This window comes from Bacteroidota bacterium (assembly GCA_016720935.1).
Lineage (GTDB): Bacteria > Bacteroidota > Bacteroidia > AKYH767-A > 2013-40CM-41-45 > JADKJP01.
Genome location: JADKJP010000002.1, coordinates 346029 through 403699, shown reverse-complemented (window position 1 = coordinate 403699; position 57671 = coordinate 346029). Strand labels below are relative to the sequence as shown.

Annotated in this window: 49 protein-coding genes (1 of these 49 only partly in view); 29 read left to right on the top strand and 20 right to left on the bottom strand. The window is 42.4% G+C overall.

Features of this window, described 5'->3' with window-relative positions; translation table 11 throughout:
* The 7 genes from IPP86_01845 to IPP86_01815 form a co-directional block, all read left to right on the top strand.
* A protein-coding gene (locus IPP86_01845) for an ABC transporter permease (protein MBL0137256.1) crosses the window boundary here: on the top strand, positions 1-664 show its 3' portion. The gene continues 575 nt to the left of window position 1, outside the view; only the last 664 of its 1239 coding nucleotides appear in the window; its start codon lies off the left edge, out of view; its stop codon occupies positions 662-664.
* 195 nt (positions 665-859) lie between these two features.
* The gene (locus IPP86_01840; protein ID MBL0137255.1) at positions 860-1882 is read left to right on the top strand and encodes a hypothetical protein; all 1023 of its coding nucleotides are present in this window, start codon (positions 860-862) and stop codon (positions 1880-1882) included.
* A gap of 310 nt (positions 1883-2192) precedes the next feature.
* Positions 2193-2993: a GNAT family N-acetyltransferase gene (locus tag IPP86_01835; protein ID MBL0137254.1), complete on the top strand. Its 801-nt coding sequence runs from the start codon at positions 2193-2195 to the stop codon at positions 2991-2993.
* Positions 2994-3111: 118 nt separating this feature from the next.
* On the top strand, positions 3112-3672 hold the full coding sequence (locus tag IPP86_01830) for a pyridoxamine 5'-phosphate oxidase family protein (GenBank protein MBL0137253.1): 561 nt from the start codon (positions 3112-3114) through the stop codon (positions 3670-3672).
* A 90-nt stretch (positions 3673-3762) separates the two neighbouring features.
* Positions 3763-5007, top strand: coding sequence for a DUF2029 domain-containing protein (locus tag IPP86_01825; protein MBL0137252.1), 1245 nt, complete (start codon positions 3763-3765; stop codon positions 5005-5007).
* A gap of 84 nt (positions 5008-5091) precedes the next feature.
* Positions 5092-5433 (top strand): MmcQ/YjbR family DNA-binding protein, encoded by a 342-nt coding sequence (locus IPP86_01820; protein MBL0137251.1) that lies wholly within the window; start codon positions 5092-5094, stop codon positions 5431-5433.
* An 11-nt stretch (positions 5434-5444) separates the two neighbouring features.
* Positions 5445-6020: a GNAT family N-acetyltransferase gene (locus IPP86_01815; protein MBL0137250.1), complete on the top strand. Its 576-nt coding sequence runs from the start codon at positions 5445-5447 to the stop codon at positions 6018-6020.
* Here the strand turns inward: IPP86_01815 and IPP86_01810 are convergent.
* From IPP86_01810 to IPP86_01800, 3 genes are all read right to left on the bottom strand, one after another.
* Complete coding sequence (locus tag IPP86_01810) at positions 6001-8283, bottom strand: carbohydrate binding family 9 domain-containing protein (protein MBL0137249.1); 2283 nt, start codon at positions 8281-8283, stop codon at positions 6001-6003. The two genes, IPP86_01815 and IPP86_01810, sit on opposite strands and share 20 nt — an antisense overlap.
* A 244-nt stretch (positions 8284-8527) precedes the next feature.
* Entirely contained in the window at positions 8528-9562 is a 1035-nt protein-coding gene (gene pheS / locus IPP86_01805; protein MBL0137248.1) for a phenylalanine--tRNA ligase subunit alpha, read from the bottom strand.
* Between the two features lie 118 nt (positions 9563-9680).
* Positions 9681-10361: a peptidylprolyl isomerase gene (locus IPP86_01800; GenBank protein ID MBL0137247.1), complete on the bottom strand. Its 681-nt coding sequence runs from the start codon at positions 10359-10361 to the stop codon at positions 9681-9683.
* Positions 10362-10418: 57 nt separating this feature from the next.
* Here IPP86_01800 and IPP86_01795 point away from each other — a divergent pair, with 57 nt between their 5' ends.
* The gene (locus IPP86_01795; GenBank protein ID MBL0137246.1) at positions 10419-10781 is read left to right on the top strand and encodes a hypothetical protein; all 363 of its coding nucleotides are present in this window, start codon (positions 10419-10421) and stop codon (positions 10779-10781) included.
* A gap of 174 nt (positions 10782-10955) precedes the next feature.
* On the opposite strand, the gene IPP86_01790 is transcribed toward IPP86_01795, so the two are convergent.
* Entirely contained in the window at positions 10956-11309 is a 354-nt protein-coding gene (locus IPP86_01790; GenBank protein ID MBL0137245.1) for a hypothetical protein, read from the bottom strand.
* Positions 11310-11383: 74 nt separating this feature from the next.
* Between IPP86_01790 and IPP86_01785 the strand changes: the two genes are divergently transcribed.
* A complete protein-coding gene (locus IPP86_01785; protein MBL0137244.1) occupies positions 11384-12529 on the top strand; it encodes a VWA domain-containing protein in 1146 nt (381 codons plus the stop codon).
* Between the two features lies 1 nt (position 12530).
* Positions 12531-13250: a TerB family tellurite resistance protein gene (locus IPP86_01780; GenBank protein MBL0137243.1), complete on the top strand. Its 720-nt coding sequence runs from the start codon at positions 12531-12533 to the stop codon at positions 13248-13250.
* 101 nt (positions 13251-13351) lie between these two features.
* On the opposite strand, the gene IPP86_01775 is transcribed toward IPP86_01780, so the two are convergent.
* Positions 13352-13678, bottom strand: coding sequence for an ORF6N domain-containing protein (locus IPP86_01775; protein MBL0137242.1), 327 nt, complete (start codon positions 13676-13678; stop codon positions 13352-13354).
* Between the two features lie 545 nt (positions 13679-14223).
* On the opposite strand from IPP86_01775, the gene IPP86_01770 reads away from it, so the two are divergent.
* Together IPP86_01770 and IPP86_01765 are read left to right on the top strand one after the other, a co-directional pair.
* Positions 14224-16290, top strand: coding sequence for a T9SS type A sorting domain-containing protein (locus IPP86_01770; GenBank protein ID MBL0137241.1), 2067 nt, complete (start codon positions 14224-14226; stop codon positions 16288-16290).
* A 202-nt stretch (positions 16291-16492) separates the two neighbouring features.
* A complete protein-coding gene (locus tag IPP86_01765) occupies positions 16493-16771 on the top strand; it encodes a GIY-YIG nuclease family protein (protein ID MBL0137240.1) in 279 nt (92 codons plus the stop codon).
* A 1040-nt stretch (positions 16772-17811) separates the two neighbouring features.
* Here the strand turns inward: IPP86_01765 and IPP86_01760 are convergent.
* Together IPP86_01760 and IPP86_01755 are read right to left on the bottom strand one after the other, a co-directional pair.
* Positions 17812-18321 (bottom strand): CvpA family protein, encoded by a 510-nt coding sequence (locus IPP86_01760; protein ID MBL0137239.1) that lies wholly within the window; start codon positions 18319-18321, stop codon positions 17812-17814.
* A 76-nt stretch (positions 18322-18397) separates the two neighbouring features.
* The gene (locus tag IPP86_01755; protein ID MBL0137238.1) at positions 18398-19588 is read right to left on the bottom strand and encodes a phosphoglycerate kinase; all 1191 of its coding nucleotides are present in this window, start codon (positions 19586-19588) and stop codon (positions 18398-18400) included.
* A gap of 39 nt (positions 19589-19627) precedes the next feature.
* Here IPP86_01755 and IPP86_01750 point away from each other — a divergent pair, with 39 nt between their 5' ends.
* From IPP86_01750 to IPP86_01740, 3 genes are all read left to right on the top strand, one after another.
* Entirely contained in the window at positions 19628-20884 is a 1257-nt protein-coding gene (locus IPP86_01750) for a DNA polymerase III subunit delta (GenBank protein ID MBL0137237.1), read from the top strand.
* A 200-nt stretch (positions 20885-21084) separates the two neighbouring features.
* On the top strand, positions 21085-22704 hold the full coding sequence (locus tag IPP86_01745; protein ID MBL0137236.1) for a hypothetical protein: 1620 nt from the start codon (positions 21085-21087) through the stop codon (positions 22702-22704).
* A gap of 66 nt (positions 22705-22770) precedes the next feature.
* Positions 22771-23238 (top strand): gliding motility lipoprotein GldH, encoded by a 468-nt coding sequence (locus tag IPP86_01740; GenBank protein MBL0137235.1) that lies wholly within the window; start codon positions 22771-22773, stop codon positions 23236-23238.
* Positions 23239-23335: 97 nt separating this feature from the next.
* Here IPP86_01740 and IPP86_01735 read toward each other — a convergent pair whose 3' ends face one another.
* A complete protein-coding gene (locus tag IPP86_01735; GenBank protein ID MBL0137234.1) occupies positions 23336-23848 on the bottom strand; it encodes a hypothetical protein in 513 nt (170 codons plus the stop codon).
* A 236-nt stretch (positions 23849-24084) separates the two neighbouring features.
* On the opposite strand from IPP86_01735, the gene IPP86_01730 reads away from it, so the two are divergent.
* The 6 genes from IPP86_01730 (at position 24085) to IPP86_01705 (ending at position 34975) form a co-directional block, all read left to right on the top strand.
* Positions 24085-25566 (top strand): insulinase family protein, encoded by a 1482-nt coding sequence (locus IPP86_01730; protein MBL0137233.1) that lies wholly within the window; start codon positions 24085-24087, stop codon positions 25564-25566.
* Between the two features lie 37 nt (positions 25567-25603).
* Positions 25604-27169, top strand: coding sequence for an insulinase family protein (locus IPP86_01725; GenBank protein MBL0137232.1), 1566 nt, complete (start codon positions 25604-25606; stop codon positions 27167-27169).
* A 340-nt stretch (positions 27170-27509) separates the two neighbouring features.
* Positions 27510-29726 (top strand): transglycosylase domain-containing protein, encoded by a 2217-nt coding sequence (locus IPP86_01720; protein MBL0137231.1) that lies wholly within the window; start codon positions 27510-27512, stop codon positions 29724-29726.
* A gap of 163 nt (positions 29727-29889) precedes the next feature.
* Positions 29890-30588 (top strand): CoA transferase subunit A, encoded by a 699-nt coding sequence (locus tag IPP86_01715; protein MBL0137230.1) that lies wholly within the window; start codon positions 29890-29892, stop codon positions 30586-30588.
* Positions 30589-30670: 82 nt separating this feature from the next.
* Complete coding sequence (locus IPP86_01710; GenBank protein MBL0137229.1) at positions 30671-33022, top strand: hypothetical protein; 2352 nt, start codon at positions 30671-30673, stop codon at positions 33020-33022.
* A 117-nt stretch (positions 33023-33139) separates the two neighbouring features.
* The gene (locus tag IPP86_01705) at positions 33140-34975 is read left to right on the top strand and encodes a glycosyltransferase family 39 protein (protein ID MBL0137228.1); all 1836 of its coding nucleotides are present in this window, start codon (positions 33140-33142) and stop codon (positions 34973-34975) included.
* A gap of 171 nt (positions 34976-35146) precedes the next feature.
* Here IPP86_01705 and IPP86_01700 read toward each other — a convergent pair whose 3' ends face one another.
* On the bottom strand, positions 35147-35599 hold the full coding sequence (locus tag IPP86_01700; GenBank protein MBL0137227.1) for a DUF1569 domain-containing protein: 453 nt from the start codon (positions 35597-35599) through the stop codon (positions 35147-35149).
* A gap of 114 nt (positions 35600-35713) precedes the next feature.
* On the bottom strand, positions 35714-36316 hold the full coding sequence (locus tag IPP86_01695; protein ID MBL0137226.1) for a hypothetical protein: 603 nt from the start codon (positions 36314-36316) through the stop codon (positions 35714-35716).
* 347 nt (positions 36317-36663) lie between these two features.
* Here IPP86_01695 and IPP86_01690 point away from each other — a divergent pair, with 347 nt between their 5' ends.
* Positions 36664-37398, top strand: coding sequence for a hypothetical protein (locus tag IPP86_01690; protein MBL0137225.1), 735 nt, complete (start codon positions 36664-36666; stop codon positions 37396-37398).
* A 95-nt stretch (positions 37399-37493) separates the two neighbouring features.
* Here IPP86_01690 and IPP86_01685 read toward each other — a convergent pair whose 3' ends face one another.
* Positions 37494-38207, bottom strand: a complete 714-nt coding sequence (locus IPP86_01685; GenBank protein MBL0137224.1) for a glycosyltransferase family 2 protein — start codon at positions 38205-38207, stop codon at positions 37494-37496.
* 137 nt (positions 38208-38344) lie between these two features.
* On the opposite strand from IPP86_01685, the gene IPP86_01680 reads away from it, so the two are divergent.
* The 4 genes from IPP86_01680 (at position 38345) to IPP86_01665 (ending at position 42744) form a co-directional block, all read left to right on the top strand.
* Positions 38345-39007 carry a CoA transferase subunit B gene (locus IPP86_01680; protein MBL0137223.1) on the top strand — a complete coding sequence of 221 codons (663 nt, stop codon included), beginning with the start codon at positions 38345-38347 and terminating at the stop codon, positions 39005-39007.
* Positions 39008-39144: 137 nt separating this feature from the next.
* The gene (locus tag IPP86_01675) at positions 39145-40092 is read left to right on the top strand and encodes a glycosyltransferase family 2 protein (protein ID MBL0137222.1); all 948 of its coding nucleotides are present in this window, start codon (positions 39145-39147) and stop codon (positions 40090-40092) included.
* Positions 40093-40106: 14 nt separating this feature from the next.
* Positions 40107-41996 (top strand): hypothetical protein, encoded by a 1890-nt coding sequence (locus IPP86_01670; GenBank protein MBL0137221.1) that lies wholly within the window; start codon positions 40107-40109, stop codon positions 41994-41996.
* A gap of 16 nt (positions 41997-42012) precedes the next feature.
* On the top strand, positions 42013-42744 hold the full coding sequence (locus IPP86_01665) for a glycosyltransferase family 2 protein (protein MBL0137220.1): 732 nt from the start codon (positions 42013-42015) through the stop codon (positions 42742-42744).
* Between the two features lie 960 nt (positions 42745-43704).
* Here the strand turns inward: IPP86_01665 and IPP86_01660 are convergent.
* The 8 genes from IPP86_01660 to IPP86_01625 form a co-directional block, all read right to left on the bottom strand.
* Positions 43705-44496 (bottom strand): MOSC domain-containing protein, encoded by a 792-nt coding sequence (locus IPP86_01660; protein MBL0137219.1) that lies wholly within the window; start codon positions 44494-44496, stop codon positions 43705-43707.
* Positions 44497-44527: 31 nt separating this feature from the next.
* Complete coding sequence (locus IPP86_01655; protein MBL0137218.1) at positions 44528-46297, bottom strand: ABC transporter ATP-binding protein; 1770 nt, start codon at positions 46295-46297, stop codon at positions 44528-44530.
* Between the two features lie 192 nt (positions 46298-46489).
* On the bottom strand, positions 46490-47164 hold the full coding sequence (locus tag IPP86_01650; GenBank protein ID MBL0137217.1) for a 3'-5' exonuclease: 675 nt from the start codon (positions 47162-47164) through the stop codon (positions 46490-46492).
* A 320-nt stretch (positions 47165-47484) separates the two neighbouring features.
* Positions 47485-48024, bottom strand: coding sequence for a hypothetical protein (locus IPP86_01645; protein MBL0137216.1), 540 nt, complete (start codon positions 48022-48024; stop codon positions 47485-47487).
* A gap of 145 nt (positions 48025-48169) precedes the next feature.
* Complete coding sequence (locus IPP86_01640; GenBank protein MBL0137215.1) at positions 48170-48574, bottom strand: hypothetical protein; 405 nt, start codon at positions 48572-48574, stop codon at positions 48170-48172.
* 94 nt (positions 48575-48668) lie between these two features.
* Positions 48669-49811: a serine hydrolase gene (locus IPP86_01635; GenBank protein MBL0137214.1), complete on the bottom strand. Its 1143-nt coding sequence runs from the start codon at positions 49809-49811 to the stop codon at positions 48669-48671.
* A gap of 406 nt (positions 49812-50217) precedes the next feature.
* Positions 50218-50919 carry a lipoyl(octanoyl) transferase LipB gene (lipB, locus tag IPP86_01630; GenBank protein MBL0137213.1) on the bottom strand — a complete coding sequence of 234 codons (702 nt, stop codon included), beginning with the start codon at positions 50917-50919 and terminating at the stop codon, positions 50218-50220.
* Between the two features lie 145 nt (positions 50920-51064).
* Positions 51065-52048 (bottom strand): bifunctional phosphoglucose/phosphomannose isomerase, encoded by a 984-nt coding sequence (locus IPP86_01625; GenBank protein ID MBL0137212.1) that lies wholly within the window; start codon positions 52046-52048, stop codon positions 51065-51067.
* 243 nt (positions 52049-52291) lie between these two features.
* On the opposite strand from IPP86_01625, the gene lysS reads away from it, so the two are divergent.
* Positions 52292-53824 carry a lysine--tRNA ligase gene (gene lysS / locus IPP86_01620; GenBank protein ID MBL0137211.1) on the top strand — a complete coding sequence of 511 codons (1533 nt, stop codon included), beginning with the start codon at positions 52292-52294 and terminating at the stop codon, positions 53822-53824.
* A gap of 87 nt (positions 53825-53911) precedes the next feature.
* Positions 53912-55225, top strand: coding sequence for a T9SS type A sorting domain-containing protein (locus IPP86_01615; protein ID MBL0137210.1), 1314 nt, complete (start codon positions 53912-53914; stop codon positions 55223-55225).
* Positions 55226-55281: 56 nt separating this feature from the next.
* Here the strand turns inward: IPP86_01615 and IPP86_01610 are convergent, their stop codons facing one another.
* Complete coding sequence (locus IPP86_01610) at positions 55282-55776, bottom strand: hypothetical protein (protein ID MBL0137209.1); 495 nt, start codon at positions 55774-55776, stop codon at positions 55282-55284.
* Positions 55777-56006: 230 nt separating this feature from the next.
* Here IPP86_01610 and IPP86_01605 point away from each other — a divergent pair, with 230 nt between their 5' ends.
* Entirely contained in the window at positions 56007-57449 is a 1443-nt protein-coding gene (locus tag IPP86_01605) for a T9SS type A sorting domain-containing protein (protein ID MBL0137208.1), read from the top strand.
* Positions 57450-57671 lie beyond the last annotated feature (222 nt).

Genomic DNA, 57671 nt, shown 5'->3' with positions numbered 1-57671 from the left:
CGCAAGCGGAGTGTTTTCAGTACAACAGGAATTTGATACGAAATACATCATCGTTCCGCTACGCTTCGCGAATGAAATTCTCGAGTATAATGACAGGCTTACCGGACTGGAAGTCGGTCTTAAAAAGAATGCCAATACTGAAGAAATACAAAACCAGGTGGCGGCACTCACAGGATCTTCTTTCGTGGTAAAAAACAGATACCAGCAACACGAGTTGATCTATAAAATTATGAAGTCGGAAAAGTGGGCTGTGTTTTTAATCCTGACATTCATCCTGATCATCGCGACATTCAATGTCATCAGTTCGCTGACGATGCTGGTGATCGAAAAGAAAAAAGATATTTCCATTTTACACAGCATGGGTGCCGACAGCCGGTTGCTCAGAAGAATTTTTCTTACCGAAGGTTTATTCATCACCGGAATCGGTGCAGGTATCGGTTTGGCGCTTGGATTTATTATCTGTTTTCTACAGCAGCAGTTTAGTTTGATCAAACTTGGTAATGGCGGATCCTTTGTGATTGACGCATATCCGATACACATGCAGGCACTCGATTTTGTATATGTATTGCTGACGGTATTTATGATTGGGCTAATCGCAGCATGGTATCCAAGCCAGCGACTAATCGGCAAAACAGAGATTATCTCTGCAATGAAAGAGAATTAAAATCATTATTATTTCCTCAGTAATTCTGGAGCAATTCCAGATTGCTTTTTTCATCTTGGATTTTTTCCGAAAATGATTGTGTTGTATCCCTGCCAGATTTTTTTCCGCCGACAAAATGCGTTTGTTCGCCTACTATTCAGTTTCTTTATCTGGATAGCATTTACATTTGATTTCATCAAAAAATAAATCTTTAAAATGGATAAAAGAGAATTTCTACGAACCATCAGTCTTGCAGGTGTGGCTTCTATTCTTCCTTTTGGAAAAAGTCTTGCCGGAGGCAGCAGGCCACAACAAAGTGGCGGATGTGTATTAATTCCATCGGAGACAGCCGGTCCTTATCCAATTGATCTCAGTACAAATGCTGCGATGTTTCGAAATGACATTCGCGAAACAGAGGTAGGCATGATTCACAAAATCCGCCTGCGTATAGTCGGTACTGGAAATTGTCTACCTATGCCCAATCTCAGGGTTGATATCTGGCATTGCAATGTGGATGGTTATTATTCCGGTTATACAGTGAACGGACATCTCGGAAATCAGAATCATGTAGGCGAAACTTTTTGCCGGGGAATTCAGATGACTGATGTAAACGGAGAAGTTGAATTCACAACCATATTCCCGGGCTGGTATCCGGGGCGGATCAGTCACGTACACTTTCAGATCTTTTTAAATTCAGTATTGCAGGTTACTTCACAATTGACTTATCCTCTCGCCGAAAAAAATCAGATCTATACTACTGTCGCTCCGTACACAACCTGGGGCGCGGATCCTGTTGCATTCAATCAGGATAATGTTTTCGCGGATGGATACATCAATCAACTTGCGACACTCACTCCCAACGCGACAACAGGCGGATGGGACAGCTTCCTTGAAGTAGGCATTAATGGAAATGGTGTTTCTACCGGTATGTTATCCATGGAACCTGAAACAGGTGGGTTCTTTAAACTTGGTCAGAATTTTCCAAACCCTTACCGAGAAGAAACCGTGATCCCGTTTACACTCAAACTTCCTTCTGATGTGAAAATTGAACTGTGGGATCTTACAGGTAAAAAAGTAGCGACTATCAATCGTCCGGGTATGAATGCCGGTGATCAGCAAATAAATATTAATCCGGCTTCTCTTGGTCTCGCTTCCGCGAATTACGTTTATCAGTTGGAAGTCACCAATTACCAGGGCAGTTTCCGTCAATGTAAAATGATGTCGGCTGAAAAACAATAGTTCGGGTTATTCATTTATAGTTAGTTTCATGTTGATTGTTGCGGATTGAATTCATCGATGGAATAATTTTCCTTCAATAATTCAATCCGTTTTTTTGTACATACTTAACAGTCATGGAACACAAAGTGCACAACGAATGCACAATGAGGACAAAGAGTTTGTGAGTTAAAATTTGTGATGGAATTATTAAGACATGTTAATGTCTCCACAAAATTTTCAAGATCTCGGGATTAATTTTTTTGTTTTGTTAAAGACTGAGGGAATTCAATCTTTTTGTATAATTTTTCATCCGAAAGAACGTTTGCGGATCATGAAATTTGAAGACTTTACACTGAATGACCTGGAGCATTTGCCATCACTGGAGCCACCGAACTGGGGCAGCCTTTCTCCAAGATTTACGCGTTTTGTTCAATCAGATCATTGCTCACCAGTTAAACTCACGCTGAACAGTACGACCATAGGGATTGGAACAACAATCCGTCATGAAGACACCGCCTGGCTCGCCTGTATTATTGTTCATCCGGATCATCGCAACAAAGGTTTAGGTAAATTGATTACCGAATATTTGATCGACAGTCTCGACCGAAATCGTTTTCAGAGTATTTATCTGATTGCTACAGAACTTGGTTATCCTGTTTATAAAAAATTGGGTTTTGAATTGGAAAAAGAATATGTCCATCTGAAAACAGAAGAGGAACTCCCGGAATCTGAACTTTCCCCCGACATCATTTCATACAAAGAAGCATTTCGCGAGGAGGTAATGAAATTGGATGCTTCCATTACAGGAGAAAATCGTATCAACTCTTTAAAAGATCATCTTAAAACTTCCTTACTTTTTATTGAAGATGGTGTTGTGAGCGGCTATTATCTTCCATCGCTTGGAGAAGGACATATACTCGCATCAACTACACAAGCAGGAACAGCTTTGATGAAAGCCCGTTTACAGAATTCTAAAATCGCCATTTTCCCTTCTGATAACAATGTTGCAAATGATCTTGCCAAGGAAATGGGATTCAAACAATACACAATTTCAAGAAGGATGGTTCTGGGAAAAAAGAAGGAATGGAACTCCTTAAATATGTATAACCGGATCGGTGGACACCTGGGCTAATGCTTCACAGAATAATTCATTTACCAGTTCGGAAGTCTGAATTTATAATGCCAATTCATGTTGTAATTCAACAATAAGAAGCTTCTGGTTATCAATTCTGTCATTTAACAATCAAATCATGGGAAAATTTTATCCGGGCATTCAGGAAGCCCACAAGGAATTTATCCAGAAACAACATTTGTTCTTTGTCGCTACGGCTCCTTTGAGTGAAAACGGTCGCGTGAATGTTTCGCCGAAAGGACTGGATTGTTTCAGGATTCTTCCGGATGGACGGGTCGGTTACATGGATCTGATCAGCAGCGGAAACGAAACCTCCGCGCATACTCTTGAAAATGGAAGGATCACTTTGATGTTCTGTTCTTTTGAAGGAGCACCCAATATCCTTCGCTTGTATGGAAAAGGCTTTACGGTTTTGCCGGGATCTGAGGATTGGAAAAAATATTCGGAGCATTTTACAATTTATCCAAGTACCCGGCAATTGGTGCTTGCGGACATAGATATCGTACAAACATCCTGCGGTTTTGGTGTACCATTGTTCTCCTTTGAAGGAAACAGAGAAATCCATTTTGACTGGGCAGAAAAGAAAGGAGCTGATGGCTTACACGAATACATGCTTGAGAAAAATTCTACCAGTCTGGATGGAATGCCAACACCTCTTGGTTTGAAGGAAAAGAAATAGTTTCGAATTTCCTGACTGAAAGAAAAGCGCTTATCTTTATCCTGATGAGATAATCTGTATTATTTTCATGCTCGTCTAAGCATTCTATTCATGTTACGAAAGTCCGGCCTGTATTTACTTGGAATTATTATACTGGCCTATTTTGTAAAGCTGGCAATGGGCGATGGAGATTTTAAAGTTTTCCTCGAAGCAGCCAAACTCGTCAAATCCGGAGAAGATCCTTATCAGAAATGGATTTTTATAAAAGAAGGACATTCCTGTCTTTACTTTTATAGTCCGTTTTTCTCATTGTTACTGATTCCATTTTCTTATTTGCCAAATATAGTTCCGAACCTATTATGGCTGCTCTTCAATTCCTGGTGCATTTATAGGATTGCAAAATTGCTGGTTCATTACATTGATACCGAGATTTTATCCACCCGACAATTACAATGGATACTTGCACTTACCCTGCTTTTGAATTTACGGTTCATCCTCTACAACTTCACACTTATCCAGGTTACTTTGTTTTTAGTCTGGGGGATGTTGGAAAGCTTGCGTCTGTTTCGTGAGGGCAAATTCTGGTATGGAGGAATGCTCCTCGCGCTCGTCATCAATATCAAAATTTTACCAATTGTACTTCTCCCCTATTTGATATACCGAAAGGAATTCAAAGGAGCCGGCATCACGCTGTTCTTTTTATGCATCTACTTTTTACTTCCGGCAATTTTTGTCGGATGGGATTTTAATATGACTTTACATCTCAGCTGGTGGGGAACAATCAATCCTTCCAACCAGGAGCACTTGATCGAAGCCGGACTTGGTCCGCATAGTCTAACGGCATTGATTCCGGTTTTACTCACTCCTAGCACAGGTGAAATTCCGAACGTACGCAATATCATCAACCTCGATCCTGCAACAGCGATTCTGATCATGAATGTAAGTCGACTTTTACTCGTCGTTTTAACACTCCTTGTTTTAAAACTCCCAATGTTTACCAAAGTAAAATCTAAACCGGACGAACTCCGTGAAATCGCGTATATCTTTTTGATCGTTCCTTTAATTTTTCCTCATCAGCAAAAATATGCTTTCGTGTTTCTGATTCCGGCAATCTTTTATGTCGCCACCTACATGGTAAGCTTGTACGAATTGAAAGACCCAAGGCACAACAGGAAATTTAACTACTTGCTGATTCTTAGTATTATCTTTTTTATACTCACGACACTCACAACCGATGGATTAATTGGAAAACAATTAAACCAGCTTTCACAACATTTCAAACTGGTTACGTACGGAACTCTTTTTCTTGTCTGGATTTTACTCTTGTGCAAACCTGAGAAATTATATCAGAAGTAAAAGAGGCTGAAATTCACTTTACCTTGGTGAAATCAAAGCCTGACCAAACATTCAATTCACATATCTTGCATTAAATTTTTCGAAATGGTTTCCCTTGAATTCGTAAGAGAATTTGCATTGTCATTTGAAGAAACGGACGAGCATGCTCATTTTGAAGTAACCTCGTTCCGGGTGAAGAAGAAAATCTTCGCGACCATGAACAAAGAGCACAATCGTGCCTGTCTACGCTTTAATGAAATAGATCAAAATGTATTTTGCTCCATTGATCCGAAAATTATTTATCCGGTGCCTAACAAATGGGGAAAATATGGCTGGACATTGGTGGATTTGAAAAAAGTACGTAAGTCATTGTTCAAAGATGCAATGACACGAGCCTATTGTACAGTTGCCCCGAAACTTCTAGCCGCAAAATACGAGCAGGAATAAATGCAGAAAAAATGAATTCACTAGAATTGAATTTCACACCTTTCCCGGAATTAAAAACGGAACGACTCGTGCTTCGCCGCATTCTTATGGAAGATGCGCAAGCACTTTTTGAAATGCGTTCCGATGAAAGAGTGATGCAATTTCTCGACCGACCACGTGCAAAAAGTATTGCTGACGCGGAAAATCTCATTCGTTTGATTGACCATGACATTGAAAATAATATTGGGATTACCTGGGGCGTATCCTTAACCGGAACTTCCCGCTTAATTGGCACCATGGGTTTTTGGAATATCACCAAAGCGCATTTTCGTGCGGAAATTGGTTACCTCCTGCATCCCGATTTTCAAGGCAAAGGTTTGATGATAGAATCCGCTAAGAAGACTATCAATTTTGGTTTCCGTGAAATGGGATTACATTCCATTGAAGCAAATATTAATCCTAATAATCTCCGGTCTGCAAAAATGCTCGAGAAGTGTGGATTTGTAAAAGAAGCACACTTCCGCGAAAATTATTATTACGATGGAAAATTTCTGGATTCGGTGATTTATTCGCTGCTCAACAATCCGCTTAAACACCAATCGTCTTGATGAATTTCACAGTGATGGCCTGCTCTTTTATCAGCTCTTTGTGCGGCTCAAAAATATCACGACGCATGTTCAGGCCCTGATTGAACACAATATACAGATCCGTTCCCTCTTTTGGATTGTAGCGGATCCGGAGATTGCTGCTTATTTCTTTTGAAATATCTTCATGCTGTGTGAATAATTTCACTGAAAATTTTGAAGACAAATAATAAGACAAACTTAACCGAACAAGATTTGTTTCAAACAATCCATTTCCAAGGGAAGAAAATTCATCCGGAAACTGAATGTGATTGAACTCATAATCGATACCGGCAAGAAGATGGCTGGAAAAATTATATTGTACAGAAGGAGAAATTGAAATCCGTTTCCCGCTGTAAAATCTGCCGTAAGTTGCACCAATACTACCATTCAGGTTATTCTTCTTGGGACCTGTCAGATCCATGGTCGAAGAGATCATGTTGTACAAACCCGGCTGAATGGTAATGCTTTTACCCAGACCGAATTGGTCAAAAATCCGGTCCTCAAGAAATGAATAGGGTGTGATCACCAGTTCCGCGCCGCTTTTCCAGATGATATCAGCCTGCACATTTACATAACGCGTTTCTGTAAAACCGGAAATCGCTTTGGCTTTGTAATTGGTATTTGTACTCAGGGCGATGTACTGAATTTTGCTTGCGTCATTCGCTTTGATTTGATTGCCTACTCCTACATTCGCGTTCCACAAATCATTTTCAGGAGCGAAGCCCATGGCTGGATTAAAATCCTCGCCGATAAAATCTCCCTGTAAAGAATAGTACCATCCTTCTCTGGCGTTTCTGAACAATGCCAGTTCATAGTGCATCGGTGAAGAAAAAAAATTCTTTCCACTCGGAGTGAATTTCAGATTTTCAAACGTCCCCACCATTCCTCCTACCAACACAACCTGTCGGTTCAGAAACTGAACGACATCCCAACCTATAGTTTGTCCGGATGCTTGTCCGGCATTTGTATTGAGACGATTGGTGATGATCCCTCCGATAAAACTTCCATACTTGTCCACATCCTTTCTTGTTCTGAAAACAAAAAAATTGTGCGGATCAATTCCGGCTTCTGAAATTCCTTTCGTTTGCATTTCAAGAAATCCCATTTGCCAGCCGCGACTCTTGCCTGTGATGCGTGCTCCGGTTACGATTGGAACTACCTGGTTATTTTCTCTTCCGATACTTCGGGAAATGAACATTTGCGTTCCGGAAGCAAAACTGTATCCGAGATAATTTCTCGACTCCAGGAAAAATCCTCTTTTCTCAGGAAGATTCACTTCGTATTTACTCAGGTTGATGATGCGGTTATCTACTTCCGCCTGGGCGAAATCGGTATTCACTGTAAAATCCAGCGTGAAATTTTTACTCAATCCGTATTTTACATCCGCCCCGATATTGCTGATGATTTTGTCAACGGTTTCGTCCGACGCGAATTTTTTTCTGGGCATAAACTCGCGTGTCGTTTCATAGGCAGTGCCGTTGCTGTTGAGCTGGCTACTCTCCTGATAACCCGCGATTGCATACGGAATAATATAAAATGGCTTGTGCGTCTTTAATGCCGTAAATTCCATTTCCCTTGCAAGCGATACCTTGAAATAAGGATTGCTGATCTTTACATCACATTTTGGATAAATCAGGTATTCGTTTTTTCGTTTGATCAGACGCACAAAACGGAAACCCATTTTAACAACATCCTTGCTTTGAAACCGCAGAGAAGAAAATGGAATTTTAAATTCCATGGTATAACCCAGGGAATCTACATGTGAAACAGCGTCCCAGAATGTATTGTAGTTTTCATTCTCATTTCCGCCGTCGCTGGTGAACTCTTCATCCCAACGTGCGCCAAGTGTATTGGAAGTAAAAACCAATCCTGAACTTTTATCATTGTATGTATCTACGATAAAAGCGATACCGTCGTCTTTGTTGATATCGTAATCTCGTTCCAGACCATATCGCAGAATCTTCGACGGATCCCTGTCGAATGCACGAACACCCACATAAAGGTATTCGTCATTGTACATGATATAGCAGTTCGTTTGCTCTGTCGGGATAGCGCCGGCATAAGGATCTTCCTGCATGAAATCATCAATCAACTCAGCTTTGCTCCAGTCCGGTTCTTCCAACTTTCCATCCAGCTGAATATCCTGTTGTATCCTCAACGGCCGATACGGCGCTTCCTGTGCCTTTGCAAAGTAAGCCGTCACGCAGAGCAGAAATAGGATGAGCAGGGGTTGGAGGCGGAGCATACTTTGGTTGTTAGTTAGTGGTTAGTGCTTGGTGCTTAGTGGTTGGTGCTTGGTGGTTAGTGATTAGTGGTTAGAATTAATTTGTACACTACACCATTTGATGCAATCATACATATATAACTCCCTTCTGTTCAGGGAATAGTGTTGTTAAATTGATTTGATTTTACAAAAGAATAAAATAATGGTCTTGTCATTTATTGATAAATGAACATCTCTAAACTAAGCACTAACCACTAATCACTACCTATGCTTCCGCCTTAAACTGTGCAAGAAAGCGAACATCGTTCTCAGAGAAGAGGCGCAGGTCTTTTACGCTGTAAAGCAACATGGCAATTCGCTCGATGCCCATACCGAAAGCATAGCCGGTGTATTTCTCCGGATCGATATTGCAATTTTTTAAAACATTCGGGTCAACCATACCGCAGCCCATGATCTCGAGCCAGCCCGTGTATTTGCATACATTGCAACCTTTGCCTTTACAGATACTGCAGGTTACATCCATTTCCGCGGATGGTTCGGTGAATGGAAAATAAGAAGGACGCAAACGAATTTCTGTTCCTTCTCCGAACATTTCCTTCGCGAAATAAAGCAGCGTTTGTTTCATGTCCGCGAAAGAAACACCTTCATCGATATACAAACCTTCAACCTGATGAAAGAAACAATGCGCGCGCGCGGAGATGGCTTCGTTTCTGTAAACGCGTCCGGGCGCGAGAATGCGGATAGGAGGCTTTGTAGTCTCCATCACTCTCACCTGCACAGATGAAGTATGTGTACGGAGGGCGACAGAATCACTTCCGTCTTTTTGTTCGATGAAAAATGTATCCTGCATATCACGCGCAGGGTGATTCTCCGGAAAATTCAGAGCGGTAAAATTATGCCAGTCGTCTTCTATCTCCGGACCGTCAGCAACAGTAAAACCAATACGTTTGAAAATATCAAGAATCTTGTTTCTTGCAAGAGATATCGGATGCCGTGAACCCAGTGCATGCGGCTCCGAAGGAAGCGTCAGATCAATATCCGAAGCACCACCCGAATCCGCGGCATCTTCAAGAGCGGATTGAAAAACACTTAACTTTTCTTCCGCTTTTACTTTCAGTTCATTCACCAGTTGTCCGAATGACTTCCTTTGTTCCGGCTGAATGTTTTTCATCTCCGCGAAAAGATCCGTGAGGATTCCTTTTTTAGAAAGGTATTTAATACGGAAAGCCTCCAACTGCTCCTTGGTGGCAGCAGTGTAGGATTCTACTTCGGCGATGAGGGATTTTATTTTTTCTTGCATAGCTTTTTTAGGGACGAGAGGCGGGGGATGAGGAATTGTAGATTGTTGATTGTTGATTGTAGATTTATTGTTGATTGGAATTAAATCAGCAATCTAAAATCTACAATCACAAATCCCCTCACTGAACTACTTTCATATACATCCTTACATCCTGAACCGGGCGATCGCCGGGGGCTGTTTGGACGGCGGCAATTTTGTCGATGACATCGAGACCTTCGATGACTTCACCAAACACCGTATAGTTATGATCTAGAAATGGAGTTCCGCCTAATGTCATGTAAATATTTTTTTGCGCGTCATTCAGTTTGATGTGTCTTTGCATTTCCATCATGTTTAATTGCTCAGGAGTGTAAGCTTGTCCCTGTACAATATAAAACTGGCAACCACTGGAAGCCTTCTCCGGATTTTCTGTTCGAGCAGCGCAGAGTGTTCCTTTTTTATGGAAAATGGAATCCACAAATTCAGCAGGGACAGTATATCCGACATCACCATTTCCGAGCATCACTCCCGGTTGAGCATTCTTTGACAAAGGGTCTCCACCCTGGATCATAAAGCCTTTTATCACACGGTGAAAAAGCAGACTGTCATAAAAACCTGCCTGCACCAGTTTGATAAAATTATCCCTGTGCTGAGGTGTCGCATTGTACAATTTCACCTTCATAACACCGAAATCAGTCGTGATTTCTACAATTCGATCAATAGTAGCCGTGTCTTTTTGCACGATTGTCGAATCCGGATGCGCGGATGTAAATTTTACCGCGATCAAAATGAGCGTAAGAAAAAGTATGGATTTCTTCATTTTTTCTGCTATTTTTGTAGTACGTTGGGCTGAGCCCACAATATTAACCAAAATCAGATGAATAAAGAAAGAAGCGGTCTCATAACAGGCTTGGTCATGGTTTGCTTGTTTTGTACGATGACATTTTTGTCCTGTAAAAAAGATGGTCCTACCCGGGCCATCGTTACTGTTTTGGATTCTTTATCACGTCCGGTCCAGGCAGCAAGTGTTACCCTCTGGCAGGATACAGCAGTGAATTCCACCAATGGTGTGAAAGCCAATGTCCGTGTAACCAAACCCAGCGACGCCGCCGGCAAAGCCGAATTCGATTTTGAACAGGAAGCTTTTCTCAATTATCTCGTTGTTAAAAATGCCGACACAGCAAGAGGATTTATCCGTCTTAAAGAACATGAGACGGTTAATGAGACAGCTAGACTCTGAGTCGGTTGTTAAAAGGCAAAAGGCAAAATTCAAAAGGCAAAATTCAGAAGGCAAATTTGGGCGTAAGTGGGCAGCGATTCATTAATGCTGCGTCCCCCGTCCCTCGTCCCCCGTCCCTCCAACAAAAATCCAGCGCCCAATTAATTTCCTCAATTTCAAACAAATAGAGCGCCCCTACGCTATCCCTGCCTCCTCAAAATAATCTACAATCGCCTGTTTGAGCAAAAGATCCTGCTCGCGGAGTGTTAAGGGTGGAAGTTTTTGGCTCAGTTGCCAGTCGGGCCAGCCATTTTCGTCGGCACCTTTTAGTTCATAATAACCAAACTGACTCAGGAGTTTACAGGTGGCAATGTGCATCAAATCCTGTTTTTCATCCTTACTATATTTCTGAGGACCTTGTCCCAATTCCTGCACACCGATCAGAAAAAGCAATGCCTGAAGATCCGGTTCTTCGCCAAAGCGATCGGCTAAAAGACGGAGAAGTCGCTCCCATTTTTCCTTTAAAAGCTGCAAATCAAGTGCATCCATATACTCGCAAAGGTATCCACAATTTTCGGCGTTTGCTACCTTTGCAGCCCACTTGAAGGCTTATTTGAAAACGCGTGCGGCAGAAACAACTTTTCAGGATTTTCTTATTCCTGCTCATTTTTACTTTCAGCAAACAAACGACTGTCAGAGCTCAGCAATCGACAGGACAAACCGTTGATGTTGTTTTTTGTCTGGACCTCAGCAGCAGCGCGAACGGACTTATCGATCATTTGCGAAACCATCTCTGGGATTACTGGTATTTCTTTTCGCGTTGTCAGCCTGTACCCAATTACCGGATCGGTGTTGTGGCTTACTCCCGTTTCAGTTATGGGAAATCGAATGGTTATGCAAAAATGATCAAAGACCTCGGAACAGATTTCGAACCGCTCAGCAATATTTTGTACAAAATTCCGTCTCGTATAGAAAAGGGTGATCAATATGTCGGCTCCGCTTTGAGTACTTGTCTGAAAAAAATTTCCTGGTCAAAAGACCCCGACGCGATAAAAATAATTTTCCTGGTCGGCAATGGTGATGTAACGCTCGGCGCGGAGAACATCGACCGCACCATGGAAAAACTGAGCGCGCAGGGTGTGATCATCTATCCGATTTATTGCACTGTTCCAGGAGAACGAAAAACCGTGAGACAATGGCAGCGCATCGCGGAGAACAGCGGAGGAAAACTAAGCACCATTTCCATCCGCAATAAATATTTTGATCAGCTGAATGGTTTTGACATCAAAAAGTTCAGGACACTGAACAGGAAGTTCAATAATACCTATCTCTATTACGGACAAGGAGGATTCAAACGCTGGAGGATGCTGAACGACGAAGACAATCATGTTTACATTACCAATACCGAAGGCTATCGTTACAGAGCATTGTACAAGATCTCCGATGATTATCAGAAAAAAAACGCTTCCTGGGATCTCGTCGATTTGTATTACAAGAATCCTGTCGCCTTTATGGATGTAGATCGCAAAACGTTGAATGATACCTGCAAGAAGATGAAAAGCGATCAGTTGAAAGCGTATATCATTTATAAAAAATACGAGCGCAAAAAACTCAGCGCGATGATTGCGGACATGATCGCGGAAAAAGAGATGAAGGACAAAGCCGATGGCAAGATCCATGAGAAGACCATGGGTACGCTCGATATTATTTCCATCCGAACACTGCGGGAGTTATTGCAGGCAAAACAAATTAACTGTCCGACGAATTAACATGTCAACCTGGAACAAATGGATTTTTGGCGGCCTCGGCTGGGCACTTGGCGGGCCCATCGGAGGAATTATAGGTTTCGCATTGGGAGCAATTTCTGAAGAAGGTCAGAAAACGTACACCACGAGCGGACGAAATATTCTCCCGAACGATTTCAGTGCCGCGCTGCTGGTGCTTTGTGCCGCGGTGATGAAAGCCGATCAGAAGGTGATGCGTTCGGAGCTCGATTTTGTAAAAAACTTTTTCTCCCGTCAGTTTGGCGAAGCGCACACACGTGAGCGCATGATTCTTTTTCGCGAGATCCTGAACCAGGAAATCGAAATCGGTCCGGTATGCGCGCAGGTGAGACAGTTTGTCGATCCTTCGGCACGTTTACAATTGTTGCATTTGCTTTTCGGTCTGGCCAATTCCGACGGAGGCGTGAGCGAGCCCGAGCTTGCTGTCATCGGACAAATCGCGGTATTGATAGGCATCGGACAAAAAGATTTCGAAAGCATGAAAGCGATGTTCATCAAGGACACCGATTCCGCTTACAAAATTCTCGAGATCGAAAAATCCACGAGCGATGAAGAAGTAAAAAAAGCCTACAGGAAAATGGCGATGAAATATCATCCCGACAAAGTCCACCACCTCGGTCCCGAATACGCCAAAGACGCGCAGGAGAAATTCAAAAAGATTAATGAGGCGTATGAGTCGGTTAAGAGGGAACGCGGACTTGTTTAGTGCTTAGTGCTTAGTGGTTGGTGCTTAGTAGTTAGTGCTTTTAATCTTCCCGACTCCTGGCTCTCGACTCCCGTCCCTCGTCCCCCGCCCTCTGGCCCCCGTCAAATTATTAGTTGTATTGCCTTTTTGCTTTTCAGGATACTTGACAACATGGCCACACCTTGTTCTGTAAAGGCATATGGGGTAGCCGGACTAAATTTAACAGTATCCGGGAGCTTATCACAATTTGTGATAAGCTCCTGCCATTCCATCTTCGAGAGTTCAAACATAAAATCCTCAGGAAATCGATCTCGGTTTCGTTTAACAGCTTGTTTCAATGCCCTGTTTTCAACAGAATACATTTGAGCCAGATCAAAATCAAGCATTACTTTTTGCTTCCTGACTTCAAAAATCTTGCTGCGAATTATCATTTCAACTGAAAGTTCCATTCTGCAAAGATGGACTTCAAATCAGAAATGTCAATTTCATATGAGAAGGATTTTATATTGGAATTTTTTCAAAAGCCCTCAGCATTCCTGATTCAATCTTTAGTCATCTTCCCGAAAATTCAGGAGCGACACATTCATCTCCGCATCCTCCGGCCTACCCGTGTTTCGCTCGTTTCCTCGCTTCACCCGGGGCTATGTTAATGGGGGCGGAAGACGTTTCTTAGTTTATAGTGGTTGGTGCTTAGTGGTAAGTTCATTCAACCAGCTGTGCCGTATTAAGAACCATCTACTAATTTACTCAACTCGCGCTTCGACGGATTTCGTTGACGCCAGAGTGAAAGTTTTAAATGAAATTAAAAGCGTGCCGACACGTTGAACTATTCAAGATGGATTAAAATCATCCAGCTAAAGAGGGTTCCTTTGAGTTCTTTACGAGAAGTTATTTCTCGCAAAGACGCCAAGAACGCAAAGAGATTTTTTTTAACTTGTGGCTCCCTCAGAGAGGGCGAGTATTAATATTTTACTATACACAATTCCATTTCATCATGAAACAAAAACTTACAGCAACAATCTTCATTCTATTTTTTCTTCTGAATTTTTCGGAGAATTCAACGGCTCAGTGGATACAAACCAACGGACCGGAGGGCGGGAATATCACTTGTATCGCGGGTGACGGAGTTCATATGTATGCGGGTACTGCGGTTTCCGGGATTTACAGATCGACGAACAATGGAGGCAGCTGGAGTCTCTCATTATATGACAATATCTATTTTCATTTCACCGCCCTGCTTATTGAGGGGAATACTGTTTACGCGTCGACGACAAACGGAATCCTGGTTTCAACGGATTATGGCGCGACCTGGACAGACATCAATGTGGGTTTGAATTTTCGTTATGTCACCGCGCTTGCGAAGAGCGGGAATAATTTTTACGCGGCAACGGGTGGCGACGGTATTTATCTCTCGACTGACAATGGACTGAACTGGACACGGATGAACAATGGCCTGACTACAATGGATGTTCGTAGTCTGACAATCAAGGGAACAGAAGTTTTTGTCGGGACTGCCGGAGGTGGAATCTTTCACAGCACGGATACAGCCGCAACCTGGACCAACGCGAATGCGGGGATTGCAACGTATCACATACGCGCGCTAACGGTAAACGGAACTACACTTTTCGCAGCCATCGATAACTACGGTATTTTTACTTCTACTGACGGCACAACCTGGGATCCTACAAACAATGGTTTGCCTATCATGACTTCATACTACTATAACTGCTTTACAACAAAAGGCAGTTATGTATTTCTTGGAATTCTTGGATCAGGAATTTACGAGAGCTTTGATTATGGCTTGAACTGGACGGAAGCGAATACCGGTCTCAACAATAAACGAATCTACGCACTCGGAAGCGATGGCTCGAATGTTTTCTGCGGAAGTGAAGGCGGTGGTGTAAGTATCTCTATGAATAGTGGCGGCAACTGGTCGGCCAGCAATAACGGGCTCTTTGCAAGTGTTATTAGTTCACTCGCTTTCAACGGCAGTGTACTGATGGCTTGTGCGGATGGTAATGATTTATTCTCCACAAATAATTCCGGATTGAGCTGGAGTTCGTCCAACAATGGATTAACAGAACACAATACTCAATCCGTTTTTGCATTCGGTCCCAGACTTTTTACAGGTACTAGTTATTCCGGCATATACGTTTCAACGGATAACGGATTGAACTGGATATCGAGCAGTGTTGGTCTCACCAATCCGAATGTATACACTTTCGGATCAAACGGAAGTAATTTATTCGCGGGGACATTGGGTGCGGGAGTCTTTATTTCTTCGGATAGCGGAGCAAACTGGTCACCGGCCAATACAGGAATAGCCACGGAAAATATTTCATCCATCACCAGCATGGGATCACTCTTGTTTGCCTCCACTTTCGCGAATGGTATTTTCGTTTCAACAAACAATGGCTCCACATGGACGCCTACTGCGACTTTGCCCACTACGTATATTAAATGTCTGCATGTAAAAGGCAACAAGCTTTATGCAGGAACAAATGGTAGCGGAGTTTATTGTTCACTTGATTCGGGCAATACCTGGCCAATAAGTTACAGCGGAAGTAGTTTTCAAACCATCAATTCCATTGTGGACGATGGAACAAATTTATTCGCGGCTGCACAGTATGGCGGAGTATTTGCATCAACAGATGATGGTGTCACCTGGAATTCTTTTAATACCGGATTGGCTTTTCCTTATCCCTCCTCACTCCTGGTCCTTAACACGGACCTGTTCCTTGGTGTGAGTGGTGGCGGTGTGTGGAAACGTGCATTGTCGGATCTCGCTTCAGTGAATGAAAGTGCTTTCGATAATGATGCGCTTTCAGTTTATCCAAATCCTGCTAAGAATATTATAAATTATTCTATTTCTGATTCACATACCCCGATTCATTCTGTTTCACTGCAAAATCTGCAGGGACAAAAAGTATTTGAATCATTTGAAGAAAACTCCCTGCTGAATGAACACAGTATGGATGTTTCCGCTTTTCCAAAAGGGATTTACATACTGCAAATTCAGGTGGAGGACAAAGTGCTTATGGGGAAAATTGTTCTTGAGTAAATTTATTCAGGCTTGGGTTTTGTTGGATACAAATTTCTTGAAATATATGCGCCTATAAGGTTTCGGTCATACGACAAGTTTGGAGTGAACAGAAAAGTTTACGCATGTATTGCTAAAAGATTCTTTCTAAAATCTGCCCTTACTTAAAAAATCCAACTTAAAATAGGTTGTACTTTCAAAACTCCTATCGGATTTTTGAAGAATGATGTACGTATATATTTTGACCAATCCCGGTAAAAATTTACTTTATACCGGAGTTACAAATGATTTGAAAAGACGCGTAAGAGAACATGAAGCAGACAGAGGGTCTTCGGAAACTTTTACTGGAAAATATTATTGTAATAAATTAATCTACTATGAATCATTTGATAATCCTCGCGATGCAATTCAAAGAGAAAAAGAAATTAAAAAATTGAGCAGGGAAAATAAGTTTAAATTGGTTAAAAAGAAAAACCCCAAAATGCAATTTTATGTTTTGTAGTTTCAAGTTAAAGGGTATCGCTTAGAATTATTTGTTTATCTTCCTTCGACAACTACCAAATGTCATCTATAGAATTATTTTTTAAAAATAAATTAAGGAAAAGGGCGGCCGTTTACTTGCCTGAAAATTATTACCATATAACCTAAAAGATCTCTGCGAGATGACATTCGGCAGTTCTACAAATGTGTCGTCCAATTCCCGCTCAATAAATTTAGTGAAAATGTAACAAGGATTGTTCGGCGGGAATTGGACGACACTCTCTTCGACAAAGAGCCGTCATCTCGCAGAGATCTTTTAGGTCAATTGAAAAAAATGTTTTAATATCACAACGTGTGGTTATCCGTCGAAGCTTAAATATTTATTACCTAATCACCTAAAAGATCTCTGCGAGATGACATTCGGCAGTTCTACAAATGTGTCGTCCAATTCCCGCTCAATAAATTTAGTGAAAATGTAACAAGGATTGTTCGGCGGGAATTAGACGACACTCACTTCGACAAAGAGCGGTCATCTCGCAGAGATCTTTTAGGTCTGTTGAAAATAATGTTTTAATATCACAACGTGTGGATATCCGTCGAAGCTTAAATATTTATTACCTAATCACCTAAAAGATCTCTGCGAGATGACAATTGGACGTTGTTCGATTGTGTCGTCCAATTCCCGCTTAATAAATTTGGTGAAAATGTAATAAGGACTGTTGGGCGGGAATTGGACGACACTCACTTCGACAAAGAGCGGTCATCTCGCAGAGATCTTTTAGGTCTGTTGAAAATAATGTTTTAATATCAGAAAGAATGGATATACGTCGAAGTATTAAATTTTATTACCAAATCACATAAAAGATGGATATCCGTCGAAGCTTAAATATTTATTACCTAATCACCTAAAAGATCTCTGCGAGATGACAATTGGTCGTTATTCGATTGTGTCGTCCAATTCCCGCTTAATAAATTTGGTGAAAATGTAATAAGGATTGTTCGGCGGGAATTGGACGACACTCACTTCGACAAAGAGCGGTCATCTCGCAGAGATCTTTTATGTTAGTGCAGGCGATCCTGAATCTCCTCCCCTACTGTTTTCATGACCGGCAATACTGAAGGAGCGATTTTCATCAATGGATAATACAACACTGAATCCGCTTTCTTATCAGGTGAAAGCCAATTGTATTTTGTATCCAGCTTGTTGAAATAAAATAAAACCACACTGGTGACTAAAGCGTATTTCAGTCCGCCGAAAATGGCCCCGAGAATTTTATTGAATATTCCCAGAGCGGCGATTTTTATTAAGCCTTCAAATAATTTAGCGAGAAAAAAGATTCCTACGGAAACGAGTAAAAACATTACGAAGGAAGAGATGTAATGCAGTGTATGCGGATTGGCATCGATGACTTTCAGAACATAGGGTTCCGCGAAAGTGGAGAATTTAAAGGCAGCGTATAATCCGAGGAAGAGTGCTCCCAGTACAGCGACTTCAAAGATGAAGCCTTTTATAAATCCACGGATCATGCCGGTGATTAGTAAAAGGGTGAGGATGATGTCGAGATAGTTCATGTTCTACTCTTTGCGTTCTTTGTCCCGATGGGGCGAACAAATTTTCGCCCCATCGGGGCAAAGAAACGCAAAGGTTTTAGGAATTTATTGCGGCAACGCCGGGAAGGGTTTTGCCTTCGATGTATTCGAGTAATGCTCCGCCGCCGGTGCTGACGTAAGAAACTTTTTCTCCGAGATGGAATTTATTGATCGCCGCGGCTGAGTCGCCTCCGCCAATGAGTGAGAAGGCTCCTTTTTCGGTAGCGCGGACGATGGCTTCCGCGAGGGCTTTTGTTCCCGCTGCAAATTTTTCAAATTCAAAAACTCCGGCCGGACCGTTCCACAAAATGGTTTTTGAATTTTCGATCACATCGCAAAATGCTTTTATTGATTTTTCACCGATGTCGAGTCCCATCCATCCTTCCGGAATCGCGTTGATCTCGCTGTGACCTACCTGCGCGTTCGCATCAAACTTATCGCCGAGAACCGCGTCGGTCGGTAAAACTATTTTCACTCCTTTGGCTTTTGCTTTTTCAAGAATATCCAGAGCAAGATCGAGTTTATCTTCTTCACACAGCGATGAACCGATCTTCCCTCCCATCGCTTTCACAAATGTGAATGCCATGCCTCCACCGATCAGCAGGTTGTCGACTTTATTCAGGAGTTGTTCGATGATGAGAATTTTATCCGACACTTTCGCTCCACCCATGATAGCAGTGAATGGTTTCACGGGATGATTCAGGACTTTGTCGGCATTCTCGAGTTCGCCTGCCATGACATAACCGAAACATTTTTTACCCGGAAAAAATTTAGCGATCACCGCAGTAGACGCGTGCGCACGGTGTGCCGTTCCAAATGCGTCGTTCACATAAAATGTTCCGAGTGCGGCAAGTTTTTGCGCGAACTCTTCGTTTCCTTTTTCCTCTTCTTTGTAAAAACGGAGATTCTCGAGTAACAAAACTTCACCGGGCATCAATGAGGCGGAAAGATTACGGGCCGAGTCGCCAATGCAATCATCCGCGAATTTTACGGTCGTGTTCAGCACCTTTGTGAGATGCGCGACCAGATGTTTCAATGAATATTTTTCTGCCGGACCTTCTTTCGGTCGGCCAAGGTGTGACATCAGGATCACGGAACCTCCGTCTTTCAGAATTTTCTGAATCGTCGGAATGGCCGCACGGATGCGGGTGTCGTCGGTGATGTTGTATTCTTTATCTAAGGGAACATTGAAATCTACGCGAATCAATGCCTTTTGTTCTTTGAAATTGTGCTGATCAATAGTATTCATGAGCTTTTGAATTGTCGTGCAAAGATATTTGATTGATGCATGTCATGGAAAAAATCGCGGGGGAATTGTCTGCAACCTATTGTTCATTCATGCAGCCGGCAGATTGCCCGGATCGCTCCAGTCGGAACATTTTCCAAAACCATTGCTTATCTTTATGCCATGCGTTTTGCGGATGTAATCGGTCAACAGCTTGTGAAACAACGTCTTCTTCAGTCGGTGAAAGACGAAAGGGTGAGTCATGCCCTGATGTTTCTCGGTCCGGAAGGCTCCGGAAATCTTGCCATTGCCCTGGCTTTCGCGCAATACCTTGTTTGTGAAAACAGGTCGGATACCGACAGCTGCGGCACCTGTTCGGCTTGTGTGAAGATGAACAAGCTGGTGCATCCGGATGTGACTTTCAGTTTTCCGGTTGCCACCAGGAAGGATGAAAAAAATAAAAGCCCAAAAAGTGTCGACTATATAAAAGAATGGCGTGAATCGGTTCTGGAAAATCCTTACCTCGTTTATACCAAATGGGTGGAAGATCTGAACATTGAAAACAAGCAAGGGCTTATTTCCGTGGAAGAAGCCGCGGATATTGTGAATCGTTTGAGTCTGAAGAGTGTTGAATCCGGTTATAAAATTGTTGTCATCTGGGTTCCGGAACGAATGAACACCGCTGCTTCAAATAAAATGCTGAAAATTCTGGAAGAGCCACCGGAGAATACACTTTTCTTCCTCGTGGCGGAACAGTTTGAACAATTGCTTTCTACCATTACTTCCCGAACACAATTGGTGAAGGTGAACAGAATTCCTGATGAAGACATGTATCATGCGCTTACGGGAATACATCAGCAGTCACCGGAAGTAGCGCGTCGTATTGTTCATCGGGTGAATGGAAATTACAACGAAGCATTAAAAATTCTTGCCAACGATACTGTTGATGCGGATTTGAATCAATGGTTTATTCTCTGGATGCGTGCCTGTTTCAAAGCGGATATTCTTCGTATCAATGAGCTCTGCGAAGGATTCACCGGAGAATCACGGGAGACACAAAAGATGTATCTCGAACATGCTCAGCAAGTGGCGAGAGAATGTCTGATGATTAATTACGCCGAACGTTCCCTGGTACGCATGGAAGGAAAAGAACTTGAAGATCTCAAACGCTTCGCTCCATTTATTCATATAAATAACGCGGAAAGTTTTGTCGAGGAATTGAATTCCGCTACTTACCATCTCGAGCGCAACGCGAATGCACGGATTCTTTTCACGGATCTTTCGCTGAAGATTCACAAGTTGATTTACAATCCTTCCTGAGGATTTTTTCAGAATAAACCGCACAGATAAAAACTGAATCTTTTCAGCTTGCTCTTCGTTTTGCTATCCAATTGCAAAGAGATCTAAACCAACATTTTCGGTCAATTCTGTAAGTCCCTAATAATCAGTATGTATTAGATCGGGTGATTTGTGTATTTTTGCAAATTGCTGATCAAAATCATTTCAATAAAAAAACCAATATGGCTTGTAATTCCTGCAGCACTGGAACAGACGGAACGCCGGGGGGATGCCGCAACAACGGCACCTGCGGCACGGGTGGGTGCAACAAGCTGAACGTATATAACTGGCTTACAGACATGGTGTTGCCTCACGGGCAACAGCCTTTCGATATTGTGGAAGTACGCTTCAAGGGAAGCCGAAAAGAGTTTTTCCGCAACAAAGAAGCGATCGATCTCCGCGCAGGAGATGTGGTTGCTGTAGAAGCGACACCCGGCCATGATGTCGGGGTTGTTTCCATGGTAGGTGAGTTGGTACGTTTTCAGCTGAAGAAAAAAAATCTCACCGAAGAATCCGACGCGATCAAAGCGCTTTACCGTAAGGCGAAGCCGAATGAAGTAGAAAAATGGCTTGAAGTAAAAGACAAAGAGCCATCCACACTTTCCCGGACACGTGAAATTATTCAGTCCCTCAAACTGAGCATGAAGCTGGGCGATGTGGAATATCAGGGTGATGGAAAAAAGGCAACTTTTTTCTATACTGCTGACGACCGTGTTGACTTCCGTGAATTGATCAAACGACTGGCGGATGAATTTCGCATTCGTGTTGAAATGCGTCAGATCGGAATGCGTCAGGAAGCCAGTCGTCTGGGCGGTTTAGGTGTGTGCGGAAGAGAGCTGTGCTGTTCAACCTGGCTGACAGATTTCAAAACTGTTTCCACAAGCACAGCGCGTTATCAGAACTTAGCATTGAATCCTGCCAAGCTTGCCGGACAATGTGGTAAACTGAAATGTTGTCTGAACTACGAACTCGATTCGTACATGGACATTCTGAAAGATTTTCCTTCTACGAATGTTGTTCTTGAAACCGAAGGCGGAAGAGCGTATCACCGTAAGACTGATATTTTCAAAAGAATTTTGTGGTACGCTTACAGCGGAGATGATAAGAAGGAACAATCCGAAGGCGCTGATGTAGGTGGTGATGGTGGAAACTGGATCGCGCTTCCGGTTCATCGTGTGAATGAAATCATCGAACTGAACAAACAAAAAATTCGTCCGACTGAATTACGCGATGCTTCTACAGAAGAAGAGATCGAAGTGAAAGAGCCGGATTACGCGAACGTGGTCGGGCAGGATAGCATCGACCGGATGGATAAGAAGAAAAAGAAAAAGAAGAAAAAGAAAAAACCTTCCGGTGGAGCAGATGCTCCACGTCCTCAGCAGGCAGGAGCTTCCGGAGAACAGAAAACTCCGCAGACTCAGAAACCACAAGGACAACAACAGGAAGCAAGACCTCCTCGTCCGCAACAACAGGGCGGAAATCAGCAGCAACGCAACCAGCGTCCGCAACAACAAGGACAAGCTCAGGGAGCTAAACCTCAGCAAGGCGGCCAACAGGCCCGACCGGAAAGACAACAACAGAATCGCCCGCAGCAACAAGGTCAGCAGCCTCGTCCGGATCGTCCGCAGCAGCAGAATCGTCCTCCGCAAAATCCGAGACCACAGCAAAATCCTGCTCCCAATGCGGCACCGGAAGGACAGACACCGAATCCGGAGCGAAGTGGTTCAAGTCGTGGTCCGCGTCAACGTCCGGGTCAAAACCAGGGTGGATCTGAAACTCCTCCTCCACCGCAGGAATCCTGACACGTATTCTTCTCTTGTGAGAATCTTAAGATGTAAACAAAAATGATAATGGGAAATCATTCATCCATGAAAAAAATCTCAATGCTTGTTTTCCTGTTGTTCGGCATTGTGTTGAGTTCCTGCGACAACAAAGTGGTTTTTGAAAAAAACATTTCACTGCCTGAAAATCGCTGGGAAGCCGCGAACATAGTACATCTGGAGACTACGATAGAAGATACTTCTACCGCGCACAATCTTTACATCAATATCAGAAATGCGGGAGGTTATCAGTTCAGCAATCTGTTTGTCTTTTTTACGACGACTACTCCAAAGGGAGAAATTGAACGCGATACTGTTGAGCTCACGCTTGCCGATGAACGCGGAAAATGGCTGGGTGACGGACTGGGCGATATCTGGGATAACCGGATTCTTTTCAAACGCAATTTCCGTTTCCCTCAGAGTGGTATTTACAAATTCGATTTACAACAGGCGATGCGTGTACCGATTCTTCCGCAGGTGATGGATGCGGGGATTAGGATTGAGAAGGCGGAGTAGGATTTTGGATTGTAGATTTTAGATTTTAGATTTTAGATTTTGTTGGAATTTGCAAAATCAATCTTCAATCAGCAATTTTTATCCTCGTCGCTTAGTACTAATCAATTTTCGCCCCTCGTCCCCTGTTCTTTGTCACTTTAATGACTATTAAAGCTGCTGACAAAAGAACAATCAGAAAAATATAGAAATCGGAGCGGCGGGATTCGGCGACTAGTTTTTTGTTTTGCAATTTGAGTGAGTCTACTTGTTTACTCAGCGTGTCGGACAACTGCTGGAGGTTCAACAATCTTTCTTCATTTGTATTCGCGCTGTAGGTCAAATTTAGTTTCTCGAAATTTTTATAATCCAGCATTCTGTTCAGGGCGCTGATGATGCGATTGTCGGTATCAACAATTTCCTGGAGTCGTGCCTGGCTTTCGCGGAGATCTGATTTTGTTCTTTGTCCGAAAATTCCGCTACGTTCACGAAGTGAAGCCGAATAACTATCAAAGAGTACCTTTCTCTCCTGCAATAAATTCATCAGATCAGTTCGGGCGGTGACCAGCGGTGACAGCTTTTGAGCAGAGAGATTCTGGCTGAGTAGCAGAAGAAGCAAAAGGAAAAATCGCATCGGGTAAAGGTATCCCTAATAAACGCCGGTTTTTGAAAAAAATTCCCTCTACTTGTATAAAAAACGTCGTTTTTAAAGAAATTTGCTTCAATCCGGCCAATTCTTCCTTTTTTATTGGATGATGCGATTGAATAAAATGTTGTTCGCAAACCGGAAGTCGGGGCTAGTGAAAGCCATCACTTTTGGTGTGATTTGAAGTCGAAAATCCTACCTTCGCAAACTCATGAATTAAGACTATGAAAAAAATAATCTATTTTATCACAAGTGCTTTCGTGTTGTTCACGTGCAGCATCAACAGCCTTGAGGCACAAACAACAAAACCGAAACCGAAACGTCCATTGCCAAGCAATGCTAGTCCGGCAAAAAATTCAGCGGTAAAACCTGCTCCATCGATTGAACATCAGGGATCACAAATCGCGATTCAAAAACCGGAGCCAAAGGACAAAATTCTGCCTTATGAAATTTTCCAGAAAAAACTTCCCAACGGACTAAATGTTGTAACCGTTCCTTATGAAAGCAAAGGAGTCGCATCCTTTTACATCGTTGTTCGTGTGGGTTCACGCAATGAGATCGAACCCGGCAAGACAGGATTCGCTCATTTCTTTGAACACATGATGTTCCGCGGTACAAAAAAATATTCCAAGGATAAATACAGCGCGGTACTGAAATCCACAGGAGCTTCAGCCAATGCAAATACCAGTCTGGACAGAACCCTCTATCACATGACCGGTGCATCTGAAAAACTTGCAACCATGTTTGAGCTGGAAAGTGACCGCTTTATGAATCTTGATTATTCATTGCAGGATTTTAAAACAGAAGCCGGCGCTGTAAAAGGCGAATACACGAAAAACTCTGCAAGTCCGTACACAAAGCTGGATGAAATGATCCAGAATACAGCATTCAGTAAACACACCTACAAGCATACAACCATGGGATTTTGGGAAGACATTGTAGACATGCCTAATCAGTACGAATATTCGAGGACCTTCTTCAATCGGTATTATCGTCCGGAGTATTGTACCATCATCGTTGTTGGTGACGCGAAGCCTGAAGAAGTGAACCGTCTGGCTGAAACCTATTTCGGTTCATGGAAAAAAGGGAATTATGTTTCCACAATTCCGGCCGAACCTGTACAACTGAAAACTTTATATACCCATCTTCAGAAGGCAGGTTTTCCCCCTTACCTGAGTTTGAATTTCAAAGGACCTGCACACAATGATGCGGCTATTGACCTGCCTGCTCTTGATTTGCTTTTCTCTGTGTATTTCTCTGAAAATTCCGATTTGTACAACAACCTGGTGATAAAAGAGACAAAAGCACGTTCCATCAGTGGAGGAGTTTACAATACACGCGATCCTTTTCTCATCACCATTGAAGCATCCCTCACCGATACAGCTAATTTCCAGCCTGTGAAAGACGCGTTCATGAATACTTTGATAAAAGCCGGGAACAGCCCGGTGGATGCGAAAACGCTTAATGAAGCGAAACTCAATCTGAAGAATAGTTTTAAAATGCGAATCGACAATCCGAGCGCAATCGCGGAATCGATCAGTTCATTCACATGGCTTACCGGTAACCCTGAATCACTGAACTACTATTACAACATGTACGACCAGGTGACTGCGGAAGATCTGATGAACGTTGCAAAAAAATATTTCCGGTCGGACCGACTTACTATCGGTACCATTTCTCCAAACGCGAAGGAGCACCTGAAATAATATCTTTATTCAAACAAAAATAATTCTCACGTATACTATGAATACTTTCAAAATAGTTCGTTACAGCATCTTTACCCTGTTCCTTTTGTTTCAGGGATTTAATGGCAGTGCACAGGAGCTTGTTGAGCTAAAGCAACCGAAATCAGGCAAGGTAGTTATCAAGTTAATGTTTCGAAACGGCTCCATCTCTGATCCCGCCGGCAAAGAAGGCATTACTTATCTTACTTCCAACCTGATGGTGAATGGAGGAACAGAAAAACATTCGGCAACGGAAATTCAAAAAATGATTTATCCCTGGGCGGCACGAATGAGTAGTTTCACTGATAAGGAAGTCAGCACATTAACCTTTGAATTTCCTTCAGAATACCTTGAAAAAATTTCCGGATTGATTCAGGAAATGGTACTTCAGCCGGGATTTAAAGAGGAAGATTTTAATCGTTTGCTTTCAAATCAGAAAAATTATGTGGATGAGGTAATTCGTCAGTCTTCTGATGAGGAATACGGAAAAAAATTACTGGAATATGTTCTTTTCAAAGGTACGCCTTACCAACATCTGACTCAAGGCACCACAGCGTCTTTGGGAAGCATGACCACTGAAGATGTAGCCCGGCATTACAAAAATGCTTTCACTCGTACAGGTTTGTTAGTAGGTATTGCAGGAGATTATCCAGAAAGCTTTGCACAGAATCTTTTGACGACATTACAGGCACTTCCAGAAAACACAGAGCCTTTACCGGATCCCGTAAAAATAGATCCACCTCAGGGGCTGGTTGTTGATATTATTTCCAAACAAGGTGCAATTGGTACCGCGATATCTGCGGGGTTTCCATTGAATATTACACGTGAATCTGATGATTTCGCAGCACTCATGGTAGCTAATTCCTGGCTGGGAGAACACCGGAAATCATACTCCCGTCTTTATCAGAAAATTCGTGAACAACGTTCCATGAATTATGGTGATTACTCGTATATCGAATGGTATGAAAACGGTGGAGGAAATATGTTACCAGTTCCCGGAACACCGCGTCACGCAAATTATTTCAGTATCTGGTTGCGCCCGGTACAAACAGCTAAAAGCCTGAAATCTCAATACAGTGGCATGGATTCTCTGAGAGAAGGACATGCTCGCTTCGCTTTACGCATGGCTTTACGTGAATATTCACAGCTGGTCAATAACGGGTTAACACAGGAGCAATTCGAAGAAACCCGAAATTTTCTGATGAGTTATACCAAACTGTATATTGAAACTACCTCGAAAAAATTAGGGTTTCTGATGGATTCGAAGTTTTATGGCCGCACCGACTGGATTACAGAAGTTGGTCGTCAACTGGCGCATTTGAAACTCGAAGAAGTAAATTCCGCCATCAAAAGAAACTGGATACTCGGGAAAATGAACATTGTAATGATTACAGATAAAAGTGAAGTGGAAGGATTGAAACAAGGACTAGAATCGGGTTCCGTTTCTCCTATGGTTTATTCTCCGGCACTCAGCTCCAGTTTACCTGAAGAGATTTACGTAGACGATAGGGAGGTTTCGTCATTCCCAATGCCCGTGATCGAAGTGCGGGTTACGGAATCGGCAGATACTTTCGGAAAAAAATAAAGTCCACGTATCTACGATAACAGGTACCTGATTAAACTTAAAAACGCGGATGGTGTAAAACCCATCCGCGTTTTTTTTCTAAATTTTACTTTTCCGGATAAAAACAATAGTTCAGTTCGGACTAACCGGGCAATTTAATTTTCTAAGTGATGAATCTATCGTTCGACAACAATTCAGGGTCGGTTGACTAAACCCTTCCTTTGAAACAATCTAAAAGACAATCTTTCGTTAGAATTACAATTGTTTCAGGTGTTAGAAAGTTCACTCACACTTTGGAGAAAATCGTGAAGGCAAGCATCAATTTTTACTACTTTTATCCCTTCGGGAACTCTACTATCGTATGCCTAAATCCTCAAAACCCAGTTTCAGGAATCTTATCCTCATACTCTGGCTGCTGGTTTTTTCTCCTCTCCTCATTCTTTCCGGGGTTATTTTTTTCGCTTCAAAAGGCTGGATCGGAGAAGAGTTGCCAACTTTCGAAGAACTGGAAAATCCACAGAGTAATCTGGCAGCGGAAGTGATCTCCAGCGACCAGGTAGTTTTGGGGAAATACTATACCCAGAACCGTACGAATGTTCATTATTATGAACTTTCACCCAATATCATCAATGCCCTGAAGGCAACGGAAGACATCCGTTTTGAAGAACACAGCGGTGTGGATATCCGGGGTCTGTTGCGTGCTATTGCCGGTGCCGGAAAATCCGGTGGAGGAAGTACCATCACACAGCAGCTGGCTAAAAATCTTTTCCATGAAAAACCGGGATCAAAAATTGAACGTGTCATCCAGAAAATTCAGGAATGGATCATCGCGGTAAGGCTGGAACAACAGTATACAAAAGAAGAGATCATGGCTATGTATCTCAATACTGTTGAATTCAGCAGCAATGCTTTCGGAATTAAATCCGCTGCCCGTACTTATTTTAACCAAACACCCGATTCCCTGAACATTCAGGAATCTGCAGTACTCGTTGGCCTGCTGAAAGCACCAACGATGTACAGCCCGGTAAGAAATCCAAAGAATTCTCTTGCAAGAAGAAATGTCGTACTTGGACAAATGATGAAGTACAAATTCCTTACCGAAGAACAATTTGATTCCATCAAAGCACTCCCGATAAAACTGAATTACCAGGTTGATGATCACAACTTCGGACTGGCTACTTATTTCCGGGAGTCCCTTCGTTCGGATATGTTGAAATGGTGCAAGGAACACATCAACAATTCTACAGGCAAGCCTTACAATTTGTATAACGACGGCTTAAGAATTTATACCACCATCGATTCAAGAATGCAAAAGTTCGCCGAGGCGGCCATGAAAGAACACATGACCGAGCTGCAAAAAAAATTCTTTGATCACTGGAAAGGAAAAGATCCATGGGAGGAACACAAAGAGGTTCTCACAGAAGGAATGAAACGTTCCGATCGTTACATCGCTTTGAAAGCGGCGAAAGCCAGTGATAAAGAAATTAAAAAAGCGTTCGCTACCAAGACCAAAATGACCATCTTCTCCTGGAAGGGTCCCATTGATACTACACTTACTCCGATGGACAGCATCAAGTATTATAAAAAAATACTGCAGTGCGGATTTATGTCGATGGAACCTCAAACCGGTTATATCCGTGCATGGGTTGGAGGAAATGATTATCGCTTTTTCAAATACGATCACGTGAAGGAAGGAAAACGTCAGGTTGGTTCGACGTTCAAACCGTTTCTTTACACGCTGGCTATGCAGGAAGGGTATTCACCCTGTTACAAAGTTCCGAATGTTCGTGTAACAATTGAACTACCCGGCGGACAACCGGCATGGTCGCCTGAAAACGCTGATGGTAAATACGGCGGCATACTCACCTTGAAACAAGGTCTGGCTGAATCAGTGAATAGTATTTCTGCTTATCTGATTAAACAATTCGGACCACAGGCATTGATTGAAGTGGCGCACCGGATGGGCATTACCAGTGATTTACCCGCTGTGCCATCAATTTGCCTGGGAACAGCAGATGTATCTGTATATGAAATGGTCGGAGCTTATTCCGCTTTTGCCAACAAAGGCGTTTGGACAGAACCCATCTATCTTACACGCATCGAAGACAAAAACGGAAATATTCTTCAGGAATTTGTTCCACGCAAAGTGGAAGCCATCAGTGAAGAAACCGCTTACCTCATGCTCAACCTTATGCAGGGTGTTGTTCAGTTTGGTACCGGTGCACGTTTACGCGGACAATACAAATTCAACAATCCTATTGCCGGAAAAACCGGTACAACACAAAATCAAAGTGACGGTTGGTTCATGGGGATTACTCCCGAATTGGTTTCCGGTTGTTGGGTAGGCGCTGAAGATCGCTCAGTACATTTCCGTTCTCTTGAACTGGGACAGGGAGCAAGAACAGCAATGCCTATCTGGGCCTTGTACATGCAAAAAGTATATGGCGATAAAACCCTTGATGTTTCCAAAGGAGATTTTGAAGCTCCAAAAGAACCATTGAGCGTTGAACTCAACTGTGATAAGTACAAACAAGCCGGCGAAGAGAAGTCGTCTTCATTTGATAAGGACAACTTCTAGTTGTTGGTTGTTGGTTGTTGGTTGTTGGTTGTTGGTTGTTGGTTGTTGGTTGTTGGTTGTTGGTTGTTGGTTGTTGGTTGTTGGTTGTTGGTTGTTGGTTGTTGGTCCAAAATAAAATATTTGCAATAGACTCTTTACCATTCACTATAAAATAATTCAGGCAATGAACAAAGTAGTAGCAAACGCGGAAGAAGCAATTAAAGGAATCGAAAATGGAATGACCCTGCTTGTTGGAGGTTTTGGCTTGTGTGGAATTCCGGAGAATTCAATAAATGCATTGGTAAAAAAAGGTGTGAAAGATCTCACCTGCATTTCCAATAACGCAGGCGTTGATGATTTCGGTCTTGGTTTGTTACTGAACAATCACCAGGTAAAGAAGATGGTATCATCCTATGTTGGGGAGAATGCAGAATTTGAAAGACAAATGCTGAGCGGTGAACTGGAAGTTGAACTGATCCCACAGGGAACGCTGGCTACCCGTTGTCTGGCCGCCGGTTACGGCATGCCCGCGATATTTACTCCTGCAGGAGTGGGCACCGAAGTAGCGATCGGTAAAGAAGTAAGAAATTTTAATGGTAAAGATTACCTGATGGAATATGCTTTTGACGCGCCATTCGCGATTGTCAAAGCATGGAAAGGTGATACAGATGGAAATCTGATTTACCGTGAGACAGCACGCAATTTCAATCCGCTCATGGCGATGGCAGGAAAAATCACTATCGCGGAAGTGGAAGAGCTTGTGCCGGCGGGTAGTCTCGATCCGGACCACATCCACACTCCGGGAATTTATATTCACCGTATTTTTAAAGGAGAAAAATACGAGAAGCGAATTGAGCAAAGAACTGTCCGGAAAAAAGGTTAAATCGTTACCTAATTACATACAACATGGAAATTCCTCTTCAAATGACGGGATTTCCATTTTATAATTATTGACCTTTCTATCTATGAATCGAACGGCTCTACTTTCCTTTTTTGTCGTTTTGATTTTTGTGGTTGTCTTTTTCAAACCTGTCTTCCTTCACCCAAACGAAACGATGCTCACCGCTGATGGCGATGGAATCAAGACATACACCATGATTGCCGGTCACATCCGCAACGATAGCAGCTGGACGGAATATCAAAACATGAATTATCCTTATGGACAAACGCATGTATTTACTGACGGACAAACACTCATTACAAACACCTTAAAATTTCTTGCGATTCCTTTTCCCTGGTTCGAAACACATAGTGTGGGTTTAAGCAATATGCTTTGGCTGCTTTCCTTTCCGCTCTGCGCTTTTTTTCTAAGCCTTGTTCTCTTACGGCTTTCTTTACCAAAAACACTTGTAATTATTGCCGCCGTATCGATTACCCTTTTGTGTCCGCAGCTCTTTCGCTTGCAGGGACATCTTACTTTATCCTATGCATTTTGTTTTCCACTCAGTTGGTGGTTGCTGATAAAGTACGATGCCGGAGAAAAAAGAAAAACAACAGGTGCGATTCTAATTCTCCTGAACACCTTGTGGTTTTTTATTCATCCCTATTTCAGCGCGATTCTGATTGCGTTTACTATTTGTTATGCGGGAACTCTTTTATTATCGAAACAAAAATCTTTTACGAAAAATAAAAATCTCTACCTCGGATACATTTTGCAAATTATTGTACCTGCTGTATTGACCCAGATTATCATTTCAATTATCGATTTTCATCTGGGAAGACCAATTCGTCCTACCGGATTCTTTGAGCACTTCGCGACATTTGCCACAGTATTTCTTCCGCTGAAAGCTCCTTTTCACAATCTGATTACAAAACCACTTGGTTTCTCACAGTCTCATTGGGAAGGTTGGGCCTACATTGGACTGGCAGGAACGGTAATGGCAGCATTCTCATTGTTCCGTCTGTTCCGCTTTATCCTTCGTAAAAGATTTGACAGAATTTTATTCCCGGTTCGCACGCTTTGGCTTTCTGTATCAATAAGCGCGGCCATTGTACTGTTGATTTACGCGATGGCTGTTCCATTTCGACTGGGAGGAGAACCTTTGCTCAACTGGATTACAACCTTAAGACAGTTTCGTTCCCTCGGGCGATTTGCATGGGTATTTTATTTTGTTTTCAGTGTATTTAGTTTTTATACTTTGTGGTTGATCTATAAAATTTTGAGAGCGCGGGGGAAAACAAGATTCGCGTTTATGCTCATCGGATCGTTCGCAGGTTTGCAATTGCTGGAAGGTTTTTCGCAATTCCGGATTGTTGCTGAACAATGCGTGAACGCTCCAAACTATTTCAATGAACAAGTCTTGCCAAAAGAGTACAGGGAATTACGTGATGAACTGAATCGCATCAAAACAAGCTATCAATGTCTTGTTCCACTTCCTTTTTATCACATCGGTAGTGATAATTTTACAACAGCGGATCCACGTGAAAGTCTGCGAGCTTCCATGGTAGTTTCATACTGGTGCAACTTCCCACTATTGGCATCCTCAGCCGCCCGCTCTCCTATTCCGGAAGCAAAAAACATTCTACAGTTTTTTTCTCCCTCTTTCATTTCAAAAACAATTGAAACCGACCTTCCCTCAAAAAAACCATTTCTCATTTTAAAGACTCAGGAGCAGCTGGATCTCCAGGAAAATTATCTTTTGCAAAAAAGTACAAAAATCTGGGAGAACACTTCGTTCAGTTTATTCGCGTTGGCATATGATTCCATATTTGAAACCAAAGAGGATCTGAAACAAACGAATATCATAGTCTTTAAGCCAAACATCACAGGACAAATCTTTTCTTCAGATCCGGGATATTTTTATTTTGATGGATTTGATTCTGCATCAAATTCAAAATCCAGATATGGAAAAGGCTGTTTCGAGGGAAATAAAAATATTGAGAACCTCCTCATTGATCATGCGGATCTGCCATTTGAACCGGGTAAAGAATATTTGCTCACCTACTGGCACAACAATCTGGAAGAAGGCAGTAATCAAATCGACCTTTTGATGATCGCTGAAAACCCGCAAAACGGAGAAGAGCAAATACTCTTTTCCTGCACTCCTGCTCGTGCTAAAGTGATTGACGGAGAATGGTCCCTGGTGCAACAAACATTCATCGCTCCTGAAAAACCGGTGAATTATACCCTTAAATTTTTAAAAGACCCTCATTCTGATCAGCATTTCTTTGCCGATGAATTGCTGATTCAATCTCCAGGTACCAATGTTTATTTATTATCACAGTCAACCGGCAATAAGAACGACTCTGTTTGTATAGTTAATAATTTCCAGGTTCCAGGTTACGCATATATTCGTCAGGAGGCAACGTCCAAATAAACACACTTTCTTATTTGCGCAAATATTCCCCTCATAAAATTTCTTTACATTTGAATTTTCACATTTAAAAGATTGATCTGATTAAAGAGAACACCTCCAACTCCGGCACATATTATCATGCAGAATAATCAATCCATAAAAAGTAAAATTTCAATCTTCATCATTTTCGCTTTTCTTATTTCCTGCTTTTTTATCAATGCTGAGAACAGAAGAGATCAGATAGTAAGTGATGTTGTTTCCTACTATGGATATCTTCCTGCTTTTTTTATTTACCATGACGCGACTCTTTCCTTTATTGACCGAGATAATGGTGCTCTCAAATCAAAATACTGGCCCGAAACAACACCGGACGGGAAGTATGTATTGAAAACAACAATGGGCCTGAGTATACTCTACATGCCATTTTTCTGGCTTGCTCACGCATATGCAAATGTTTCACACTATACTCCTGATGGTTTTTCCAGGCCATATCAAACAGCGCTTGTCATCAGTTGTTTTTTCTATGTATTGATTGGATTATGGTATTTACGAAAACTACTCCTGCTCTATTTTACAGATGGTATCACAGCATTGACACTACTTTGTGTGTATTTTGGAACGAATCTTGTCTGGTACACCACACGTGAAGCGGCCATGTCGCATGCTTTTCTGTTTTCAATCATCAGTGTCTTTTTGTATTTCACAGTAAAATGGCATGAGAATCCAAACTGGAAAAATACTTTCATTGCAGGCGTGCTCATTGGTTTGGCCATTTTGATTCGACCTACCATGCTGTTGCTGAGTTTGCCCTTTATTTTTTACAATGTAAATTCATGGAAATCATTTGTAGAAAAGATTCAGTTTTTCTGGAAAGAACGGATGCACATCCTTTTGATTTTCGTTTGCGTTTTTCTCTGCGCACTTCCGCAGTTGATTTACTGGCACACCGCAACCGGACATTGGTTTTATTATTCATATACATCAGAACGATTTTATTTTAATGATCCTCACATCATCGACGGATTGTTCAGTTACAAAAAAGGCTGGCTCATTTATACACCCATCATGTTCATTTCGATCATCGGAATTTTGATGTTTCGTCAAGTCATCCGCGTGTTCAATTTAGGAATTTTGCTCACGCTATTGATTTGCATATATGTATTCTATAGTTGGTGGGCATGGTGGTACGGAGGATCATTTGGACAAAGACCAATGGTGGATTTGTATGGAATGCTTGCTTTGCCTTTCGCCGCTTGTCTGGACTGGATTAAAAAGAACAAAGCACTGATTGCCGTTTCCGTTCCTGTATTTCTATGTCTGATCAGTTTCAGCTTGTTCCAGCAATGGCAGTACAAAAAAGGATTGATTCACTATGATGGGATGAATAAGAAAGTATATTTCATCGGATTATTTCAAACGGAAAGCACAGGTGAATGGTGGGCAAATCTTCAGCAACCTGATTACGATCGTGCACGTGCAGGTTTGCCATATAACCTTCCTTCCACACATGAAGGTTGGATTTATTTTAATTATCAGGATTTCGAATTGCATCCGGAATCTATTCCGGGCACAACAAAGGAGATTAAGAAAAGCGGAGATTACTCTTTTGCTTTGTCAAAAGATGTTCCCTTTTCTCCTGCATACAATTTTGAGATTGTCGATTTAAATTCAAAATGGGCGGATAGCCTGTTTGTTCACGCAGATATTTATTGCAAAGAAAAAATCAACCCGGGTGACTTGTACGTGGTATTCTCAACTGAAAGCGATACCGGAATGACTCAATACTTTGCAGGAGATGTTTCGGAATTAAAATCAATTCCCGCAGCAAGTTGGGAAAAGATTGACATGAAAATCCGGTATTATTATCGGCCCGACAGAGAAACGGGAAAATTATATTTCTGGGACAAAGGTGGGAAGCAGGTGTATGTGGACAATATTCATATGGAGTTTAAACAGGTGGCAGAGGCGAAGTAGTGCTTAGTGGTTAGTGCTTAGTGCTTAGTGCTTAGTGGTTGGTTGTTAGTTGTTAGTTGTTAGTTGTTAGTTGTTAGAATTTGCTTAGATGCAAATTTTTTCATAGACATAGAAAACATTTTTAAAAAAGACTTTTACTTTTTTCCGTCCCAAGTCTCTCATCACTTTCTTCTAAACACCAAACTGACTCAGGTGATGATCAAGATGTTTGGAGAACATATTGTTCCACTCTGTTTTATTCAGCTTCCCGAAAGAATGTGACTCTTTTCCTTCAAAATAATTTTCACCCAATTGCTGTGTCTTTGTTATAAAGTCGATCAGCCTTTTTTTCTCGGCTTCAAAGTTTTTATCGTCTTTGATTAGAAATTCAGGAGCCGTAGGATTGTTTTTTCGATATCCCTTTTCTCCTACTACGGAAGGTTTCACTAATAATTTCAGAATTAATTTTTTGAATCCGCCTGGCTTGGGATGTTTGTCTTCGTAGATCATCTCATAGGTAACATTACAATGCGCGAGCATTTGTGCTACACTCATTTTTCCCCAGAGTGCCTTGGTATCAGAGTTTAATTTATTGATTCGGCTGATCATCTCAGCAGCACCATTCGGATCGAATACGTTTTTCATACAAACGAATTTCTAAGTTAAAAAAGAAATATACAGGTTTATTTTGAAGGCAGGAATTTCGTACTCATTTTAACTATCCGGTTTCTTCATTCATAAAAGTTCAATTAGCACAAACTAGTTTTTCAATTTTTCAGAAAGATTACTAAACGTCTCATAAGGACCATTTGCCGCGAACATATTGATGATCCAGACAGGAATCTCTCCGCCGGGATTCAATTCCAATTCATACTTTATAAAAATAGTATTGGCAGTTGGCATCGTCACGTTCCAGTGGGCGGAATAATGTGTAACAGGAACAAAATCATCCGATTCAGGAATTCTCCAGGACTCTCCGCTCCCGGTAATGGTCATGAATTTCGGAAGACTATCCGTATTGATCACCACATGCACTGCCGCCACCCTGTCGGAAAGTGGCCATGGAAGCGAGGTCTCCGAATAATAAATAAAATCAAGATCCGGGTTCTGCACCATCAGGCTGCATATTTTCGCATGATAAATCCAGGTCGTAAAAAGCGGAACATCGGTTAGTGCATTGATCAGCTTAGCATAATTTCCCGCCATCAAACATTCAGCTTTGATCGCCTTGTAATCTGAATTTGGAAGCTGGCTTGAATAGACTTTGATTCCGTTCTTGTTTTTTTCAAGTTTCCACACGGGTTGACCGGAACTTAAAAGAGGTAGCAGGATGAAAATAAATGTGCGCAGTAATCGAAACATGACCATTATTAAAGCCCCAGTTTACGAATTTACGAACACGATTTAAAATTTCCAATATAGAATAGCGCTCTTTAGCAGGAATTTCATTGATTTAAGCATGTGTTTGGCAATGGGATTTGCCAGTTTATTCATGAATTGCAAATCCCGGCATGATCATACGTTCCTTCTTTGTATAAACAAGGAATTCAGAATGCGGAATGTGTGAATGATGTAAGATATTTTAATAATTATGTAAGTTGATTCAGGAGTAAATTTTTGAATTTTACATAGGGAAATTACCCTATGAATTGATAACATTATTAAACTTCAAAATTATGCCTTGGACAAAACAGAGATATCCGGAGTCTATGAAAAATTTACCCGCATCAATTCGCAACAAAGCGATTGAAATTGGGAATGCTATTTTGAAAGAAAAGAAGAAAATGAAAGAGAGCATCGTCATTGCAACATCCATAAAGAAAGCGAAAGCTTTGAATGCAAAAAGCAAGGTCACTAAGAAAGCTGCAGTTAAAAAGAAGGTAAAATCAGAAGTCAGTAAAAATGTAAAAGTCATTGCAAAAAAGAAATCAAAGCTCACAACAAAGAAGAAAGTTAAAAGTACAATCAAAAAGTCTCCACTAAAAACGGTAAAAAAGAATTTAAAGAGTTCTGTGAAGAGCAAATCGAAGGCTCGTCCAGCAAAAAAAACCAAAGCGCCTCTTCGTCGCCCGGCAAAAATCGCATTAAATAAACCGGTTGTTTCCGCAGCTAAAGTCAAGGTAAAAAAAGCCGCAAAAGTTTCAGTAAAAGAAAAAATGCAACCGGAGATTGAACCCAAAAACAAAACCATTGTAAAGAAAGTCGTACCAACTCCTGAAATAACAAATGTTCTCCCGGAAGAAACAATGCATGGAGAGGATTTAAATTTCATTCCTGAAGAAGGAAATGTGCATCCGATTACACCACTGGAAGCTCACCGCGTTGAAACTATTTTTCATCACAAAGAAGAAGTTGCCCTCCATCAGGAAAACGCGAAAGTGGATGATGCCATGTCCTCACGAAAAAATTCACAAAAGTTTTTTCGCCGGAGAGGACGCAGGTAATATACTGCTGAACCTTTAAAATGAGTTCCTGGATGAGATTCTGATTGAAAGTCCAGATTCTGGGGGACCAATTGAAAGTTTGCTCGGAGAAAAAATTATTTCATCCTGAACAAGCCGTATTTCAAAATCGTCTTCAAAATTCTGAAACCATCCATGTTGCGGAGTTTTTTTCCTTCTCCTTTGTTGCGCGGATAATAATGCACGGGCACTTCCGCGATCCAGTTTTTCTGGAAACGCGCGCATTTCAAAATCAGTTCCGCTTCAAAACCGAAACGGTTTTCTTTCAGATTCAATCTGTCGAAAAGTGATTTGTCGAGAAGCTTGTATCCGCAGGCAACATCCGTCAGATGTACATCAATGAGTACAGAAGCAATATTGGTGAAAAGCTTATTGAAAAAATATCTCTTGTACGAAGCCTGTGTTCTTCTCACTCCGGGTAAATAACGGGAACCGTTGATGAAAGGAACCTTTAGCTCGTTTTTTGTTTCGAGCATATCCGGTATATCCCTGGGCGTGAGTTCCAGATCCGCATCCTGAATCAGGAGAATATCTCCACTCGCTTTTGACGCTCCCGTGCGAACAGCCGCTCCTTTTCCCTGATTTTGTTCATGACGAAACAAATGAACCCTCGGTTGTTGCTTCGCGAACTCTTCCACACGCGCATAACTGGCATCTTTGGAGCAATCATCCACAACAATAATCTCATAATCAGAGAGAAAAGCAGGGTAGTTTACCTTCAATAATTCGTTCAGTACCTGTGAGATAAGGTCCTGTTCGTTGTATAATGGGATGATAATGCTGAGTTTCATCGGCTGCTTTCCGGCGGTGAAGATATTAAGGGAAGAGCGAAATACCTAAAGCGGAAAAATTAGCCGATTTTTTCGAATTTCTGCCTTTGGAAACTGCGATTGTTATAATTTTGATGCTCCAGAATAAAAACCAGATCATGCCACTCGATAAAAACGGAATTGCCAAGCGTATCGCGAAAGAAGTGAAAGACGGATCTTATGTAAATCTCGGAATCGGGATTCCTACACTCGTCGCTAACTTCCTTCCGGAAGGTGTAAATGTTGTTTTACAGTCTGAAAACGGATTGCTCGGCATGGGACCCTTTCCCTTTGAAGGTGAAGAAGATCCGGATCTGATCAATGCCGGAAAGCAAACCATCACCACAGTTCCCGGTTCGGCTTTTTTTGATTCCGCGATGAGTTTCGGGATGATTCGCGCCGGAAAAGTGGATCTCACCATCCTTGGTGCGATGGAAGTGAGTGAAAACGGTGACATCGCCAACTGGAAAATTCCGGGCAAAATGGTAAAAGGTATGGGCGGAGCCATGGACCTTGTTGCTTCGGCGAAAAATATCATCGTGGCCATGCAGCATGTTAACAAAGCCGGGGAATCAAAACTTCTTCCGGCCTGTTCCCTGCCACTCACGGGCACCAGATGTGTGAAAAAGATTGTGACCGAACTCGCCGTGCTGGATGTCCTGCCGGAAGGTGGTTTTCGCCTGCTGGAGCGGGCTCCGGGGGTGACTGTAGAGGAAATTATTAAAGCGACGGCCGGGAAACTGATTGTCGAAGGAGAAATTCCGGAGATGAATATCGGGTAGTTTTCGCGCAAAACTTGTCCCGGTCCATCACAGGAGACGCAAAGTTTAACGACAAAGAGTGCAAAGTTTAACAGCAAAGAGCGTAAAGAGAACGGCGCTGCGGAGACTTTTTCCTATTTTCACGGCTTATTGCCATCATGAAAGACCTTTCCATCATCATTCCGATTTATAACGAAGCCGGAAATATTCAGGTTCTGTTTGAACGACTCAGCAATGTCGTCAGAGACATGAACATGAATGTTGAATATGTTTTTGTCAACGACGGCAGTCGGGATAATTCCATTGACCTGATTAAAGGTCTTGCAAAAACAAATTCAGATGTTCACTATCTGGATTTTTCCAGAAACTTTGGCCACCAGGTTGCTGTTGCTGCCGGATTGGATTATTGCACAGGAAAATCAGCGGTGATCATCGATGCGGATTTACAGGATCCTCCCGAACTCATCGCGAACTTGGTGAGCAAATGGAAAGAAGGCTACGAAGTTGTTTACGCCAAACGCCGCTCACGCGAAGGAGAAAGTTTTTTGAAAAAATTCACAGCGAAACTTTTTTACCGCACACTCAAACGCATTACCTCAATCAATATTCCTGTTGACACCGGCGACTTTCGTATCATCGACAGAAAAGTTATTGATGTCTTGAAGAAAATGCCGGAGCAACAAAAATTTCTTCGCGGACAAATTTCCTGGATAGGCTTTCGTCAGACTTACATCGAATACGATCGCGACGAACGCCATGCCGGAGCATCAGGATACACCTACAAAAAAATGCTGCGTTTCGCGCTGGATGGAATCACATCATTTTCCAATCTACCTTTGCGTTTCGCGACCATTACCGGTTTCGTCGTTTCGGGAATCGCGTTTCTGTTAATCATCTACGCCTTGTACGAGCGACTGGTGACAAAAAATTATGTTCCCGGTTGGGCATCACTCATGCTTGCCGTTCTTTTTATTGGTGGCGTACAACTCATCAGCATCGGAATCATCGGAGAATACATCAGTAGGATGAGTTCCAATATCCGAAACAGACCGCTTTACATTCTGCGCGAAACCAATCTTCCCGAACCAGATCAGGAAAAAGACTAAAGTTTTCCGGCAATATGAACGATCTCAAATCCCCGACATCAAAATTCCCCTGGCGTTCCCTGGTGGCGGTGTTTATTGTGATTGCCGGTATTGCATATGGACACTATACTCTCCCACGTTTAAAATACAGTTATTACAAAGAAGAACTCACCTTTGATGTAACTTCTTATTACCTGTATTTACCGATGACATTTATTTACAATGATCCGGGAATCAGGAACAAAGCGACCATTGATACGCTTTACAGCAAATACAAACCATCGCCTACTTTTTACCAGGCATTTCAGCTGGAAAACGGCAACTATGTACTAAATTATACTTGTGGATTCGCTTATGCATACGCGCCATTCTTTTTCATGGCGAATTCTTACGCGGCGAGTCACAATTACCCTCAGGATGGTTTCTCATTTCCGTATCAGTTCTTCATCGGAAGAGGTGTACACATTTACATTCTACTCGGATGGTTTTTTCTCCGAAAAGTACTGCTGCGTTATTTGTCCGACACTGTCACTACAGCTGTGTTATTGATCACCGCTTTCGGAACGAATTATTACAGCGAAGCAGTCAACAATTATCTTCAGCCACATGCTATGCTGTTCAGCGCTTACAGCGTGTTACTGTACTGCATCATCAAATGGCACGATGGTCCGAAAAAGAAATACCTCATTGCAGGTGGACTGGTGATGGGATGGATGATACTTTCCCGGCCTTCGGAAATTGTTTGTCTGCTCCTGCCATTGTTCTGGAACGTTTATGACAAGGAATCTCTAAAAGCGAAAATACAACTGATAAAAAATCACTTGTCACATGTGTGGTTGTTGCTTGGTTGTGGCATTTTGGTATTCATCCCTCAGTTTATCTATTGGGCAAAAGTTACGGGCTCTCCGATTTTTTTCAGCTACCAGCGTACGGAAGGTTTTGATTTTCTGAAACCCCACATTCTGAATGTTCTGTTCAGCTTTAAGAAAAGTCTCCTGATTTATACACCGGTGTTGATCTTCACCATCATCGCGCTGGTGCGTATGCGTAAATACAACAAACAACTTCAGCCGGCGATTGTGTTGTATGCATTGTTGAATTTTTATTTACTCGCCAGCTGGGCGGCCTGGTGGAATGGCGGAAGTTTTGGTATGCGTTATTTTTCAGAATCCTACGCAGTGATGGCATTGCCATTGGGTTATCTCTTAAACGAAATAAGAGCCAGAAAACTCTGGCTGAAAGGCATTACATTTTTATCCATTTCCTTTTTTGTATTTCTCAACCTTTTTCAAACCTGGCAATTCCTGAACTGGATCATTCCGGATGATCGGATGACGTATAAATACTACAAAAAGATTTTTCTGAAAACGAAAGTGAGTGATGAGGATAAAAAACTAATGGAGATTCAACGTTCGTTCGAAGCCGAAGATAAATTTCTGAATGATACCGCATACACTTCGTATCGTCTCGCGTATTATAATTTTGACAATCCTGTTGTCCCTGCTGTAACGGAAAAAATGTTTTCTTCGGTTTATCATCACAGCGGGATCCGTTCCTTCAAACTTGATTCCGTATATCGTTTTTCTCCGAAGTATAAAATTCCGTATTACAAACTCGTGAAGGAAGATAAGGATCATGTATGGCTCCGTGTTTCACTATACTACTTTTCCACCGGAGATATTCAAAAAGATCCTGCGTCCATAGTCATCAACATGCCGCATAAAAAATACAACCTCAAATACAGAGGATTTGATTTTGAAAAGAGACCATATATTCCGGGCCAATGGAATAAAATCACCGCGGAATACATGACTCCTTTTCCTTACAACGAAAAAGAATATTTCGAAATCTATGTCTGGTATCGTGGCACTGAAGCTCCTGTTTATATTGATGATTTTCAAATCGAAGTCTACGATCCAAAGTAAAAACTGATCCCTTCTCATGAACGCAACACCTATAAAAACTCTTTCCATCATCATTCCGGCATACAATGAGGCGAAAACCATTCACCTGATCCTGGAGCGTGTTTGTGCGGTAACACTGATCAACGGTCTTAACAAAGAGATCATTATTGTGAACGATTGCTCGACCGATGATACAAAAGGCGCTATAGAATCTTTTATCAGCAAGCATGGACAAACAAATATTCGTCTGCACAATCAGGAAGTAAACAAAGGAAAGGGCGCTGCTATTCACAAGGGAATTGAACTGGCACAGGGCGATTGTGTGATTATTCAGGACGCGGATCTGGAATACGATCCGAACGAATACAATCTTTTGCTCAAACCCATGCTCGAGGGGAATGCGGATGTAGTATACGGTTCACGATTTATGGGAGGCAAGCCACATCGTATCTTATTTTTCTGGCACAGCATCGGAAATAAATTTCTGACGACACTCTCGAACGCTTTTACCAATCTCAATCTGACCGATATGGAAACCTGTTACAAGATGTTCCGTTCGGAAATTATCAAGAATATCAAGCTGAAAGAAAATCGTTTTGGTTTTGAGCCGGAGGTCACCGCGAAAATGTCGCGTGTAAAAGGTATCCGGATTTATGAGGTGGGAATTTCTTATTACGGCCGTACTTATCTGGAAGGAAAAAAAATCGGATGGAAAGACGGGTTCAGGGCGATTTACTGTATTTTGAAGTATAATCTTTTCAGCAGGTAAATTTTCGTGCAAAGGCGTATAGGTTTTTCTTCTCAATCTTTGTGTGATTATTTATAAATTTGAAACGACACATTCTGACTTCTCACCATCGCCTTTCCCGTGCTTCGCTCGTTCCTCGCTGCGCCCAGGGTTAGATTGCTGAGTTGTTCGTCACTAAATAATTTTCTTCTTTCAAACGAATTTTGTGTTTGATGGTGATTGGCGATATTCAAGTTAAAGGCAAAAGGCAAAAAATACACCCCTCTCTTGGTGGAGTCTTTGAACGATGACCTGTGGGACGGGGGATTCCGAAGCACACAGTACTTCATTACGCGTATAGGTCCGGGTTATCGGAAAGTCTGTGGCCAAAGTTGACTGTTGATTAACATTGTATACCGCTCATACCTCCATTTTCGAAATTGGTTAAACGGCATAACCAATTCTAATGCAGGTTATTCTTCTATTATTTTCGTGAACCTGCATAAGATTTGTATAAAAAGATCAGGGATATGTCCGGCATCCAAGACTCGAAAATCCCGAAGGGATGTAATGATTGTAAAACTGCCTCGCGTATGAACACCAGTAATCCCGAAGGGATGTAATTATTATAGATCAAACCATATACCTCCCATCAAAAAGCCCGAAGGGCTGATATGTTCACCCGAATCATGTCAGCCCTTCGGGCTTCTTGAAATATGCAGAATTGTCTATCTATAATAATTACATCCCTTCGGGATTTCGGATATTCCACAAGGCTTCGTAGAATCTCTGAATGTTGGTCTTGTGGGATGTGGGTTTCACCGCACACAGCCTTAGTATTTTTCACATTTAAATTGCCCGCCACTTCGCAATCTAACCCTGGGCGCAGCGAGGGACGAGCGGAGCACAGGCAGGGCGAGATTAAGATGAGAGAAAGGTTCGTTCCAAATTTTTTTAATCACAGAGATGAAACAAATTCTTTGTGCTCATCACGAGAAAAAATTATCCTATCCTTATCTCATCGCCAACCTTTACCACACCACTTCCGGGACCGAGGAGATTCATTCCAAAAAGTACGTTGTTGTTTTGCTCACGAAAAGTTGCGAGGGTTTTTAGGGGCTCTTTCCCTTTCTCAGCGGTTTCCTGATCAACGGTGGTGAGTACACATCGGGCGCAGGGTTTCACCGCGGTAAATTTTACATCGCCGATATGAAACTCCTTCCATTGATCTTCTTCAAACGCTTTTCCTCCGGTAAAAACAAAATTCGGACGGAAGCGATTCATCGGTACCGGAACATTCATGCGTGAATTCAAATCGTCAAGCGAAGCTTGTCCAATGATGAGAAAAGGATAGCCATCAGCCAGACTTACATGATCATCGTTGAGACTGTATTTCTTATCGACGGGTCTTGAATTCTTTTCCGGAAATGCCATGAGCCGGCAGGGATGACCGAGACGTTCGGAAATCCAGGAGCTGTGCGAGGGGCTGACTTCATTCACACTGACATGATCGTTCCAGACGATTGTCTGCACAGGTTCTCCCTGCGGATCGAGATCGGGAAACAAATCAAGAGTTTCTCCGGAATAATGAATCTGCAATTTGTTTTGATCGAGACTCATTTTGAACAAAGCCATTCGCGGATGCTCACGCTGTGTCATAAATTTATTTTCATGATCAATGAGAATCCAACGGCGATCGTATCTCAGTCCTTTGGGCATGACCTCCGCGCTGGCCATGCGAATTCCGCCAAGAGATTTTACAGGATAGATCAAGATTTCAGAAAGTTTGAGCATTGCTGTTTATGATTTCAGAAAATTTTTCAGTTCAGTTTTTTATTCCCGATGTAAGCCTGTTGCCTGCAGGAATAGACGCGATCAGTTTGCGGGTGTAAGCGGAAGCGGGAGCAGCATAGATCTCATCCGGATCGCCCATCTCTTCTATCTTTCCTTTGTTCATCACCATCATGCGATCGCTCATGAATTTCACGACACTGAGATCATGCGAGATGAAAATGGAACTGAATCCGAAATCTTTTTTCAATTCGTTCAGAAGATTTAATACCTGTGCCTGAATGCTTACATCCAGAGCGGAAACACATTCATCGCAAATAATAAATTCAGGTTTCACTGCCAATGCTCTCGCGATGCAAATTCTTTGTCTTTGTCCTCCGCTAAATTCATGCGGATAACGATTGTAATGCTCCGGTTTGAGATGTACACGTTGCAAAAGCTCTAGAACATTTTCCTTGCGCTCTTTTTCATTCGCGTACAAATGATGCACCGTCATCGGTTCCTTGATCGCATCACCAATTTTCATCGCTGGATTGAGTGAAGAATAAGGATCCTGAAAAATAATCTGAATGTGCTTTCGCATTTCACGCAAAGCCTTTCCTTCCAACGCGCCAAAGTTCTGATTTTTGAAAATGATTTCTCCGGCTGTGGGTTCAATCAGGCGAAGTATACTCCTGCCAAGTGTCGTTTTCCCGCAGCCCGACTCCCCTACCAATCCCAGTGTTTCTCCGGGGTAAACATCAAAACTCACATCATCGACAGCTTTTATAAATTCCTGTTTTCCCGCAAACAAAGCTTTGCGAACAGGAAACCATGTTCTCAGATTTTTAACCTGCAGCACTGGAGTTTGTTTATACAACAATTCATGTCTCGCGGCTGTTTCTTCTTTTGTAACAATGAGATGATCGGAACTTATACTGACAGGTTTTTGAATTTCGACAAATGAACCATCTTCTTTTTCCAGCATGAAATCAGCAATAGTCGGTAAGACATGCAATCGTTTTTCAAGCGGTGGGCGACAGGCAAGCAAACCTTTGGTATAAGGATGCTGAGGTTTTAAAAATATATCCGAAACATTTCCTTCTTCAACAATTTTCCCTTTGTACATCACGATCACTCTGTCGGCAATTTCAGCGATCACCCCGAGATCATGTGTGATGAACAACATGCTTGTGTTGTTTTCTTCTTTCAGTTCGCGCATCAATTTCAGAATCGCAGCCTGCACGGTGACATCGAGAGATGTTGTCGGTTCATCCGCGATGAGCAGCTGCGGATCGCAGCTCATGGCCATCGCGATCATGATCCTTTGCTTTTGTCCGCCCGACAACTGATGCGGGAAGGCGTCAAAAATTCTTGAGCCGTCACGGAGTTGTACTTTTTCAAACAAGGCGAGTGTTCGCTCTTTTGCTTCTTTCGCTGAAAGTTTTTTGTGGAGCATCAATGCTTCGGAAACCTGGAACCCACAACTCAAAACCGGATTCAGGGAAGTCATGGGCTCCTGGAAAATCATGGCGATTTCATTGCCACGAAAGGAACGCATTTCATTTTCAGGAAGCGATAGTAAATCGACTTTCTTTCCTGTTCTCGATTCGTAATGAATCTCTCCACCGCTGATTTTTCCGGGTGCAGAAATTAAACGCATGATAGATAAAGCAGATACTGTTTTCCCCGAACCGGATTCACCGACAATACCAAGTGTTTCTCCTTTGCGAACAGAAAAGCTGATGTTGTTCACAGCAGTAATTTCTGTTTCCCTTGTGAAGAAACGGGTACTGAGATTGCGTATGTCGATTAAGGGTTGCACGAAGAAGGGAAAGTGTGAAGATAAAAAAAGAAAACAGGAGGCAATGTCCTCAGAAAAGCGGGTTGTAAACAGGGGGGCTTGGACAATCGTACTTAGCGAATTGGTTCTTGATAAATCTTTTTCGCGCAAAACTTGTCCGAGTCCTTTACCGGGAGGAGTAAAGGGCGCAAAGTATTGCTGTTGGAAATAAAATTAAAAACCTTTGTATCGTTTCATGATTGCTCCGATGGTGCGGACGTCTTTTTCGCAGTAGCGGGTGATGCGTTCGAGATTTTTCTCTTTCCAGAATACTTCCCAGACCTGGCTGCCATCGATATCGTCTTTGGGAGTAGGAATGCCCAGTGTTGCAGCTAGTAAAACCAGACTGGTATAAGATTTATAATCACCGAATTTCCAGAGCTCCATGGTATCAAGATGATTGACCTCCCAGGGTTTTCTACCGGCTGTATTCAAAATGAGCGGAAGTTTAATTCCATTGATGATCATCCGTCGGGCTATAAATGGAAAATCAAATTCTTTTCCATTGTGTGCGCATAATTGTTTGTCCATCCCGCTGCAGAAACTGTTCACCATATTTGCAAACTCCAGCAGAATTTCTTTTTCATTCTCCCCTGAAAAAGACACAACACGAAAATCATCATTAGAAAAAAAGAAGCCACAGGAAATGCAGACGATCTTCCCGAACTCCGCGTAAATTCCTGCTCTCGGATACAAGGTCTCCGCTGTCTCCCCTTCCACTTTTAATTGCGCGGATTTTTTCTCCCACAATTCCCTGAATGGCGATTCTACGAATGAAAATTCAGGATACTGCGGAACTGTCTCGATGTCGAGGAAGAGAATGTTGCTGAGTTTGACTGAGGAAAGCACGGGGTTGGTTGTTAGTTGTTAGTTGTTAGTTGTTAGAGGTTGGTGGTTAGTGCTTGGTGGTTAGTGCTTAGTGCTTAGTGGTTAGTGGTTAGTGTTGGGTGCTGCATGGATTTATCAACAGAATACCTACTACCTTATACTTTATACTTTATACCAACTACCAGCAGCCAACTGCCAAGTACAAAAGTCAAACAAATGCTAACACCATCAATAAATCCAGGCACAAATTAAACTCCCCGCCACCACTGCCACAACCGCATTAATTAGAATAAAAAAAGCCGGCTGATGAGGCCGGCTGTGAGTGGTTTTTGGTAAATATTTTATTCCTGGATTTCCCAGATTTCACCGTTGGTTTTCTCGACACGCATTAGTCCGAGATGTTTTCCATAATACACTTTCGAGATTCCTGAATTTCCTCCGTGGATGGAATCAACCATCACATTAAAATATGTATTGGCATTGATGACAATCGTAGTGTATGGATGACTGATGAGATCAAATTTAAAAATCGCGCCGCTGCTGTGGGTCAGGCTGAGATAACGTGTTTCATCCGGACCGGTAAAATGTTCGTAATAGCTTGAGAAAGTTCCAAACTTTGTAGACGTCCATTTTTGGGTGACGTATTGGTTATCGGGATGATCACAATCTTCCGGACCATTGATCACTGCATAACTTGGATCTGTCACTGAAACAAGATCCGTATCTGAATTATTGCTTTTAAAAATGAATGCTTGTCCGTTCCCAACAATGAACTTTGTTTCTTCCGCATCCATGAAAGTTGGCGTGGAAGTATCACACTTTTTGGTGCATGCTGACAAAAAGACCAGACTAATAAATGCAAGACTATAAATGAATTTCATGACTTAAGTTTCTTCCGGCCCGAGCCGAATTCCGCCCTAAATATATAAAATTTCCCTGAAAACCCTTATCTGTGGCGGATTTGGGCAATTCTGATGAAAACGGGGGAATTTACGGCGGTCAACAAAATTGATAAATCCGCAATAATTAACGGATCATCACTCCACGCTTGTTCAGCACGGGAATCATGGTGAGGTTATCTTCTCTTACACTTTCAGGAAGAAAAATGAACTTTTTGTCATACATATCCTTCTCTTTGTAAAAACTGACCCAGTATTCGTTACTCAATCCGAGCAGGTTTTCCATCAGCGGTTCGATCTTGGCGTAATCGTGAGGATCGATGTTCCCAATGACGTGCCGGAGAATTGTTGTTTTCACATCACGACCTTCGTACTGCCCATAGCCCTTTGAGCTCACCATGACTCCACGGATTTCGGAATCGTACATGTTTACGAGATAAACATTCCAAACCATCACATCATTCTCATTCGGCTCTCTCACAACAGCGACAATTATTTTGTCTACAACAAGCTGGGGGATATCTTTTAGCATAGATTAAATCTCTTCGCGAAGATACGATTTTGGTTCCGGGTTCCGGGCTCTGAGTTCCGGGCTGACTGAAATTAATTGTTCTTTTATTTTTATTCTAATTTCCGAACGCTTTTAATGCCCCTTCCACATAAACAATCATATCAGAATACTGATTTGGCGGGACTTTTTCGCCGCGTTTTTTTCCGAGTCTGACAATTACCATGCGTTGGTCAGGAACGACAACAATGTATTGTCCAAGAATTCCGCGTGCATAAAATACCGGATGTCCGCTGATTTCAGAAAGCCAGCATTGATATCCATAATAATTCGCTGATGCTCCGTTTTCATCAACAAGATTTTTTGGAGTCGTCATTTCACGAATGAATGAAGAAGAAACAATTGTTGTTCCTTTCCATTTTCCACTATCCAGCATCAGCTGACCAATACGAGCGAAATCTCTCGCATCGGCATAAAAGCAACAATATGCTTTTTCCATTCCTTCCGATTGGTCGAGTGACCAGTACGATTGATGCATAGCCTGGATTCGTGTCCACAATTTTTTTGACGCATATTCCGAAACAGTCATGCCCGTCGCTTTCTCAAGAACGAGGGCGAGGATTTCGGTATTGCAACTCATGTAATTAAATACTTTGCCGGGCTCTTGTTCGACCTTTAGTACAGACATCTGTTTTCTCAGGTCTTTACCATAATAAGCTTCTGTGGTTTGAGAAAACAAACTGCTGTAACTTTCATCCCAGTTCAATCCGCTGCTCATAGACAGAAGGTGATGAATGAGTAGTGCGGAATTTTTCCCTTCATTGAATTGTGGTAAATATTTTCCGACCGGATCATTGATGTTTAGTTTTCCTTCATCAGCCGCAATTCCAACTAAAATACCGACAATACTTTTCGCTACAGAAAAAGAATTGCTCAATGAATTGGGCTCATAGTGATCCCAATATTCTTCATACAGCAATGAATCATTTTTGATAACCAGAAAAGCGACACTTTCATTTAATTCCAATACCGCTCTTGTTTCTACTGGGAGTGAATCTTTGTTATACTTAGTACTTACCGGCCATTCCTTCTTTTGTCCACTCTCAATACTCCTCGCTTCAAAAATTCCGAGGTCATCAATATCAGGATATGTGTATAAAAGTGTTTTATAAATGTAGGTATACCCCGTTATCCAAATTGCCAGATTAATTGAAAGAAAAATAATAAAGAATCCAAAAAGTACCTTGGACCAGGGGCGCATTGTTTTTCTTTGGGAAGAATATCTATCCATTGGTCTGCAAGATAGCATCAAAAGCCCATTCTGATCGCCGTCGGGAGGGCAGTTATTAGTATGTAATTGTTGATTGATGATTGGTGATTTCTGATTGATGATTGTTGATTGATTATTGGTGATTGATGATTGGTGATTGGTGATTTCTGATTGTTGATTTAGGTCAAAAGATTAAAAAGGGTCAACAAATCATTCAAATTCCCAGGCAAAATCAATCTAAAATCAACAATCTAAAATCTAAAATTTACACATGTGATTCTGATTTAGGTAAAAAGATTAAAAAGCGTCAACAAATCAGCCAAGTTTCTGCACAAAATCAATCTCCAATCAACAATCTAAAATCTAAAATCCAAAATCCAAAATCCCCGGCCAATTGTCACCCAAACTCCATTCCAAACAAATTCCCCAAATGCTTTTTAACTTTTTGTTTTACTTCTTCAATGTTTTGTTTGCTGCCCAGTTCTTTTTCGAGGGAGGTAACGGATTTGTCTTCGATTCCGCATGGAATAATGTTGCCGAAATAGCTGAGATTGGAATTAACATTGAAAGCAAAACCATGCATGGTTACCCAACGTGAGGTACGTACACCGATAGCGCAGATTTTTCTTGCTTTCGTTTCATCTTCGGGATCCAGCCACACACCTGTATAACCGGGATAGCGACCGGCTTTGATGTTGTATTCCTTCAGTGTGAGGATGATTGCTTCTTCGAGGTAACGCAGGTATTTGTGGATGTCGGTAAAAAAAAGATCCAGATCAAGAATGGGATAACCGACAATTTGTCCCGGACCGTGATAGGTAATGTCTCCTCCTCTGTTGTTTTTGTAAAAAACCGCGTCAACGGATTTCAATCCTTCTTCATCCAACAACAAATTGCTCTCATCACCACTCCGCCCCAATGTATATACATGGGGATGCTCACAAAACAAAAGATAATGATGTTGTTTTTCCTGCTCCTCCAACGGAAGCGAACGATTACTCAGCTTGCGTTCAATCAGCTCCTGAAAAAGTTTTTCCTGATATTCCCAGGCCTCCTTGTAATCGATAACGCCGAGATCACGGAAGAGGACGGGCTGCATTCTGGTTGTTGGTTGTTGGTTGTTGGTTGTTGGGTCCACTTCCTTAATTCAAAAGGCAAAATTCAGTCTCTCACACTCCCTCTCACACTCACACCCACACTCAAACCACCCATCGTCCCTCGTCCCCTTCACTCGTCCCTTAAAATTAAATTTTCGCCAGTGAACCCTTCAGGTGATTAATCACATTGACTTCTACAGCGTCAATTTGTTTTTTGTCGGCGAGGTAGCAGGAGACCCAATCAGTAAGGTGAATCAGATAAATAGATCGTTCGATCTGTGATTCGCCTTTGGACCAGATTTCTTTTATGGATGAAGTATATTTTGCAAAAATCTCTTTGCTGATTTCAATGCGTGTTTGGGTGCGGCCATAATCCGATGAATTGCGAAGAATAACAACTGCACACTCCTGATGTGGTTCTGCCCAGCCAACCAATTCGTTGTGGTTCATCTCCGGTAGAATGTGATGCCAGCATAGCATTTTGGAATTCTCATTGATCTGCTGACGAAAACGTGTCGCTACACCGTTGTAACCATCCACAGCGTAAATCACCGGCATTTTTTTGTACAGAAAATCCGTTACATCCATGGCTTCGGATTTGATCGCCACTTCTTGTTTTTCGATCAGTTCGATAGCCGCTTTGAGTTGTGGTTTCCAGGCATGACCAATAAGTCGGAGGCCCTGAAGAACATAGAACAATTGCGTCAGCGAATATCCAAGACATGAACGTGGTGGCATTCCACCGGGAATGATGATACAATCCAGATCATTGGCAGATGCCATATCGGCGATTTTTCCTCCGGAAGTAACACACACAACTTTCGCTTTTTTATGCAAAGCTGTTTCCATCGCCATGATGGTCTCTTCCGTATTTCCGGAATAAGAAGAAACAATTACCAATGTATGCGCATTCACAAACGATGGCAGAAAATAATCCTTGTTGACAGTGATCGGAACAGAACATTCATTGCTCATGATCTCGGAAACAATTGTTCCGCCAATTCCTGATCCACCCAGTCCGGTTACAATTACATTCCGTATGTCCACCAAAGGCTGAGTAAATTTCGCCTGCTCCCCGATTTGCATGGCTTCTTTCAATTGCTGGGGGAAATTCTGTACAAGATTTTTCATCGCCGTATTTTATTGTGTGGGCAAAATTAGTAATTCTTTTGACGTGGAACGAAGGGACGAGAGACGGGGGACGATATGGAGTGTGGGTGTGGGTGTGGGTGTGGGTGTGAGTGTGAGTGTGGGTGTGGGTGTGAGTGTGGGGCTATATTCCTGCTTAATTTAGACCACCTCCACCAACAACCAACAACGAACAACCAACAACCATTTTTCCCTATATTTACCCTCCCTATTCATTGAACAAACATGGAATTAACCGAACAAGAACTTATTCGTCGTCAGAAGCTGGAAGAACTTCAAAAACAAGGCTTTGAGGCTTACCCTGCGGAATTGTGGGAAATGAATTTTACGAGCCGGGAAATGCTGGAGGAATTCGATACCAATCCCGACAAATTCACCAGCGTAAGTTTCGCAGGTCGTATCATGAGTGTCCGCGATATGGGAAAGGCCGCTTTCGCGGTACTCCAGGATTCTGCAGGACGAATTCAGATCTATGTGCGTCGCGATGATATTTGTCCGGGTGAAGATAAATCGGGCTACGATAGCTTGTTCAAAAAACTGCTCGACATCGGTGACATCATCGGTGTAAAAGGTTTTGTATTCAAAACCAAAACAGGGGAAACGAGTATCCATGTGAAAGAACTGAAATTACTTTCTAAAAGTCTGCGCCCGCTCCCGGTTGTTAAACAGGATGCGGATGGAAATACTTTTGACGCCTTCACAGATCCGGAGATGCGTTACCGTCAGCGCTATGTTGACCTGATCGTAAATCCACAGGTAAAAGAAGCTTTTCTAAAACGCACCGCGTTGACAAATTCCATGAGACAATTTCTCAATGGAAAAGGTTATCTCGAAGTGGAAACTCCGATCCTTCAGCCTTTGTATGGTGGTGCCGCCGCGCGTCCGTTCAAGACACATCACAATACGCTCGACATGACCTTGTATCTGCGTATCGCGAATGAACTCTACCTGAAACGACTCATCGTTGGCGGTTTTGACGGCGTGTATGAATTCGCGAAAGATTTCCGCAACGAAGGAATGTCGCGTTTTCACAATCCTGAATTTACACAGGTAGAATTGTACGTGGCTTACAAAGATTACGAATGGATGATGAATCTTGTGGAAGAAATGGTGGAGAAAGTCGCCATGGATCTGCACGGTAAAACAGAAGTTCCGGTTGGTGATCACCTCATCAATTTCAAACGTCCCTGGAAACGTTACACGATGTATGAAGCGATTGCTCACTTCACCGGTGTAGACATTACAGAGATGAATGAAGAAGCATTGACCGCTGCTGCCAACGGTATGGGTATTCACATCGACAAAACCATGGGACGCGGAAAAATGATCGATGAAATCTTTGGAGAAAAAGTTGAACCGCATCTGATCCAGCCAACATTCATCACGGATTATCCTGTGGAAATGAGTCCGCTCGCCAAGAAGCACCGCAGCAAACCCGGACTGGTAGAGCGTTTCGAAGCCATCTGCAACGGGAAAGAAATCTGCAACGCATTCTCTGAATTGAACGATCCGATTGATCAACGCAAACGTTTCGAAGAACAACTCGAGCTCGGTATTCGTGGCGATGAAGAAGCCATGCAACTCGATGAAGATTTCCTGCGCGCTCTTGAATTCGGTATGCCCCCAACAGCAGGACTCGGAATCGGTATCGATCGCTTATCCATGATCATGACTAATTCCGCATCAATACAGGATGTTCTCTTCTTCCCGCAGATGCGACCCGAGAAAAAAGACGTCCCTGAAGTCGCGGGAAATTAATATCTCTGTGTTCATTGCCCAGATGGGGCGAAACAGTTTCTCCCCATCTGGGCAATAAACGCAAAGCTTAACGCTGGAACTCTCATAATGAGCAAAAGATTCAGACTTTTTCTTTTCTTTATCTCCCTCACTTTTTCCGCTTTCTCACAATCCTGGACACCGCTGTCAAATGGTACTAACAACATCATCAACGGACTTTTTTCATTTCAGGGCAACTTGTATGCAACCGGTTATTTTGATTCGGCCGGAACAATCAAAGCAAGCGGAATCGCTGCCTGGGATGGAATGCAATGGAATGATGTCGCTAATGGAATTCGTCCGGCCGGTGGTTATACTCTCGCGGAATACGACAGTAGTTTAATTGTCGGCGGAATTTATGATACCGCAGGAATTTTACCTGTCAACAACATTGCTCGCTGGGACGGACTTCACTGGAATCAATTGCGAAACGGTTCCGCAACGACGGTAACGGCATTACAGGTTTACAACAACGATTTAATCGCGAGTGGGAAATTTGATACCAGCGGAACCGGTGTTTATGATTTTAATTTTGCAAAATGGGACGGACTGCGCTGGTCTGCTTTTGGAAATACAAATAATGTTGTTGGTGCCATGGGTGTTTACAACAACGAACTCTATATCGCCGGCTCTTTTGATGAACTGAATAATTCCAATTTACTGGCAGAGCACATTCTTCGTTGGGATGGAACAAACTGGGCCGATGTCGATTCGGGATTTGACGGTATTCCCTACACGATGATTGAATACAATAACGAACTGGTGATCGCTGGTGATTTCGAACATGTCGGTGTCGCGCAACCTTACAATCATATTGTGAAATGGAATGGTTCTTCCTGGTCGGCACTTGGTGATGGAACCAACAACTGGATTTCCGCGCTTGCGGTTTTCAATGGTGAATTGTATGCTGCAGGCGGATTTGATTCAGCGGGAAGTGTTGCTGCAAACAAGATCGCGAAGTGGAATGGCTCTTCCTGGCAGGCTGTGGGTGCGGGTTTCGACGATTGGGTGATTTCGCTCACGGTACATAACAATGATCTGTATGCATGTGGCTTTTTTCAAAACAGCGGGACAACACCGGTACGACACATCGCGAAATTGAATACGGGGACAAATATTTCTTCAGAAAATAGAGCTCCGGTTTCTTTTTCTGTTTATCCGAATCCGGCGGAGTCTGTTGTTCATATCCAACACAACGGAAATGTTGATGAAAAATCTTTTTACATTTTATCGAATGAACTTGGTCAATGTCTCCGAAAAATAAAATGCACCGGAGCCGGACAAACTATTCCCATTGACGATCTGGAAGCAGGAATTTATTTTCTTGAATACAGAAATGAATTGAATTCTCTCAGAAAAATGTTTTGTGTTTTGAATGATTGAGTGAAGGGTGAAGAGGAATTACAGATTACAAAACCACTCCCGACTACAGACTCCCTTTACTTGATTTCCGCCGGCGTACCATTCCCTCCGTCCACCACATATTTCCAGCTTCCATCTTCCTGTTTTTTCCAAACTGTCAGGTAATCACCAAACATGGTTGTGTCCTTTCCCTCTTTTAGTTTCATCACCATTTTCCAGGAACCAAAAGTATATCCAAGATCGCCTGAAGCTGCGACATCAGCAGTAACCGGATGCCATGACATCACAAAATCAGAATCAGGATGCGTCTCTACAAATTTCCGGATCGCGTCAATGCCCATCAAAGGCATGCTTCCTTCCAGCATATCAATTGCATCATTCGCCGCGAAATCCAGACGCGATTGATGATAGCCTTTTTTCGCGGCAGTCTCTGACCAGGCAATATCTGTGTTACGCAATACATTGATCAGACTGTCTTTTAATAACACGGTGTTTTCTGAAGTATCAGCGACAGGTTCTGTTGTGCATGAATATTGAATGAGAAGCAGGAGGAAGAGAGAGAGCTTTTTCATGAATGTCAAATTTTAAACAAGTATACGAATTCAGGAAAAGATCTGAAATGAATCAATTGATGGGTATTTTTTTCACTCAAAGCCCGCAAAGAAGACGTAAAGGGCGCATAGGTGATCTTCAGTATTTGGTTAATCTTTTTTGATCTTTTGCCAATGTACTCCTTTCGTAGGTGAAAACTTTGGTGGGTACAGGAAACATCTATAACTTTATGATGAAATCTCCCTAACCCATGCGCTCCCAACTCCTTCTGACAGGCTTACTTTTCTTATCATCTTTGTTCCTGTCGGCACAATCCACTATTTCCCTTCGTCTTGATCCGTCCAGTGAAGACGCAGCTGTAGATAATTGGTATCCGAACGGAAATTATCCAAACGAAACAGATTATTGCAGCGGGACCTGGACCATCAATGGTACACAGGTGAGTTGGAGGTCATTCTTTAAATTCGACCTCAGCATGATTCCCCCGGGCTCGGTTGTCAACAGCGCCTATCTTTCCCTCTATTATGCACATCCCAATAGCTTCAATGATGTGCACCAATCCCTGACCAGTTCCAATGAAAGTGTATTGCAAAGAGTAACAGATCCATGGCAAGAAAATCTCATCGCCTGGAACAATCAGCCTGCTGTCACCAATGTGGACGAGGTATTTCTGCCACAAAGTACCAGCGGCACTCAGGATTATCCCAATATGGATGTTACGCCTATGGTACAGGAAATGGTAAACACCGGGAACTATGGATTCTCATTAAGACAAGTCGTCGAAATTCAGTACGGACGGATGATTTTCGCTTCCGGCGATCATCCGGATTCCAGTCAACGTCCATTGTTGATTGTCACATTCACTCCGCAGGTAACTTGTCTGCATTTGAAAATTGACAAAGCCGGCGAAGATGCCACCGTAGATGATTTTAATCCGGCAAACAACAACCCCAATGAAATAGAATATTTCTGTGGCGGATGGACAATCAACAGTATTCCGGTGCGCTGGAGGAATTTTTTCAAATTCGATCTGTCACAAATCCCACAGGGAGCCGTTGTTCAATCTGCGGCACTTTCATTGTACTTTGCTCCCAACAATAATTTTTTCGCGACGGATACAAGCATGACCAGTTCCAATGAAAGTGTAATTCGTCGTGTAATCACTCCATGGACAGAAAACACTATTAACTGGAACACGCAACCCAATACCTCAAATCAAAACCAGGTCATCCTTGCTCCGACAACAAGTAGCACACAGGATTTTCCGAATATCGATGTGAGTGGCATGGTGCAGGACATGGTCAATTCTCCCGGAATAAGTGATGGGTTCATGCTGAAGATGGCGAATGAAATTCCTTATGCACGCATGATCGTGTCTTCAGGCGATAATCCGGATACTACTTTGCATCCGACTCTTGATGTTTGTTATTACATGTTGCCGACTGCTGTTCCAACGTTACAACCAACAGCTTTTGAAGTCTATCCCAATCCATCCACTTCGGATATTTACATCCGCTGGAATCCCAGCGCTTCCTACCGTGGTCTTGAAATTCTCAATCCTCTCGGAGAATTGATCGCGGATTATGATGTGACCGGAATGAACAGCTTTTCGGTAAACACAGCAAACTGGGCCAAAGGAATTTATTTCGTAAGGCTTGGAAATCAGCCTGTGCAGCGAATCTGTGTACAGTAAAACAGGTAATTCTTAGCGGGAAATCTTTGATTTCCGTGGCAAAATTTTCAGCCATTTCTGTGTATCTTGCGGGCTAAATTACCAGCCATGCGAACTTTAGCGCGTACAATTCTTCCGGCAGCTTTTTTTCTTTACTTCCTCTCCTGCTCCAGCACCAAACTCGTTCCGCTTACAGACAACGAACTGAAAGCAAAACTCAAAACGCATATCAGCACACTTGCT

Excerpts from the sequence above, each read along its gene's own strand:
- IPP86_01730 (MBL0137233.1), top strand. The coding sequence starts at position 24,085 with ATGAAAAAAATAATCTATTTTATCACAAGTGCTTTCGTGTTGTTCACG.
- IPP86_01735 (MBL0137234.1), bottom strand. The coding sequence starts at position 23,848 with ATGCGATTTTTCCTTTTGCTTCTTCTGCTACTCAGCCAGAATCTCTCT.
- lipB (MBL0137213.1), bottom strand. The coding sequence starts at position 50,919 with ATGCAGCCCGTCCTCTTCCGTGATCTCGGCGTTATCGATTACAAGGAG.
- IPP86_01685 (MBL0137224.1), bottom strand. The coding sequence starts at position 38,207 with ATGAAACTCAGCATTATCATCCCATTATACAACGAACAGGACCTTATC.
- lysS (MBL0137211.1), top strand. The coding sequence starts at position 52,292 with ATGGAATTAACCGAACAAGAACTTATTCGTCGTCAGAAGCTGGAAGAA.
- IPP86_01820 (MBL0137251.1), top strand. The coding sequence starts at position 5,092 with ATGGTTTCCCTTGAATTCGTAAGAGAATTTGCATTGTCATTTGAAGAA.
- IPP86_01695 (MBL0137226.1), bottom strand. The coding sequence starts at position 36,316 with ATGTTTCGATTACTGCGCACATTTATTTTCATCCTGCTACCTCTTTTA.
- IPP86_01605 (MBL0137208.1), top strand. The coding sequence starts at position 56,007 with ATGCGCTCCCAACTCCTTCTGACAGGCTTACTTTTCTTATCATCTTTG.
- IPP86_01790 (MBL0137245.1), bottom strand. The coding sequence starts at position 11,309 with ATGGATGCACTTGATTTGCAGCTTTTAAAGGAAAAATGGGAGCGACTT.
- IPP86_01815 (MBL0137250.1), top strand. The coding sequence starts at position 5,445 with ATGAATTCACTAGAATTGAATTTCACACCTTTCCCGGAATTAAAAACG.
- IPP86_01825 (MBL0137252.1), top strand. The coding sequence starts at position 3,763 with ATGTTACGAAAGTCCGGCCTGTATTTACTTGGAATTATTATACTGGCC.
- IPP86_01740 (MBL0137235.1), top strand. The coding sequence starts at position 22,771 with ATGAAAAAAATCTCAATGCTTGTTTTCCTGTTGTTCGGCATTGTGTTG.
- IPP86_01810 (MBL0137249.1), bottom strand. The coding sequence starts at position 8,283 with ATGCTCCGCCTCCAACCCCTGCTCATCCTATTTCTGCTCTGCGTGACG.
- IPP86_01830 (MBL0137253.1), top strand. The coding sequence starts at position 3,112 with ATGGGAAAATTTTATCCGGGCATTCAGGAAGCCCACAAGGAATTTATC.
- IPP86_01775 (MBL0137242.1), bottom strand. The coding sequence starts at position 13,678 with ATGGAACTTTCAGTTGAAATGATAATTCGCAGCAAGATTTTTGAAGTC.
- IPP86_01635 (MBL0137214.1), bottom strand. The coding sequence starts at position 49,811 with ATGCGCCCCTGGTCCAAGGTACTTTTTGGATTCTTTATTATTTTTCTT.
- IPP86_01795 (MBL0137246.1), top strand. The coding sequence starts at position 10,419 with ATGAATAAAGAAAGAAGCGGTCTCATAACAGGCTTGGTCATGGTTTGC.
- IPP86_01680 (MBL0137223.1), top strand. The coding sequence starts at position 38,345 with ATGCCACTCGATAAAAACGGAATTGCCAAGCGTATCGCGAAAGAAGTG.
- IPP86_01705 (MBL0137228.1), top strand. The coding sequence starts at position 33,140 with ATGCAGAATAATCAATCCATAAAAAGTAAAATTTCAATCTTCATCATT.
- IPP86_01690 (MBL0137225.1), top strand. The coding sequence starts at position 36,664 with ATGAAAAATTTACCCGCATCAATTCGCAACAAAGCGATTGAAATTGGG.
- IPP86_01750 (MBL0137237.1), top strand. The coding sequence starts at position 19,628 with ATGTCATGGAAAAAATCGCGGGGGAATTGTCTGCAACCTATTGTTCAT.
- IPP86_01700 (MBL0137227.1), bottom strand. The coding sequence starts at position 35,599 with ATGAAAAACGTATTCGATCCGAATGGTGCTGCTGAGATGATCAGCCGA.
- IPP86_01770 (MBL0137241.1), top strand. The coding sequence starts at position 14,224 with ATGAAACAAAAACTTACAGCAACAATCTTCATTCTATTTTTTCTTCTG.
- IPP86_01710 (MBL0137229.1), top strand. The coding sequence starts at position 30,671 with ATGAATCGAACGGCTCTACTTTCCTTTTTTGTCGTTTTGATTTTTGTG.
- IPP86_01725 (MBL0137232.1), top strand. The coding sequence starts at position 25,604 with ATGAATACTTTCAAAATAGTTCGTTACAGCATCTTTACCCTGTTCCTT.
- IPP86_01660 (MBL0137219.1), bottom strand. The coding sequence starts at position 44,496 with ATGCTCAAACTTTCTGAAATCTTGATCTATCCTGTAAAATCTCTTGGC.
- IPP86_01780 (MBL0137243.1), top strand. The coding sequence starts at position 12,531 with ATGTCAACCTGGAACAAATGGATTTTTGGCGGCCTCGGCTGGGCACTT.
- IPP86_01745 (MBL0137236.1), top strand. The coding sequence starts at position 21,085 with ATGGCTTGTAATTCCTGCAGCACTGGAACAGACGGAACGCCGGGGGGA.
- IPP86_01835 (MBL0137254.1), top strand. The coding sequence starts at position 2,193 with ATGAAATTTGAAGACTTTACACTGAATGACCTGGAGCATTTGCCATCA.
- IPP86_01645 (MBL0137216.1), bottom strand. The coding sequence starts at position 48,024 with ATGAAATTCATTTATAGTCTTGCATTTATTAGTCTGGTCTTTTTGTCA.
- IPP86_01675 (MBL0137222.1), top strand. The coding sequence starts at position 39,145 with ATGAAAGACCTTTCCATCATCATTCCGATTTATAACGAAGCCGGAAAT.
- IPP86_01720 (MBL0137231.1), top strand. The coding sequence starts at position 27,510 with ATGCCTAAATCCTCAAAACCCAGTTTCAGGAATCTTATCCTCATACTC.
- pheS (MBL0137248.1), bottom strand. The coding sequence starts at position 9,562 with ATGCAAGAAAAAATAAAATCCCTCATCGCCGAAGTAGAATCCTACACT.
- IPP86_01715 (MBL0137230.1), top strand. The coding sequence starts at position 29,890 with ATGAACAAAGTAGTAGCAAACGCGGAAGAAGCAATTAAAGGAATCGAA.
- IPP86_01665 (MBL0137220.1), top strand. The coding sequence starts at position 42,013 with ATGAACGCAACACCTATAAAAACTCTTTCCATCATCATTCCGGCATAC.
- IPP86_01840 (MBL0137255.1), top strand. The coding sequence starts at position 860 with ATGGATAAAAGAGAATTTCTACGAACCATCAGTCTTGCAGGTGTGGCT.
- IPP86_01760 (MBL0137239.1), bottom strand. The coding sequence starts at position 18,321 with ATGAACTATCTCGACATCATCCTCACCCTTTTACTAATCACCGGCATG.
- IPP86_01610 (MBL0137209.1), bottom strand. The coding sequence starts at position 55,776 with ATGAAAAAGCTCTCTCTCTTCCTCCTGCTTCTCATTCAATATTCATGC.
- IPP86_01765 (MBL0137240.1), top strand. The coding sequence starts at position 16,493 with ATGATGTACGTATATATTTTGACCAATCCCGGTAAAAATTTACTTTAT.
- IPP86_01670 (MBL0137221.1), top strand. The coding sequence starts at position 40,107 with ATGAACGATCTCAAATCCCCGACATCAAAATTCCCCTGGCGTTCCCTG.
- IPP86_01625 (MBL0137212.1), bottom strand. The coding sequence starts at position 52,048 with ATGAAAAATCTTGTACAGAATTTCCCCCAGCAATTGAAAGAAGCCATG.
- IPP86_01615 (MBL0137210.1), top strand. The coding sequence starts at position 53,912 with ATGAGCAAAAGATTCAGACTTTTTCTTTTCTTTATCTCCCTCACTTTT.
- IPP86_01640 (MBL0137215.1), bottom strand. The coding sequence starts at position 48,574 with ATGCTAAAAGATATCCCCCAGCTTGTTGTAGACAAAATAATTGTCGCT.
- IPP86_01800 (MBL0137247.1), bottom strand. The coding sequence starts at position 10,361 with ATGAAGAAATCCATACTTTTTCTTACGCTCATTTTGATCGCGGTAAAA.
- IPP86_01755 (MBL0137238.1), bottom strand. The coding sequence starts at position 19,588 with ATGAATACTATTGATCAGCACAATTTCAAAGAACAAAAGGCATTGATT.